Source organism: Paenibacillus albiflavus (assembly GCF_004344915.1).
GTDB lineage: Bacteria > Bacillota > Bacilli > Paenibacillales > NBRC-103111 > Paenibacillus_AM > Paenibacillus_AM albiflavus.
Map to the genome: position 1 here is coordinate 172,160 of NZ_SKFG01000002.1, position 57,671 is coordinate 229,830.

The window sequence follows — 57,671 nt, forward strand, 5'->3', positions numbered from 1 at the left end:
TGAGGTTGCTCGTTCTTGTATGCAATACGGATCGAAAGTGATGACCGTTACAGCCGATTTACAGAGCAAAGATCAAATTGACAAAATGTATGAGAAGCTGCAAAGCTACGGGATGCTACCTGATATCTTGATTAATAATGCTGGAATATCCCATTACGGGCTTCTAAGCGATGTGACGGAGGAAGATTGGGATCGGGTCATGTCGATTAATCTCAAAGCGCCATTCTTATGCAGTCAAGCGTTCTTGCCGCATATGATTTCGCAAAAATACGGACGGATTATCAATGTCTCGTCGATCTGGGGAATCGCGGGGGCATCGTGTGAGGTCATCTATTCAACCGCTAAAGGTGGCATTAATGCATTTACGAAGGCGCTTGCCAAAGAGTTAGCACCATCGGGAGTAACCGTCAATGCGGTTGCTCCAGGTGCTGTTGACACGGAAATGATGCAGATGTTTGATGCGTCTGAGAAAAATGACATTGAGAATGATATTCCGATGGGCAGATTCGCGATGCCAGATGAAATTGCCTCACTTGTATATTTTCTAGCATTGCCAGAGTCAAGCTATATTACGGGACAGATTATTTCTCCCAATGGCGGTTGGCTTACATAATGTGCATATTTCTTCTCCTGTTTGTACATCTTATATTTGGATGAATACAGCAATGTTCCAATGAAGGAGGCAATAGAAATATGAGCGTAATGAATGTATTTGACAAATGGAAAGATTTTTTGGGTGATAAAATCGATCAAGCGGAGAGATCAGGGATGGGCGATGAGATGATCAATAAAGCTGCTTATCACATTGGGGATTTTCTCTCAGACAAGGTTGAACCCAAGAATAGCGAAGAAAAAGTACTAAAAGATTTATGGGATGCAGGCAGTGAGGATGAGCAGCGTACACTGGCTCGATTAATGGTTAAAATGGTTGATAAATAATTTAGCAGTGAGAATAGAGCCTCATTAATTGAGGCTTTTTTTTCGTTCTTCTTGCTTGCACAAAACAGAGAATAAAGTAAAATAAAAAAGAGGGATTTTGGACCTAATTATCGAATTTTATTGATGATGAATAATGATTGAATCAACAAATATCTTATTGAACCAATTGAATATAATTTCCAATAACTAATATTTGCAAGGGTGAACTAATTGAAGGATAATGAGATAAAGAACAGTTGTGAACTAAATGAGTGTTGCGAATGGTATTTGGAATACGTCATACATAAGAATAGACCGGGTTTGCTTGGAGATATTACTTCCCTGATGGGTATGCTCGATATTAACATTGTTGCGATTAACGGGATGGATGATCGTACACGTGGGATGATTATTCATGCGGCTGATCATGAAATAGTGGAAATGATGGGTAAAATGTTGAAAAAAGTAAATAATATTACTATCAACGCCCTTCGTCCTCCTAAATTAGTTGATCGTCTAGCAGTAAGACATGGCAGATACATCGAACGCGATACAGATGATCATAAGACATTCCGATTTATCCGCGATGAACTTGGATTACTTGTCGATTTTCTTGGAGAGCTATGTAAGCGTGATGGTCATCAGCTTATTGGACTTCGCGGTATGCCAAGAGTGGGAAAGACAGAGTCGATTATTGCGGGTAGCGTTTGTGCCAGTAAGCGCTGGACGTTCGTGTCTTCGACTTTGCTTCGTCAGACGGTCCGCAACCAAATGTCAGCAGATGAAATGTTGACTAGCAATGTGTTTATTATTGATGGGATCGTATCTACTCTTCGTGCAACAGAGCAGCATAAAGAGCTTCTCCAGGAAATTATGGCGATGCCTGCCGCGAAAGTAATCGAACACCCTGATATTTTTGTGCGTGAATCTCGCTATACGTATGATGATTTTACCTGTATGATTGAATTGCGCAATACACCAGATGAAGTGATTCATTATGATGATTTTACGAACAACATGTAACTGTCTATGAGGAGGTGAGCTTGTGTCACAACTTGGTCAATTACTAAGAGAGACTAGACTCAAGAATAAGGTATCACTTGATGAACTTCAAGAAACAACCAAAATACGTAAAGGCTATTTAGAAGCGATTGAAGATGGCAATTATCGCATCCTGCCAGGGAGTTTTTATGTAAAGGCGTTTATACGGACATATGCAGAGGCACTTGGCATCGATCCGGTAGAGGCACTTAATATGTATAAAATGGAAGCAGCTCCTGAGAAAGAAGAAGAAGTAGCAGTAGAACCGACGATTCGCAAACGCCGTAGAAGCGGTAGGAATACGGAAAAATGGAGTCGCGTTGCATCTACGGTGCTCGTTGTTTCATTTATTGTGCTTATTATTATTGTTATCTATTATTTTAACTATAATAACAGTGACCGCAGTCCTGAAAGTACAGCTGAATCAAACAAAATTACAGAGAAGAATTCACCGCCAACGGATGTATCGCCAACACCAACGATTACTCCAACGCCGACTCCTACACCAACGCCTACTCCGACTCCGCCTGCAGTAGAATTGAAATCAGTTGGCAAAGAGGGTAAGTACGAGGTCTATGAGATTGCGGGTGCTGATAAATTATCCATTTCACTTAATGTAACTGGCAAAGAATGTTGGGTAAGTGCCAAAACGCTAGATGAAAATAACAAGAAGATTGATCTTCCAGCTGGTTCGCTTAAACAAGGCGATAGCAAGAACTGGGAATCAACTCAACCAGTTGAGATCATTCTAGGTGCTGCGGGTGCTGTTGAATTGAAAGTAAACGACATGATTGTACCCGTTGGAGAAGCACTGAATGTCAAAAATATTAAGCTAGTACTTCCAAAATCTTAAGTTTTTTTGAAATGGGAATAGGAGGGTGTGCCGTTATGAGTTCAGAGAGTTCATTTGATATTGTTTCCAAGCTCGATATGCAAGAGATGAACAACGCAGTAACGCAAGCACTTCGTGAAATCGAAACACGATTTGATTTTAAGAATAGCAAAAGCTCAATTACGTTAGAGAAAGAGGAGCTTGTCATCGTTTCGGATGATGAATTTAAGCTTCAAAACGTCCTGGATATTTTATATTCCAAAATGTCCAAAAGAGGGATTTCTCTCAAAAATTTAGACCATGGAAAAGTTGAGCCTGCGGCTTCCCAAACGGTGAAGCAACGCATTAAGCTGCGTTCTGGAATCGATCAAACGAATGCCAAGAAAATCAATGTCATGATTCGCGATTCAAAGCTTAAAGTGAAAAGCCAGATTCAAGGCGACCAGATTCGTGTAACTGGCAAAAGCAAGGATGATTTGCAGCAAGTGATGCAAATGCTTAGATCCGCTGATTTGCCGCTTGAATTGGCATTTATGAACTTCAAATAGAAGTGATTATTAGATAGGAATTCCCTTAGGTATTGCTTGATTATACTTAAGGGTGTTCTTTTTTTGACACCATTTTGACCATATATTATACTTGTTACTACGAACGGCTGTTGTAATGAAACTGGAGGGTTTTTCATCATGTCAGAGAAGGTGAAAGTAGTTACGCTAGGATGCGAGAAGAATCTAGTCGATTCAGAAATTATGGCTGGATTAATTCATCAGCGCGGATATGGCCTAGTGGAAGATAAAGAAGAAGCAACTATTATTATTGTGAACACTTGCGGTTTCATTGACGCTGCCAAGGAAGAGTCGGTTAATACGATCCTAGAGCTTGCCGATCTGAAGCAAACTGCGAACCTAAAAGCATTAATCGTTTCAGGCTGCTTGACACAAAGATACAAAGAGCAGCTCATGGAAGAAATGCCTGAGATTGATGGTATCGTAGGAACAGGTGATTTTCACAATATCAATGAAATCGTGGATGCTGCACTTGCGGGTAAGAAGCCGATTTATGTGGGCAATCCGATTTTTAACTATGAGCAGATATTGCCTAGAAGGGTGACAACACCTCGCTATACGGCTTTTGTCAAAATTGCTGAGGGCTGCGATAATGCGTGTACGTTCTGCTCCATTCCGATCATGCGTGGTAAATTCCGCAGCAGATCGATGGAATCTATTCTTGCTGAGGTGACTAGCTTAGCTTCTCAAGGGGTTAAGGAAGTTAGTCTGATCGCACAAGATTCTACGAATTATGGAACGGATTTATATGAAGGGTTCCAATTGCCTGCTTTGCTTAATAAGGTAAGCGAAGTACCAGGCATTGAATGGGTACGATTGCATTATACTTATCCAGGATTCTTCACAGATGAGTTGATTGAGACGATCGCATCGAATCCGAAGATTTGTAAATACGTCGACGTTCCGTTGCAGCACAGTGAGGATTCGATTCTGAAGCGGATGAGAAGACCAGGCAGACAGAAGGATGCGCGTGAATTGATCCGCAAAATTCGCGAGCGTATGCCGAATGTGGCAATTCGTACTTCGATTATTGTTGGCTTCCCTGGCGAAACAGAGGATGACTTCGAGCGTCTGAAGGAATTCATCGCTGAAGTGGAATTAGATCGTCTTGGCGTATTTACGTATTCATTTGAAGAAGATACACCTGCTGCACGCTTGCCAGGTCATTTACCTGAAGAGGTGAAGGAATTCCGTGCGAATACACTCATGGAATTGCAACGCAGCATTTCAGATAAACGTGGCGGCAGACGACTCGGTGAAGAGCTTGATGTGCTTATCGAGCGTTATGATGGTAGAAGCGACGTGTACATCGGAAGATCACAGTACGATGCCCCTGAAATTGACGGAGAAGTATTTGTAACGGGTAAAAATATTCAGATCGGTGAAATAGCAAAAGTACGTGTGACACATTCTTTTGAATTTGACTTATCTGGGGTGGTAGTAGAATGAATCAAATGAACCTGGCGAATAAGATAACAATCACAAGAATTTTCCTTGTCCCGATTATTATGTTCTTCTTACTAATTCAAGTGCAATTTCCTGAGATTGTGGTTCAAAATTTCAGCATTACGTACAACCAAATTATTGCTGCGCTTATTTTCATCATTGCAGCAAGTACGGATTCACTTGATGGGTATATCGCTAGGAAAAATAAGCTTGTCACGAATTTAGGCAAGCTGCTTGATCCGCTCGCAGATAAGCTTTTGGTGACGGCTGTGCTAGTTTCCTTAGTCGAGATGAACAAGCTCTATGCCTGGATAGCTGTTGTTATTATTTCACGTGAATTTGCGGTCACAGGCCTGCGTCAAATTGCTTTGTTGGAAGGCAAAGTGATTGCGGCAAGCAAATGGGGCAAACTCAAAACGGCGGCTCAAATTACAGCGATTATCGCTCTATTAATTAACAATTTCCCATTTGCATTTATCGATGTTCCATTTGATCTAATTGCATCTTGGGTAGCAGCGATTATTACTGTATACTCCGGTATAGATTATTTCGTTAAGAATAAGCATGTTCTTGATTTTTCGGATAAAGCATAATAAAGGATTATGATCCACCTTATGGAGCGGTCTTGTCATCCTAATCTGGATGGTAAGGCTGCTTTATTATTATTGATAAGTTATGGGGGCATGGAGGATGAAGGCGGAAATTATCGCGGTTGGAACAGAGCTGCTCTTGGGCCAAATTGTGAATACGAATGCGCAGTTTTTGTCGCAAGAGTTAGCGCTAATGGGGATAGGCGTATATTTTCAAACCGTTGTAGGGGATAACGAAAATAGATTGCGTGAAGCACTGCGTCTTGCTTCGTCCCGTGCAGATCTCATCGTGTGCACAGGTGGAATCGGCCCTACGCAGGATGATTTGACGAAGGATGTGCTCGCCTCCTTCTTGAATCACCAATTAGTGATGCATGAACCATCGCTTACGAAGATTACTTCGTTCTATGAAGCGAGAGGCACACATATGGTGGAAAGCAATAAGCGCCAAGCGCTCATGATTGAAGGTAGTGAGCCTTTAATGAATGAGACCGGAATGGCTGTCGGGAATGGTCTTTCCGCAAACAATAATCACTACATCGTTCTACCGGGACCGCCAAGCGAGATGCGTCCTATGTTCACCAATTATGCGAAACCGTGGCTGCGAGGCGTCATGCAGGAAGAAACGCCGCTTCGCTCCAAAATGCTCATGTTCGGCGGAATTGGCGAGTCAATGCTTGAAGAGCGGCTGATTGATCTGATTGGGGCACAATCAGATCCTACGATCGCGCCTTATGCGAAGGAAGGCGAGGTGGCCATCCGTCTGACGACACGCGCAGCGACGGAAGAAGAGGCGAATCTCAAATTCTCCTCAGTTGAAGCAGAGATTCGCAGTCGGATCGGCGACCATCTGTACGCCGATAAGGAGATGTCATTGGAAGCAGCTATACAAGAGCTGCTTATCGCTCGCGGAGAGACGTACGCAGTGGCAGAGAGCTGCTCAGGCGGCAGGCTGAGCGATCTGATCACTGCGCTGCCTTGCAGCTCCGCGGTGTTCAAGGGCGGCATCGTTTGTTACACGAACGATGTGAAGCATCGGCTGCTTGGCGTGCCGATGGAAGTGCTTGAAGGCGCTGACGCGCCAGGCGCGGTGTCAGCTGAGACAGCGGAGCTGCTTGCACGCGGTGCGCTGCAAGCTACTGGCGCTAACTACGCCGTATCAATCACCGGCGTAGCGGGACCGGCTTCTTCCGAAGGGAAGCCGGTGGGGCTCGTGTACATCGGCTACGCGGACGTACATGGACGCACGCATGTGCAGAAGAGGCAGACTTATGGCAACCGCGAGTCGATTAAACTGCGCTCATCCAAAAGCGCGCTTTATTTACTGTGGAGCATGCTGAAGCAGTCATAAACCGCTTGCAAAGCTGCCACAGTTAAGCTATAATTCAATTACCGTTAACGGAAGAACCGTAACAAAGCAGCCCTTTGTTACGGTTTTTTATTTATATGACACAAAAAAACCGAATATATGTTCGAAAAAACACTTGGCAACAATGTAAAAAGCAGTTATTATATATCTATAATGAAAAAAGGAAGTGACGGTTTTGACGGATCGTAAAGCTGCATTAGAAATGGCACTGCGCCAGATAGAAAAGCAATTCGGTAAAGGCTCCATCATGAAACTTGGAGAATCTGCACATTCAATAATAGAAACTGTACCAAGTGGTTCCATTGCATTAGATATCGCATTAGGCGTAGGCGGCTTCCCGCGCGGACGTATTATTGAGGTATATGGACCTGAATCTTCAGGTAAAACAACGGTTGCTTTGCACGCGATTGCAGAAGTGCAGAGAACTGGTGGACAAGCTGCTTTCATCGATGCTGAGCATGCTTTGGACCCCAAATATGCTAGCGCATTAGGCATTAATATTGATGAATTGTTATTATCGCAGCCAGATACAGGTGAGCAGGCGCTTGAAATTGCAGAAGCTCTAGTACGCAGTGGTGCTGTGGATATTATCGTAGTCGATTCCGTTGCTGCACTTGTACCGAAGGCAGAGATTGAAGGCGATATGGGTGATTCTCATGTTGGCTTGCAAGCTCGTTTAATGTCACAAGCACTACGTAAGCTATCAGGCGCAATTAATAAATCGAACGTTATCGCGATCTTTATTAACCAGCTTCGTGAGAAGATTGGCGTCATGTTCGGTAATCCTGAGACAACACCAGGTGGACGCGCGCTTAAATTCTATTCTTCCATTCGTCTTGATGTGCGTCGTATTGAGACATTGAAGCAAGGCAATGATATGGTAGGGAATAGAACTAGAATTAAAGTAGTGAAGAATAAAGTAGCTCCTCCGTTCAAGCAAGCGGATATCGATATTATGTATGGTGAAGGTATTTCCAAGGAAGGCAGTATCATTGACATCGGAACTGAGATGGATATCGTGAACAAGAGTGGTGCATGGTATTCCTACAATAATGAGCGTCTTGGCCAAGGTCGTGAGAATGCGAAGCAGTTCTTGAAGGAGAATCCTCAGATGGCTGACGAGATCGAGAAGAAAATTCGCGACAACAGCAATCTAGTGCCAACTGTAAACCATACAGATGAAGTAGAAGAGGAAGAAGACTTCGAGCTGGAAGATCTATAAACGATCAGATGAACGTGATGCTTCGATGTTATATGCAATTTTATAATTAGAAACGGTAGGTTAGATGAACAGCACTTTTACATCGAATGTATGTAGAAGTGCTGTTACTTTCATATAGGATGACAACATCAAGAATGGTCCATCATCACAGTACGCACTATGCTATGTACAGAACGAGGAGGGGTGATCTGGATGGAAGATAACGATCATAACCAATCCACACATGCCATTATTACCAAGGTGGAACTACAAGCGCGCAAGAAGAATCGATATAACATCTATATTAATGAAGAATATGCTTTCTCGCTTCATGAGGATATGCTGATCAAGCATCGCCTGATGAAGGGGGATTTAATAGATCGCACCTTATTGGAAAAGGTCATGCAGGATGAAGAACGTCATGCTGCTTACTTGAAGGGTCTAAGAATATTAGGTAGGAGACCGCATTCGAGACTGGAAATGAAACAGAAGCTAGGGCAATCTGGCTACGATGCTAGGGTGTGCGAATACGCAATTGAACGATTGCTTGAGCAGGGGTATTTGAATGATGCGATGTTCGCACAGCAGCTTGCGGATCAGCGGATAGCTTTCAATCATAAAGGGCGTAATTATGTTCGCTATGAGCTCAAAGCCAAGGGGATCAGTAAGGATGAAATTGCGCAGGCGCTTGAAGCACTGGACGATGATGCCGAATTTGAAGCAGCTCTGACACTTGCACAGCGTAAATGGAATAGTACATCTGGTACACAGGTCGATAAAAAGCGTAAAACAATGGGGCTATTGCTGCGCAGAGGCTATACGCAATCACTTGTCAGACGTGTCATGGAACATGTGCAGCAAACGACAGAATTCGATGAAGATCTATTTGATTAAGCAAGCTGAAGGTAATTCTCGAAATATAAGAATGTATAAGTTTTACACCATACATGGATATTTTTCGCAGAAACGCATCCGCCCATCAGGAAAGTGAGACCGTTTCTTCTTACTTAATCCAGTTATCTTGTTCACGTTACCTTGACAATCCTCTTCGACAAAAGCTAAAATAAAATTGTATATTTTCTATATCAATTTCATATTGTATTATGATTTTGATGGACTCATCGTAAAAAACGCCAATTTTTACTTATGGGTAATTGAACCAACAAGCACAGAGGATGCTGTGCGATAATCGTTCGTGATCTAGAATTTATAACTTTGATGTCATAAATTCTATAAATCACTTTAAGAAACGCCCCGTACTTGTAAGGACGGCATAATCGTTACTTCTGACGAAAAACGGGATAAGCTTTGCTTGTCTTAGGTTTTATCATTAGGAATAAGACGATCGAAAGGCGCTTCAACTTGTCTGATTCATTTACGGCAATGGAAAAGACTTATGCTGACAAAACAATTTAAAATCGGATTAAAAAACCGAACATCCCAAGATAACACTTGGAGAATCGACGGGGAGGTGAACTTAACGCCTATGGAAGCCTGGGTATGGATCATCATCGTTCTCGTTGTTGGCTTCGTTTTCTTATGGATTGGTTATTTTATCCGCAAATCTCTTGCAGAAGCAAAAATTTCTAGTGCCGAAGTTGCAGCCGTTCAAATTAAAGAGTCAGCCATGAAAGATGCTGAAGCACTGAAGAAAGAAACGGTTCTGGAAGCTAAAGATGAAGTGTATAAGCTCAGAACTGAAGCTGAAAAAGACATTCGTGAGCGTCGCAATGAAATGGGACGACAAGAAAGACGACTGTTGCAAAAAGAGGAATCGCTGGATAAGAAAATAGAATCTCTTGAACGAAAAGAGGAACAAGTCGCCAACAAAGAGAAACGAATTGAAGAAACACAAACACAGATTAGTGAACTGTATAAAGCACAAGTAGCTGAACTGGAACGAATTTCTGGTCTAACGATGGAGGAAGCGAAGAATATCATTCTGACCAATGTAGAACAAGAAGTTCGCCACGAAGCAGCTCAAATGATTAAAGAAATCGAAACACATGCTAAAGAAGAAGGCGACAAGAAAGCAAAAGAAGTAATTACTCTTGCGATCCAGCGCTGCGCTGCAGATCACGTAGCCGAAACTACGGTATCTGTTGTATCCCTTCCGAATGAAGAGATGAAAGGCCGAATCATTGGTCGTGAAGGACGTAATATTCGTGCTCTTGAGACGCTAACAGGTATCGATCTCATCATTGATGATACACCTGAAGCAGTTATTCTCTCAGGTTTTGATCCAATTCGTCGTGAAATTGCCCGCAATTCTCTTGAGAAATTAGTAGCGGATGGACGTATTCATCCAGCTCGTATCGAAGAGATGGTTGAGAAATCTCGTAAAGAGGTTGACGAGCGCATCCGTGAATACGGGGAGCAAGCAACTTTCGAGGTTGGCGTACACGGCTTGCATCCTGACCTTATCAAGATTCTGGGTAGACTTCGTTTCAGAACAAGTTATGGTCAGAATGTATTGAAACACTCGATGGAAGTAGCTTATTTATCCGGATTGATGGCTGGAGAACTCGGTGAAGACGTAACTTTGGCGAAACGTGCCGGGCTTTTACATGACATTGGTAAGGCGCTTGATCACGAGGTTGAAGGATCACATGTTGAGATTGGTGTTGAAATCGGGAAGAAATACAAGGAACATCCTGTTGTTATCAACGCGATTGCATCCCACCATGGAGACTGTGAAGCAACTTCGATCATTGCGATGCTGGTTGGTGCAGCTGATGCTTTATCAGCAGCTAGACCAGGAGCAAGACGTGAGACACTTGAGACGTACATCAGACGACTTGAGAAGCTCGAAGAAATTACGGAGTCATTCGAAGGTGTTGAGAAATCATACGCAATTCAAGCAGGACGTGAAGTGCGTGTCATGGTACAGCCTGAGAAAATTGACGATACGGAATCATTCCGCTTAGCGCGCGATATCACGAAGAAAATTGAAGAAGAGCTCGATTATCCGGGTCACATTAAAGTAACCGTAATCCGTGAAACACGTGCTGTTGAATACGCGAAGTAAATAGTTTACACTAGAAAAGTGGCTGACATAGCCACTTTTCATTTTGTCTAGAGTCTAGAATAACCTTAAATAGATAGACGCAAAATTGTGCAAGTTGGGAGTGGATGGTCATTCAAGTTATATTTATTGGAGATATCGTCGGTTCAGTCGGTCGTAAGGCACTTCGTGCGGTATTGCCTGCCATTAAGACGCAGTATCCTCGCGCTTTGTTAATTGCGAATGGGGAGAATGCAGCTGGTGGACGCGGAATTACGCAGCAGATTGCAAGAGAATTCTATGAGCAAGGAATTAGCGCGATCACACTCGGTAATCACACATGGGATCAGAAGGAAATCTTCGATTTCATTGATGATGAGAGCCGAATGATCAGACCCGCCAATTTCCCTGAAGGAACACCTGGTCTTGGTTCAACAGTAGTTAAGGCCAAAGAAGGGGAAGTGCTCTTAATCAATCTGCAGGGACGTACTTTTCTTCCGCCGATTGATTGCCCATTCCGTAAGGTGGATGAGATCCTAGAGGAAGCACAGGGCCGTTATAAATACATTATCGTTGATTTCCATGCGGAAGCGACGTCTGAGAAGATAGCCATGGGCTGGTATTTGGATGGAAGAGTATCTGCTGTCGTCGGCACGCACACACATGTACAAACACATGATGAGCGTATTCTGCCGCACGGAACGGCTTGTTTAACTGATATTGGGATGGTTGGGCCAAGAGATGGTATTCTGGGAATGGAACGGAATGCAGTGATTCAAAAATTTGTCACGCAGCTGCCTGTTCGCTTTAATGTAGATGAGGGCAAATGGCATTTCCATGCAGTATTTATCGAATTTAACGACTCAACTGGACTAGCAGAATCAATTAAATTGATTCGTTATGACGAAGATAGTTTTATTTTTGCATAATCTTTTTTAATCCTGAGTTGGAAGAAGAAGGAATTTAGGGTTCCCTTCGCGAATAGACATGATAATGGAATTTATTAGCTATTCCTAGGGAGGAACTTATTCATGGAAGTATTAAAAGTTTCAGCAAAATCCAATCCAAACTCCGTAGCAGGTGCACTTGCTGGCGTGCTACGGGAACGTGGTGCCGCAGAGCTTCAAGCGATTGGAGCGGGTGCGCTAAATCAAGCAATCAAGGCAGTTGCAATTGCTCGAGGATTCGTAGCGCCTAGTGGAGTAGACTTAATTTGTGTACCAGCTTTCACAGACATTGTCATAGACGGAGAAGATCGTACAGCAATTAAGCTGATCGTAGAGCCTCGATAGTGGTATAATCCAAAGAGAGCCCTGAATAAGGGCTTTTCTTTATGAATAAATGATAAAACATAATTTACGGAGGTGTGTGAAGAAATGGTAATCGATGGACATTGCGATGTCTTGTATAAGTTATTCAGCAACAAGCAATTGCAGTTTGATGCGCATGGTCAGGATATCATCCTTCAAGCAGGCCTGCCTAGACTTATTGAAGGCGGCGTTAAGCTGCAGTTCTGTGCCATTTTTATAGATGAGGATGAGGTTGGAACGCCTACATTCAGACATGTACTCGAATATGTAGACATATACGATAAGCAGCTGTTAAGTCAGCCGATGATTCATCCTGTACTTAGCAAAGCTGACCTATCTGTGATGAATGAAGATGGTAAACTCGGAACCTTATTACATATCGAGGGTGCTGATGCTTTAGAAGGCGATCTCATGCTGCTTCGTATGGTTTACCGATTAGGTGTTCGGACGATGGGGCTCACTTGGAATTATAGCAATTGGGCGGCGGATGGAGCCGTAGAGCCAAGACAAGGCGGTCTGACAACGAAGGGCAGAAAATTCATTCGAGAGTGCGAACGAATTGGCATTATCCTGGACGTTTCTCATTTATCAGAACGCGCTTTTTGGGATTTGGAAAAAGAAACCAAAAAGCCATTTTTTGCATCCCATTCAAATGTTTATGATATTTGTCCGCATAATCGCAATTTGCGGCGTGACCAGCTTCAAGCGATCCTCGATCGTGATGGTCTTGTCGGGCTTACATTTGTTCCTTATTTTGTAAAACAGGATAAGGATGCAACGATCGATGATTTCTTAAGACATGTCGATTATGTGTGTGCGCTTGGCGGCGCGGATAAGCTGGCATTTGGTTCGGATTTTGATGGATTTTCTCAAATGATTCCTGGACTTGAGCATGCTGGCCATTTCGTGAACTTAGCGAATGAACTGTATAAGCGGTATAAGCCGGAAGAAGTAGAAGGCTTCTTATTTGGAAATTGGCATCGTTTTTTAAGTCATAATTTGCCAGATTAAGACTTAAAATCCATCTAAATATTAGATAGATTTAATCTAAAAATAGAATGTTACTAAATTAGCTCAACTACTTGTATTTTCTGTGAAGAAGGCATAAAATTTTATTTATAGATATATTAGAAAATTTTTATTTGTGAATTAGTGGTGCAATTGTCTACCATAAATCATTGATTCACACACGATATGAAGAAACGTAATTGTCGCTTTATGGCAATTAAGCTGTTTTCTCATGTTTTCATATTCATATCTAATCTACTCAATTTATGCGCTATCTAAAAAGCTGCAAAACAAAAGGAGAGGACGCAAGTGATTAGTCAGTTGTCTTGGAAAATCGGAGGTCAGCAGGGAGAAGGGGTCGAAAGTACAGACCGCATTTTCTCAACTGCCCTTAATCGGCTTGGCTACTATTTGTATGGCTATCGTCATTTTTCTTCAAGAATTAAAGGTGGTCACACAAACAACAAGATTCGTATTTCGACAAAGCCAATTCGCTCGATATCCGATGATTTAGACATCTTGGTTGCATTTGACCAAGAAACGATCGATCTTAATGCGCACGAGCTCGGCAGCACAGGTGTTATTGTTGCTGATGCAAAATTCAATCCGACTTTACCTGAGGGGGTTAAAGCTAGATTGTTCCCTGTACCTATTACAGCAATCGCTGAAGATTTAGGTACATCATTATTTAAGAATATGGCAGCTTCGGGTGCTTCATGGGCATTGCTCGGTTTACCACTAGAAGTATTCAATAAAGCAGTAGAAGAGGAATATGGTCGTAAAGGCGCTGCTGTCGTAGAGAAAAACATTGAGGCAGTTCGCAAAGGTGCTGAGTTCGTATTAGAGCTAGCTGGCGGTCCAATTCCAGAATTACAATTAGAACCTGCAGACGGTGAAGAAAAACTATTTATTATCGGTAATGATGCAATCGCACTAGGTGCAGTAGCTGCTGGTTGCCGCTTCATGCCTGCATATCCAATCACACCTGCTTCTGAAATTATGGAGTATTTAACTAAAACGCTTCCAAAACACGGCGGCTCTGTTATCCAAACAGAAGATGAGATCGCTGCTGTAACGATGGCAATTGGTGCTGGCTATGGTGGGGCGCGTGCTATGACTGCATCCGCTGGCCCTGGTCTATCACTAATGACTGAAGCTATTGGTCTGGCGGGTATTACGGAAACGCCTGTTGTTATCGTTGATACGCAACGCGGTGGCCCAAGTACAGGTCTTCCAACAAAGCAAGAGCAAAGTGACTTGAATGCAATGATCTATAGCACGCATGGTGAGATTCCCAAAATCGTGCTTGCACCAAGTACAATTGAAGAGTGTTTCTACGATACTATCGAAGCATTCAATCTAGCTGAACAATATCAATGTCCTGTTATTCTATTAACAGACTTACAATTATCATTAGGTAAACAATCTTCCGCACTGCTTGATTATGACAAAATTGTAATCGATCGCGGTAGATTAGTTACAGAGGCTCCACAGCTTGGAGAAAACGAACTATTTAAGCGCTATGAATTTACAGAGGATGGAATTTCACCTCGTATTCTTCCTGGTGTGAAGAACGGTATTCACCACGTAACTGGTGTTGAGCACGATCAAGCTGGTCGTCCATCAGAGAGCCCAGTTAATCGTAAGAAAATGATGGATAAACGTATGGAAAAAATGAAGCACGTGAAAGTGACCAATCCTTTCCTAATTGATGCTCCTGAAGAGAATCCAGATTTACTGATTATTGGTATGGGTTCAACTGGTGGTACAATTGACGAAGCTAGAGGACGTTTAAGTGCAGATGGTATTACTACGAATCACTTGCAAATGCGCCTTATGCATCCGTTCCCAGCAGATGAGCTTAAGCCTTTCATCGAGAAAGCTAAGAAGGTTGTTGTTGTTGAGAATAACGCAACTGGTCAGTTAGCTAATCTGATTAAGCTTAACCTAGGTAACCACGATAAAATCGAGAACCTGCTTAAGTATAATGGTAATCCGTTCTTACCAGCAGAAATTCATGAAGAATGTAAGGGGATGGCACTCTAATGGCAACATTAAAAGACTTCCGCAATAACGTTAAACCTAACTGGTGTCCTGGCTGTGGCGACTTTTCCGTTCAAGCATCGATTCAAAGAGCAGCTGTTAACTTAGGGTTAGAGCCTGAGCAGCTAGCTGTTATCTCAGGTATCGGATGTTCGGGTCGTATCTCAGGATATATTAATGCATATGGCTTGCACGGCGTACATGGTAGAGCATTACCAATCGCCCAAGGCCTTAAAATGGCTAACAGAGAGCTTACAGTGATCGCATCTGGCGGTGACGGCGATGGTTTCGCAATTGGTATGGGTCATACTGTACATGCGATCCGCCGTAACATCGACATTACTTATATCGTAATGGATAACCAAATCTATGGATTGACAAAAGGTCAAACTTCTCCGCGAAGCGGCGAAGGCTTCAAAACGAAGAGCACGCCTTCAGGTTCAATCGAAACACCACTTGCACCATTAGAAATGGCACTTGCAGTAGGTGCAACATTCGTTGCTCAAGCGTTCTCCTCGAACGTTAAGCAATTAACATCCATTATCGAAGCCGCTGTTCAGCACAAAGGCTTCTCCATGGTTAACGTATTCAGTCCATGTGTAACTTTCAACAAAGTGAACACATACGACTGGTTCAGAGAACATGTAACGGATCTGGATGAAACACCTGGTTACGATTCATCTAATCGTATGGCTGCTATGTCCAAACTTATGGAAACGAGTGGACTGATCACGGGTATCATTTATCAAGATACTTCGAGGAAGAGCTATGAAGATCTTGTTCCAGGCTTCAAGGCTGAAGGTCTTGCAAACCAAGATATCAAAATCTCCAAAGAAGACTTTGAGAAGCTTGTTGCAGAATTCAAATAATTGCTTATCAATCCAAGGCATATGGTTGTTCGCAACCATATGCCTTTTCTTTTCTCCTGCTAGGGTTTACTTTGGGGTGCATATTTTATAAAATAATAGTGAAACATCACACTGTACTCGCATACAAATACAGCATAGAACAAAGGATGGGACAAGATTATGACGAATCAAGACAGCAAATTAGTACCAATTGGCATCTCAGCTAGACATATTCATTTATCACAGGCACATATTGATATTTTATTCGGTGAAGGTTATCAGCTGACTGTATTTAAGGATCTTACACAACCAGGACAATATGCAGCGAATGAAACAGTAGGCGTATTCGGTCCAAAGGGTGGATTTGAGAAGGTTCGTATTCTTGGACCTGCACGTAAAGAATCACAACTTGAGGTTGCTATGACAGATACGCTAAAGCTTGGTATTCAAGCTCCAGTTCGTGAATCAGGCAATATCGAAGGTACACCAGGTGTTAGGGTTGTAGGACCTAAAGGTGAAGTTGAAATGGACAAAGGCGTTATTGTAGCTGCTCGTCACATTCATTTCCACACATCGGATGCTGCTAAATGGGGTATTGCGGACAAGCAAGTTCTTAAAGTGAAATTAAATGGACTTCGTCCTTTAACATTTGATGATGTCATTGCACGTGTATCGGATTCATTTGCGCTTGATATGCACATTGATACAGATGAAGGTAATGCAGCGGGTGTCAAAACAGGTCAAATGGCTGAAATTATCGGCTAATTCGCCTATTATAGTTCGGGATCAAGAACTCCTCAATTCGATTGGGGAGTTTTTGTATTATAGAATTTATAACATTTGTGTCATAAATTCTAAGTAATACCTTAAGAAACGCATCCGTCTTATGAAGACGATGAAACCGTTTCTTTTTGTGCGTATTTTGCCTTTTTCATCAGATAGTAATCGGACAGGTTAGTATGATATAATTTTGTAATAACTCTAATAGATAAAAGCTTGTTAATATAGAGGGGTGTGAGTGTAGAATGAGCAAGGAGGCTAGTAACCAGGCGGACTTAAAAGCTGTCAAAGGTGCTAAGGACTACTCCAAATACTTTGATTTCTCTAGTGCCAAATTATTGTCAGAAGATGAGAATGGCAAGAAGTATAGAATTAGTGGTCGAGAGGTTCAGATTAAGAGTGGACCATCGCATCAAGATGAGAAGCGCAGAGGTCGCGAAGAAGTTCAAGTATTTTACGAGAACGCAGTTCCAGAAGAGCTTCAGGAGCTGGGTAAAGGTAAATACTATTTAATCTATACATTCGGCTGTCAAATGAATGAGCATGATTCGGAAACGATGAAGGGCTTGCTGGAGCAGATGGGGTATCAGTCCACTGAGGATCGTAAGCAGGCGGATGTTATTCTACTCAATACATGCGCCATTCGTGAGAATGCAGAAGATCGCGTATTCGGTGAATTAGGCCATCTCAAGACACTCAAAACACAAAAGCCTGATCTTGTTCTAGGTGTATGTGGCTGTATGTCCCAAGAGGAAGGCGTAGTTAGTCGAATCTTGCAGAAGCATGCATTCGTAGACATTATTTTTGGAACACATAATATTCATCGCCTGCCAAGACTATTGCAGGAAGCTTATTTCTCGAAGGAAATGGTCGTAGAAGTATGGTCTAAGGAAGGCGACATTGTAGAGAACTTGCCTCATAAACGCGAAGGCATGCGTGCTTGGGTGAACATTATGTATGGTTGTGACAAGTTCTGTACGTATTGTATTGTTCCTTATACGCGTGGTAAAGAACGCAGTCGTAGGCCTCAGGATGTCCTTGCGGAAGTCCGAGATCTTGCAAGACAAGGGTTCAAGGAAATTACATTGCTAGGTCAGAACGTCAATGCGTACGGGAAGGATTTTGAAGATCTGGATTACACATTCGGTGATCTGATGGATGATATTCATAAGATCAATGTGCCGCGAGTTCGCTTTATGACCTCGCATCCGCGTGACTTTGATGAACGTCTAGTTGAAGTGCTAGCTAAAAAAGGTAATTTAATGGAGCATATTCATTTACCTGTTCAATCTGGCAGCACAGATGTCCTTAAGAAAATGGGACGTAAATATACACGTGAACGTTATCTTGAGCTTGTCGCTCAAATTCGTGCTGCCATTCCTGATGCAGTATTAACAACGGATATTATTGTTGGCTTTCCTGGAGAAACGGATGAGCAATTCGAAGATACGATGTCACTTGTGAGAGAAGTAGGGTTTGATACTGCATATACCTTCATTTATTCGCCAAGAGAAGGAACACCTGCTGCATCAATGATTGATGATGTGCCAATGGAAACGAAGAAGCAGCGACTCTATCGTCTGAATGATGCTATTGGTGAATATAGCAAGCAGAGCAATGATAAATTGTTAGGTGAAGTAGTAGAAGTACTTGTTGAAGGCGAAAGCAAATATGATGCGCATGTGCTATCAGGCAGAACGCGTACGAGCAAGCTTGTGCATTTTACAGGTGACAAAGAACTGATCGGAACATTCGTTCATGTCCGAATCACAGAAGTAAAAACCTTTTTCCTTAAAGGGGAATTAGTTCAAGAGGCAATGCAAATCTCTATCAAAAATGTTGATGATCTATAAGATCATATTGGGAGAGTGTAAAAAAGATGTCTAACCACCATGAACTAGAACCGTGTCCAATCGAGCATTACACGAATAAAGAATTTGTTGTCCGCGAAGATATTATGGTCAAAACAAAAGAGCTTGCAGAATTAATCACGACATCATCAGAGGTGCAGTTCTTTCAGCAAGCTGATAAACAAATTTCTGGTAATGAAGGAATCCAGAATCTGATTAATCAGATCAAGAAGAAGCAAAAAGAGATTGTTGCATTTAAATCATTTGATAATCCAGCAATGGTGCAAAAGATTGAAAATGAGATCGATCAATTGCAAGATGAGCTGGATCAAGTGCCAATCGTAAACGAATTCAGACAATCACAAGAAGATATCAACTATTTGCTTCAGCTTGTAATGGGTGTCATTCGAGATACCATCTCTGAGAAAATTACGGTTGAAGAAGGTAAAGATTCACCTTCAACTTCCAATTGCGGTTAACTTGTAGACAAGGGAACGATCCTGATGCTTAGTTCATAAGTGAAGGGATCGTTCTTTTGTGTTATTTATATCGCTTATATCCAAGTTTTTGTTTATACTTCCAATTCTTCACTAACTTACGATAGATTGTTTTATCCTCTAGCTTGGATAGAGGCTCATATTCGGGTCTTGTATTCACTTCAATAATCCACGGCCTTAATTCGTTATCAATTCCGACATCCATGCCGATTTCCCAAACATCAGGAAATTTCTTGCGAAGTTTCTTGGCCGTCTGCTTCCCAAGATCATATAGAAGGCTGACATAACCATCAATCTCACTCTCCGATAAATAAGGCTCGAGTAAAGTGTGAATAGGATGAAGAGTTGCGCCTTGGGCGCCATTGGTTACAATTTTATTTTTCGAAGCTAGTCTGCCGATAATTCCGCTTTCTTCCCATACCCCATCTTTATTCCGCTGAATCATGACACGAAAATCGAAGGGTCTGCCATCGCTAGTAAGTAAATGAATCCCTTTTTGTATAACGTATTTGCGATTCGTCATTCGCTCTTTTAATTTGCTAAACAATCCGTTGTACGTACGAAACGATTTGTGCTGTGTATTCCATTTGAGATGGTACTTGGAGTCAATTTCGGCCTGAAGTATACCTTTTCCTTTGGAGCCAGTATCTGGTTTAATAAAGACTACACGATAACGATTCAAGTATTTTCTTAGTTCGTCTTTGCTGAACAAAGAGGTTGTGGGTATATATTTTTGTATATGAGAATGTTTATTCAGCACCTTCGTTTTTGCCCATTTACTTGGAATGTAACTATTGAATTTACGACGTGGCACAATCATGGCTCCCTTCTGAAATGGTTGTCTTCGGCTATCACTCTAATTTATGTTGTTATGGGAACGATGTGCGTACAAACATGCTTTTGGTGGATATAAATAGGCAGATGATGGACTTATTTATAATAAAGACTGGTTATGCTGAATGTTTGAAATTATTGCAAATTAATACTAGAAGAAGTTCTCAAGCTTGGCTATAAATGATAAAATAAGGATGTAGAAAATTTTTGCAATTTATTTGAAACCTCGATATGGGGTTAACGTATTACTGTTTATAAATACAATAAACCAGTGTTCTGAGGAGGAAATCTACATGTCTATCTTTAAACGTTTAAGAGATCTAACGATGTCTAATATTTATGCCCTTATTGAAAAAGCAGAAGATCCTATCAAAATGACAGATCAATATTTACGAGATATGCAAGAGGATTTAGAGGATGCAGAGAAAGCAGTTGCTGCACAGATCGCAATTGAGAAGAAATTCAAGGCGCTATACGAAGAGCAGGAAGCATTAGTACAGAAACGTGAAGAGCAAGCGCATATCGCTGCTCAAGCACAAAATATTGATCTAGCACGCCGTGCACTTGAAGAGAAGAAAGCAGCAGAAGCTAAGATGGCTGAATATAAGGCAGCTTACGATCAGAACAAAGCAGCTGCTGATAATCTACGTGGTAAGCTGGACGAAATGCGTAAGCAATTGACAGAAATGAAAAATAAACGTGAAACATTAGTTGCTCGTTACAACGCAGCTAAAGCACAGAATGAAATTAATAAAGCGATGAGCGGACTTGGCTCTGACACAGCATCTGCTGGACTTAAACGCATGGAAGAGAAAATGATGCAAATGGAAGCGCAAGCTGAAGCTAGCAATGAAATGGCTTCTAAGAATTCAAATCTCGATGACGAGATTGCTAAGCTAGGCTCAAACAAAGAGGTTGATGATGAGCTTGCAGCCCTGATGAAAAAATACGAGCAAAACTAATATTGCTGTGGATGTCCACATCACCAAAGAGAACGTCGTAAGACGTTTCTCTTTTTGAATTAAGGAGGAACATAGATGACATGGAATGTCATAGCTGGCGCACTCGTATGGGCAGGTGCTGGCGCGGCTCTTTTGTATGTATTAATGACGATTGACACACTATTAACGCGCTATAAAGATTTTGATGAGATCAAAAAAGGTAATATGGCGGTAACTTTACGATTTGTGATGAAGCTGTTTGCACAAGGTTATATTCTGTCACAATCTATTCGCGTGTCTAATGATTTATTGGAAGGGTTGTTTGTTTCAATCGTTTCCTTTGTGATTTTACTTATTTTGGAATTTGTTGTTCGAATCGTACTTAGCTTGACCACAGGTCTTAAATTGGCGGATGGTACCCAAGCAGGTAAAGTGACGCATGGACTTATCGCTGGATCATTACATGTTGTTGGTGCTCTAATCATTGCAGCATATATCGCACCGTAAGAATATTTCATCTAAATGCTAAGGAGACGAAACAATGAGCTTGTTTAAGCGCATTAAAAATATTGTAGCAAAGCCTGAAGCGCCAATAGTAGAGAAAAGTATGCTTCAGCTTAAAGCGGGAGATATATGTGAAGTATCCCTTGTAACTTATGAAGTAACGGGCCGTGTACAGAATCGACAAAGGAATGCGGTTGTGTTGACTTTGCAAGACGGCAATACGATACGTTACTTGAGTATTGAGGAGCGGGAGAAGTTGGTTTATTCCCTCTATTCACCGATCGATGGTAGATTGGATTCACCAGATGAGGTTCCGACAACGATGGAGCTTGATGATGAATTCTATCATTTGGATGAGCAATATTCAGGTTTTGTACAAGTTAGCGGCAGAACACCCTTTCATCAAGGCGGAGAACAATACGTATGGCAATATCAATCGGATTCCTCTAAGCTGCTTCGCATAGAGTGGCAGGATGGACGGTTCATGCTCTATGAAGGTGAATGGATTCTGAATGCTGACGTTAAAGTGATTCGCGGATCTTAAGAATGGGGTGATCACATGGCTAAACGGCTGTTATACGGTTTAAAATGGTTGCTTGTCGTTGCCCTAATTGTTCCGTTACTTGCAGCATGTACGTATACGGTCAGTGAATCTTTCCCTCTGGAATCAGTTAATAAGAATGGGAAAGAAACTTCCTACGTCTATAGAGCGGAGAATCAAACCGTACCTGAGGTAGCGCAGGAGATTGCTGACGAGAAGAAACCGAAGGAAATATCCAAGGAAGACATGGAACGTATGTTCCTTGTTTATAGCGATGAAATTTATCATATTCAGAAAGATCCTAACAAACCTGAGGATACCTTAATTGAAGTAAGCTCCAAAGAATATGTTAGAAATAATTATGCATCAGATTTTCTTAGAGGTTATATTACGGCATCCATTCTCGGTTCCCTATTTGATTCAGTAGGCTCTTGGGGTTCCGGTAATTATCGGGGCTACGGCACCAAAGATACTTATAAGCCTAAAACGGACTATACAAAACCGACTGAGCAGGATAAGAAGGCAAAACCGCCGATAACGGTTAACAAAACAGGCTCGATTACGAAACGAAACAGCAGCGGGACTTCAAGCAAATCGAGTTCTTCAGATAATAAGTCGAATGATTCAGGCGGTATTTTTGGCAAAATTACTCGTAACAGTGGAGACTCAAGCAGCTCTGGCAGTTCAGGCAGCTCAAGCAGCAGCAAATCATCCTCGGTAACGAAGAAGCCACCCAAAGTCAGTTCACCTAAGACTGGTTTTGGCAAGACCGGTTCAATTAAAAGGCGAAGATGATGCTGCAATGTGTTTCATATCGAAAAGGCGCTTTACTTCTCGTATGTACGTTCTTTGTACATGGGGAAGATAAAGCGCCTTTTGCTGTTTATAATCTGATATGCATTTAGCTTGAAGCACGATCCGCATTCATTCGTTCATGCTTGCGTTGCAGCGTAATAAGGCGGATTAACAAAAAGATCGCACCGGCGGCAAGCCCCGAATTAAGACCGATCCAATAGCCAAATGCCTGCAAGTCTGTGTAGTTGGCTAAGTAATAGCCAAGTGGAAGGCTAATGATCCAATAGGATACAAAAGCCATAATCAAGCTTGAATTTACATCTTTGTATCCCCGTAGGGCACCTTGAATCGGTGCTGCAATTGCATCCGATAGCTGGAAGAACAAGGCATAGATTAGGAATTGCTGCGCGAGTGCAAGGACAGCGGCATCCGTCGTATAGAAGCCCGCAATTTCTTTCGTGAAGACCAGTAATCCTATTGCACATAGCAAGGATAAGAATATAGCAAGGCAAATGCCAAGATAGCTGTATATTTTGGCGTCCTTTAATCGCTTTGCGCCAACTTCATATCCGACCAGGATGGTAAGTCCCATTGAAATACTCATTGGAACCATGTACAGGAAGGAGGCGAAGTTATTTGCAGCTTGATGAGCGGCAATCGTCGTTGTATTGAACTGACTCATTAATAAAGTGACCGTTGCGAAGACGGCAGTTTCGAAGAAGATCGCAAATCCGATTGGAACGCCGATTTTCAGAATTTCTTTCCATGCACGGAGGGATATTCGATATAAACGGCTGAAAATACGAAGCTCTGCGAAAGGCTGTTTGCGCCAAATGAAAAATACGGTTATAAGCAGGATGATCCAATAGGTTACTGCGGACGCATAACCTGAGCCAACACCGCCTAACTTAGGAAATCCGAACTTACCGAAGATAAGCAAATAATTCAGGATAATATTGATTGGCAGTGTCATAAGTGTAATGAACATCGTGATCCGCGTATAGCCATGCGCGTCGATGAAGCATCGAAGGACGGTATAAATAAATAGCGGAACTATACCTATGGAAATCGCTACTAAGAATCTATGGGCGATATCATGTACATCAGGATCTAAGCTCATGAGATTAAGTATGGGACCCAGAGTAAAAATGCCAATGATGATAATGCTAATTGCGATGATAACACCTAAGTAGATCGCTTGCACGATTTTTTCAGGAATTTGTTCTTTTCGTTTAGATCCAAGTAGTTGAGCGATAATCGGCGTGACCGCAAGCAGAATTCCTGTAACACCGGTATTAATCGGCGTCCATATACTTACACCGATTGCGACTCCTGCCAAATCGACAGGACTTGCATGTCCAGACATGGTGGTATCGAAGAAACTCATTGAAAAGAGCGCGATTTGTGTAATGAGAATAGGCAGCAGAATAACTAGCATTTGCCTAATTTTCTGTGATGTCGTAAATGTTTGTTTCATGGTTCTCCCTTTATGCAGTAACGTGATGTTATTTGTATGCTGCTGTAAATTATAACACAGACAAATTATTTAACACGGATTTATGATAAACAAGCGAAGAGATAACGTTATGACGTATCAACGCTTTAGTGTAAAATATGTATTTTTCACACCGATAAAAAAGACTAATCAGAATCATATTTTTTTTTAAAATAAATTATGTTAGAATACTTAACAAATGAGAGAGAAGGATGATGAAACTATGAGTACTGTTAATGTATCAACACAAGAATCCCTAAACCCGTATGAGATTGCACAAACACAAATTGAGCTTGCAGCGGCTAAATTAGGCTTAGCAGAGAATATCGTTGAAGTACTTAAGAAACCAAAACGCGTACTTACTGTGAACTTCCCTGTGAAAATGGACGATGGAACAACGAAAGTGTTCGAGGGTTATCGTTCCCAGCACAATGATGCGATTGGTCCTACAAAGGGCGGTATTCGTTTCCACCCGCAAGTATCCCTTGATGAAGTGAAAGCATTATCCATGTGGATGAGTTTCAAGTGTGGTGTAGTTGGTCTACCATACGGTGGCGGTAAAGGCGGCGTAATTTGTGATCCGACCAAAATGAGCAAGGGTGAGCTTGAGCGTGTAAGCCGTGCTTATATCGAAGCGATTGCAGATATCGTAGGTCCTGATCGCGACATTCCAGCACCAGACGTTTATACGAATGCACAAGTAATGGCTTGGATGACAGATACGTATAGCCGTTTAAAAGGTTCTTTCCAACCGGGTGTGATTACAGGTAAGCCGCTAATCCTTGGTGGTTCCAAAGGACGTAACGAAGCAACTGCACGTGGTTGTGTATTCACGATTCAAGAAGCGCTTCAAGAGATTGGTCTTGCTCCTAGCGACGCAACAGTAGCTATTCAAGGCTTTGGTAATGCAGGCCGCATCGCAGCAGAATTGTTGTCAGCGCTTGGATGCAAAATTGTAGCCGTATGTGATTCCAGAACAGCTCTTTACAACAAAGATGGTCTTGATGTGAAGAAACTAGCTGCTTGCAAAGACAATGGCGCTCTTATCGATTATGGCAAGGAATTTGAAATGAAAGCAGATCAAATTCTTGAACTGAACGTAGATATCTTAATCCCAGCTGCACTTGAAAATGTCATTACTTCTGCAAATGCAGATCATGTTAAAGCTAGAATTATCGCTGAAGCAGCTAATGGCCCTACAACACCAGAGGCTGACAAAGTATTGAACAAAAAAGGCATCATCGTGATTCCTGATATTCTTGCTAATGCAGGTGGTGTAACAGTTTCTTACTTCGAGTGGGTACAGAACTTAATGAACAACTACTGGAGTGAAGAAGAAGTAAACGCGAAGCTTGAAGTGAACATGAAGAACGCCTATACTGCAGTTCGTGCACTTTCCAAAGAATACAACACAGATCTTCGTACAGCTGCATTCATGATTTCACTAAAACGTATTTCCGAAGCAATGACTGCACGTGGTTGGGTTTAATTCATAAACTTATAAATCGTATTTCCTTAAGGCCTGCTTGTTAAGCGGGCTCTTTGTTTTGTAGCGACTTGGAATGGCAACATTGAATTATACTAGATATGTAATTTATTTCACTTATTTATAAGATAACTTGTAATATAATAGATGAGCTGTCTTACAAATGATTAAACTTGGAGGTTCGTTATATGGGATACCTAAAGCCTCATGAAATTGCAGCAGCCACAGTCGAAACGGGTGTCAAGAAGGCAACGCAATTGAATAGAAGTGCCTTAATCTTAGGATTTGTTGCGGGTGCTTTTATTGCGCTCGGTTATTTACTCTATATTCGAGTTATTGCAAACACACCTGCGGAGTGGGGAAGCATAACGACCTTCATTGGAGCATCCGTGTTCCCAGTTGGTCTTATCCTTGTTCTTATCGCAGGCGGCGAATTGTTAACGGGTAATATGATGGCAGTTCCGCTCGCACGTATGCAGCGACAAATAACAACATCACGTATGATTAAGAATATTTGTCTGATTACGATCAGTAATTTTGCAGGTGCAATATTTGTTGCTTATTTCTTTGGGCATATCGTTGGATTAACGGAAACAGGGCCTTATTTGGCCAAAACGATCAGTATTGCTGAACACAAAATTGACGATTCCTTCCTGCAAGCTTTCGTCTCAGGAATCGGTTGTAACTGGCTCGTAGCTCTTGCTGTTTGGCTATCTTACGGGGCAAAGGATCTAAGTGGCAAAATCCTAGGCATTTGGTTCCCTACGATGGCGTTCGTAGCCATTGGATTTCAACACGTTGTTGCTAACATGTTTGTCATTCCTGCCGCGATATTTGCGGGTGGAGATATTACATGGCTGGACTATTTACAGAACTTCGTACCCGTATTCCTTGGCAACTTAGTGGGTGGTTCTATTTTTGTAGCGGGTATTTATAAATTGGCTTACTTGAACAAAGCGGATGAAGCAGTTAAGTCTAAGTAAAATCAATAGGGAGGCGAAACCGATCAGGTATGGTCGATTTCGCTTCCTTTTTTTCATGTGAAGGTATAGTCTAATTTGCTCATGAATCCTTTCATATACTACACTGTTTATATAAAGGAGAGTGAATAGGATATGCGGATACTAATATTGGGCGGCACTGTATTTTTGGGCTATCATCTTGTTGCAGCAGCTTTAGCCAAAGGGCATGAAGTTAGCATTTTTACTCGGGGTGTAAGTCATTCTACTGTACATCCGGAAGCGGAGCATTTAATAGGTAATCGAGATGGGGATTTAGGGGCGCTCCGCGGTAAGAAGTGGGATGCGGTCATTGATACGTCAGGCTACATTCCTCGGATTGTTAGGGACTCTGTAACCTTGCTTCGGGATGCTGTGGACCATTATACATTTGTATCTAGTATTTCGGTATATGATCATTTCTTGGATCCTGGTAAAGATGAGACCGCGAGTTTAGCACAGTTATCCGACCCATTAACAGAGAATATCGCAGAATCCTATGGTGCGCTTAAAGCAGCCTGTGAGCAAGTTGTAATAGAGGGAATGCCGGAGCAGTCGCTTATCATTCGACCTGGATTAATTGTAGGACCTAGAGATACCTCTGATCGGTTCACTTATTGGCCTGTACGCGTTAAGGAAGGTGGGCAGGTACTTGCGCCAGGTAAACCTTCTAAGCCTATTCAAATCATTGATGTACGTGATCTAGCGGAATGGATTGTACAGTTAGTGGAAATAAAGCAGACAGGAACTTATCATGCGACAGGTCCTGATTATACGCTTACAATGGAACAATTGTTGACGTCATGTAAGCAGGTAAGCGAATCGAATGCGGAGTTTATCTGGGTTGATGATGCTTATTTGGTAGAGAATGAGGTTGGTGCTTGGATTGAGCTTCCACTCTGGATTCCTGCTACGCAGGAAAATGCGGGTATGGCTTACTTTCAGCAGGTGAATGTAAGTAAGGCAATTGCAGCAGGGCTTAAATTCAGACCCCTGGATGAAACAATTCAGGCTACAATTGACTGGCATCTGACACGCGACCCGTCCATAGAGCCTAGAGCAGGCTTAAATAGAGAGAAAGAACGGAAATTACTCGAACAGTTACGTAGGTAGCGGAGGGATAATATTGATGATGAAACAAGATATCGCATTAGTTGTCGTAGACGTACAAGGTAAATTAGCACGCATGGTGCATGAGTCAGAGCAGACGATTGCAAAGATTACGGCGATGATCAAAGGCATGCAGGTGCTGGGAGCGCCAATTATTTGGCTTGAACAATATCCGCAAGGCTTAGGTCCATCTATTGAAGAGGTGTCTTCATTGCTTGAAGGCAAGCAGGCGATACCTAAAGTTACATTCGATGCTTGTGGAACAAAGGAGTTCATGCTTCAATTGAAAGAAAGCGGGTGCAAGCGGATTGCACTCGTTGGAATCGAAACGCATATTTGTGTTTATCAAACAGCCGTTAGTTTAATGAAGCACGGTTATGAAGTGCAGGTTGTTACAGATGCGGTTTCATCAAGAACAGTTGAGAATAAACAGCTTGGCTTGCAAAGAATGCAATCAGAGGGTGTAAAATTAACAGGTGTTGAAATGCTTTTGTATGAGCTCGTGCAGAGTGCAAAGTCGGAGCATTTTAAACCAATCTTGAACATAATCAAGTAATGAACGAATAGGAGGGGCGATTGACTATATGAATTGGAATGAACTTAAAGATTTGCTAAACAAAAGCCGGAATATCGTCTTCTTCGGTGGAGCGGGAACATCGACTGAAAGCAATATACCAGATTTCAGATCTGCTTCCGGGTTATATAAGGAGAAGGCGTATGCTTATCCGCCAGAAGTTATGTTAAGCCATCGTTTTTTTATGAATAGAACGGAAGAATTTTATGATTTTTATCGAAGTAAAATGATTTATCCGGATGCCATGCCGAATAAAGCGCATCTTGCGCTTGCTGAATTGGAACGCAGACAGCAGCTTAAAGCGGTTATTACGCAAAATATTGATGGACTTCATCAGCAAGCGGGTAGCAAGCGGGTTATTGAGTTACATGGCTCTGTTCATCGCAATTATTGCATGGACTGCGGGGAAAAGTACGATTTGGCATTTGTTATAGACAAGGGAGCTGTAGTTCCGCATTGTAATAAGTGTGGAGGAATCGTTAAGCCTGATGTTGTTTTGTATGAAGAAGCGCTGGATTCAGCGGTAATTGAGCAAGCCTTACAATATATTTCAGAAGCAGATATGCTGATCATCGGCGGTACATCGCTTACCGTTCAACCTGCTGCCGGGATGATTCGGTATTATCGTGGGGATAAACTTGTGCTTATTAATCAAGATACAACCCCATACGATGGACATGCTAATTTTGTGATTCATGATCGTGTAGGGGCTGTACTCGATGCATTGATTTCAGAATAATGGATGGGAAGTTGAAGAGATTGGAACAGGAACGTACAAGCAATCATCAACAGGTGCTTTGTATTGGAGAACTATTAATAGACTTCTATTGTCGCGATATCGGCGTGAACTTGGCGCAAGGCATGAATTTCATGAAGCAAGCGGGTGGTGCTCCAGCTAATGTAGCATCGGCTGTTTCTAGGCTTGGCGGAAAATCGGCTTTTGCAGGTAAGGTAGGGGATGATCCTTTCGGTGATTTTCTCATTCAGACATTACAAGATGTATCCGTGAACACAGAACTGATCGCAAGAGATAGTTCCGCTAGAACAACGATGGCATTCGTATCGCTGCAAACCGATGGGGAGCGAGATTTCTTGTTTAATCGTGGAGCTGATGGCAATTTCACCGCAAGCGATTTACCTATGGAGAAGCTTCGAGAAGCTGCAATTGTGCATTTTGGCTCAGCTACTGCCATGTTAGGTGGAGCCTATTTGGATGCTTACTTTGATCTTATGGAGAAGGCTAGAAAAGAAAAAAGGTTTATCTCTTTCGATCCGAATTATAGGAGTAGTTTATGGGCAGAACGAACAGAGAAGTTCAATCAGCTAGCACGTAAAGGGATTGCTAGGGCAGATTTCGTGAAGGTTAGCGAAGAAGAGTTAAGATTAATTAGCGGTTGTGCGGATATAAACAAGGGTGTTCAAGAGCTTCACCGCTTGGGTGCGAAGGTCATTGCAGTTACGCTAGGCAAACAGGGAACATTCCTCTCCTGTAAGAATCAAACCGCTGTCATACCGAGTATACGGATTGTTGCGATTGATTCTACAGGTGCGGGAGATGCATTTGTCGGTGCAATACTTTATCAACTTGCTCAAATTGACCGTTTAAATGATGCTAAGCTTTCCTTTAGTAAATGGGAAGCTATTGTTCGATTTGCTAATCTTGTCGGAGCGATTGTGTGCACGAAAGTAGGCGCAATCGCAGCACTTCCATCACTTGAAGAAGTGATGCATATGCAGGAATCTTGAACTAACTCATAATGAACTTATGATGTGATCCAATAGGATGGTGGTGTTAAAGAAGGGGGAAGCTTCGTACGAGCATCTCCCTTTGCTGCATTTATTTGCGATTGTGTTAGGAATATAGCTCCGGTTAGGTCTGCACCACGAAGATCGGCATCACGCAGGTCTGCCCCAATGAGATCGGAATCTCTTAAATCTGCATTACGTAGATCTGCAGCAATCAGATAGGCTCCTCGTAAATTTGCTCCTCTCAGATCGGCATGGCTCAATTGTGCTCCGATGAGGTTCGCTCCTCTTTTGTATGATTTTTGCTTTTTAGGTGAAATGGTGTGCTTCATATAGGCTGCATTTCGAACAAGCTCGCTTGTTTGCAGCAGTAATTCATTAATATTTGCTCGGTATGCGGGTACGTCTATCTCCACAATGGCTTTAGGCTCAAGTAATGTAAGTCTTTCTGTTTCTTCAATTGCGGCTTGAATCTCCTGATGGATGGACTTGGTCGTTTCTAATGCAATAGATTGATGCAAATATAAGAGCATTTCCTGCAACTGTTCCACTATTGGAAAAACATGGAACATTAGTTCTGCAGATGCTGGAGCATCTCGCCAGCTTGTTCCTTTGAATGTTATTTGCGAAACTTTTTGCCCTGCACCATTACAGTCATATATGGTACAGCCTTTATAGCCTTGCTGTCGTAAATTCTTATGAATACCACATAAATAATCTGTCCTAAGATTAGAGCATGGAACACCTGAGTCCTTATCTAAGGCAAATTGGGTGGATGCGGCAAATGCTAACGCTGTACAACATAAACCGAAGCACTGCTCGCAATCAGCTTGAAAATCCACATGATTCGTCATAATTACATCTCCTTCATTAATTCTAAAAATACAATAATTTAGCTCGATTCACAATAGAGCAGCTATTTCCGATGAATGAATCTCCCAAATTAATCTAGCTTCTTCAGGTTTTTTGTGGGAAAATTAAATAGAGCTCTCTGGTATGTATACCGCTCAAATAGGAGATTTAAGGGGGTAATTGTATGAATAATCTAAAATATACCCGTTCCAAGCATTTTGAAATAGAACAGATTACAGATGGCGTTTATGCAGCGATTGCTATAAGTGGAACAGGTTCGGTGAGCAATGCAGGAATAATTGATTTAGGCGATGCTGCTTTAGTATTTGATACGTTTAATTCACAGCAAGCAGCCTATGATTTGCGTGTGGCAGCTGAAGAACTGACAGGTAAGAAACCTGCGTATGTGGTGAATAGTCACTGGCATGGCGATCATATTCGCGGAAATCAAGTTTTTGAAGATGCAGCGATAATCGCAACTCATGAGACGTTCGAGCTAATGAATCGTATGCATCCTGATCGCATTCGTCAGCAGATTGAAGGCTTGCCAAATATTGAGAACTATTTGACTTCTCTAAGGGAAAGATTAGAGTCTACCGCAGATGATCAAATCAAGCTTGGGATTGCACAAGAAATATCAAGTATTGAAGAAGTCGCTCTATCTCTTCAAACACTTCGGCTTACATTGCCTAATCTATTATTTGATACAAAGCTATCGCTATACGGCTCTAAGCGCAAGGTTGAGCTTATTTCCGTAGGAGCAGCGCATACAGCAAATGATATGATTCTTTATTTGCCAGAAGAGCAAATCGTATTCGCTGCAGATATCGTTCTTGTCGATACCCATCCGATGATGCTGCATGGCGACCCTGCACATTGGCTCGTTGCATTAGATCAATTGAGAGAGCTGCCGATCAAAACTCTTGTACCAGGTCATGGTCCATTAGGTGATTGGGGACATATCAATCGAATACAAGCTTATATACGAGGGATCACTGCTGATGCAAAACAATTTATACAAGAGAAGCGTTCGATTGAATCTTTGAGTGAAGTGTCCGTACCAACTGAGTTTGCAGAATGGGGGAGCAGTAAGTTTTATCATGATAATGTAAAGTTTGTGTATGAACGTATTCAACAACTAGAATGAAAAGAGGAATTTTGCAATGAGTGAACGAATTCGCAATACAGTTATTACGGGAGATAGAATTACGCTTCGCAGCATACAAGAGGCAGATTTGCCGACACTATGGAACTTGATTTATGGTGATCCGAATCCAGAATGGAAGTTATGGGATGCGCCTTATTTTCCACTAGAGAGAGAAGAATATGCTGATTATGCAAGCAACATGAAAGAATGGTTCCATAGATGGGATGCCGCTGAATCTAGTCCGGAGTCACAGTTAGTGATTGAAGTAGATGGGGAGATTATCGGTACGATTAGCTATTATTGGGAGCATAAACCTTCCAAATGGTTAGAAATGGGTATCGTTATCTATAAGCCAATGTACTGGAGCTCAGGCTATGGCACTGAAGCTTTACGTCTATGGATTAGTCATCTGTTTGCAAGCATGCCGCTAGCTAGAGTTGGATTAACCACATGGTCAGGCAACGAAAGAATGGTTCGTACAGCAGAGAAGCTAGGCATGCAAATGGAAGGTCGTATGCGTAAATGCCGGATTTATAAAGATGAATATTACGATTCAATCAGAATGGGCTTACTCCGTGAAGAATGGAATGGAAGGTAAAATATCATGAAAATTCAAAAGATAAAGAATAGAAGCGTGTTATTCACCAAGACGCAACCTGCCGGATGGGACTTAAGCGTCCAACTGATTATGGGGAATAAGTATAATTACTTAATCGATACAGGGCTTGGCTCCTCATTCATAGAGCCTGTCAAAGAATACATCAAAAATGAAACGAAGCCGCTTATCGTGATCAATACGCATTATCATTGGGATCATATTTGGGGGAATGGATCATTTCGCGACTGCACGATCATTTCTCACAAGCTATGTAGAGAGATGATGGAGTCGAATTGGGATGAAATGATTCAAAAGTATTCCAAACATATGGTAGGTGAAGCAGAGCTTGTTCTACCTACAATAACATTCGATTCCGAATTGTATTTTCCAGAAGATCAGATTCGTCTCGTGTATACGCCAGGGCATACGATTGATTCGATCAGTGTTATCGATGAACTCGAGAAAATTATTCATGTAGGGGATAATATCGGCGATACGCTAGATGAACTTCTCCCAAGCCTCGCGGTAAGCAAAGAAGATTATAGGAAGACACTGCTTCAATATCAAGCGATGGATTTTGACACATGTCTGTCTGGACATAACATCGTTCTGGATAAACAAGTCATTGAACAAATATTGAATTTGCTGTAAATCCCAATAAATAAGTTACATGAAAGGAGGGTGCAAAGTGCAATATTTTATAGGTATCGTTCCCCCCGATGAGTACAAAGAACAAATCGCGTCATTCCGTAATCGTTGGGACAGCAATCGTCTTAGGGATGTTGTCGAGCCTCATATTACTGTTAAAGCTCAAGGTGGACTTACTAAAGATATGAGATGGCTTAAAAAAGTAAGAGAAGTTTGTTCATCTGTGCAAGGTTTCCAATTAACGCTTACAGAGCCAGCAACGTTCGGAACTACGGTTATATTCCTTGGGGTTCAATCGAAAGGAATATATGATTTGCACAAGCGACTGGTGGATGCAGTATCACCCTCGCCCGAGGTTATCAAACATTATTTCGAATTGGACAACTTTCATCCTCATTTGACTTTGGGTCAGACCCATTGGGGGATGAAAGAATCGGAAATTGAAGAAATGAGTTTTACATCGAGAAATGCATTAGCACCTTTCCCGACCTTTCATGTAACGTACGTCCGGGTGTATAAAGAAATTGAACAAAACAAATATGTTCCATTCGAAGATATCCAACTTACTATGTAACCGCCCCCGCCTTATCAAAGGGGCGGTTTTTACTTAGTCAACAATTGATTAACTTGTTTTCTTCAGTAGGACCATCCATTCATCAATGGCGAAAGAAACAATTTCATCCGCCACCTTCACTAACTTGATATAGTTGTGAATTTCTGGTGATGCTTGAAGGAGATGCTGTTTAACTTCATCAATTTGTTCATCCGATTCTGTGGTTCGTTCTACCCAGCTAGGGAAGAGTAAGGTTTTCTTACGAATTCTGCTGTTCATTTCCTCGAAACCTGCTGCATTTATCCATGTAGACCATTCTGATAAGGTATAACAGCGCACATGACTTCGATCTCTTAAATGTTCAAGTTTATTGACAAAATGGTCAAATGATTTATTCTCAGAAGCGATATTATCGATTAATAATAATTTGCCATTCGGTTTAAGCACTCTTACAGCTTCTAAAATAAATCGATTAGGATTTGGAAAATGATGGGCAGCAATTCGACATGTAATCGCATCAAATGATTGGTCGAGAAAAGGAAGGCTCTCTGCATCAGCTACGACATAGTTAACATTATCAGCAGATTGACTTATGAACTGGCGGGCTGCATGGAGCATTTCATGGGTCAAATCCGTTGCAAGGACATAATCAACATAAGGTGCAAGCTGCTTCGTGACATGGCCGCCGCCAGTTGCGACATCAAGCACAATCCAGTTACTTTGAGGATCTAACCATGTCGTTAGCAGGGGAAGATCATCGCTTTTGGCATGAGATTCACTCGTTACATACTTATTGGCGTTCTTGGAAAACTGATCTTTAACCGCTTGCTTAATCTCATTAACATTAACTTTAGGATCCGTCATTTACATCAACAACCCTTCATAATGTTTCATTAAATGAAACTTAATTTCATATAATGATATTATAAATCAATTGTTAATGCCTGACTACCCATTTGTTTCCATGCTTGCTCAAAATTGTACCGATCAAGCTTTGTATATCTTACAAGAGGATCATTAATATACACATAGTTATCATCATAACCAACAATAAGAACGGAATGCTCCTGATAAGTAACTCTTATTTGACCATTTTCTGTATCCCAGTATTGGAATTGGTCTTCATCCAGCGGCCTAAATAATGCATTAATAATGATGAGTACAGGTCTGCCTTGATCGATCTGATGGTATAGTTCTTCCATTGGCGAACCAGTCAGATTGATCATTTGATCTGGTAAATATTGATTGCCTAAATCCATTAGTGGTGGAATATATACGCCTAAGCCTGGATTGCTAAAAGAATACATATCACCTACAAACCCCTCGTTCAGATCTCCTCTCAAGCCATGTCGTTCAAATGGTACTTTGTGAATGTTGTTAGCAAGCTCCATTTTATCCACTTGAACCCCAGCGTATTGCAGCAGCATGGTAAGGCTAGTTACCTCACAGCCTCTTGGCAATTCAGGCTTTTGTTTAATAAGTGGAACATCTGTAATTATGCTTCCGCCTGCATCGGTATGTTCAACATTACTAATTGGAGTTACAGTTTGGGGTTCTGCAGGCGCAGGAGGTGCTGCTAATGGTGGTGATTCGGAATAATTGCTGGGATTTGATTTAAAAAACAAAATAAAGGCGATTACCACTGCGATTATGACATATACAATTTTACGTTTAAAGAAATTTATCATGAGATTGTCCTCCTGATTGGAATGACTTCATAATAAATTCAAAGACTTATGGGAAATATGAAGAGAAATGGCATTCCTCCTTATCGAGATTTAAAATATCGGTCCCCTTAAGTTGTGCTTAATGAGGCACTAATATAAAGGGAATTAATCCACATAAAACGTAAAAATCCCACAAAGCAATTAATCATTGCATTTGTGAGATTGATGATCATTTTTGAAATTTACAAGATTTGTTTTAGTATAACAATAGCAAGCGGAGGCACAGTAATACGGATATAATAAGGCTGATTGTGATAAGGAATCGCTCTTGCCTGACGTTTGCCTCTCGTTCGTTTGCCTGATCCGCCATAACGTAGCCAATCGCTGTTAAATACTTCATGGTAAGTTCCTTTGGTAGGAACACCAATTTTATAATCCGTGTAGTATGCGGGGGTAAAATTGCAGAGGATGATTAAACGGTCGCTTGATCGAACGCCATTACGAGTAAAAATAAGGATGCTTTGCTCGTTATTATCCGCATCAATCCAAGTAAAACCATTTGGGTCATGGTCAAGCTCCCACATAGCTTTATTTTGTAAATAATAATGATTTAAATCTTGTACATATTGATGCATCGAACGGTGCAAATCATATCGAAGCAGCTCCCAGTCCAAATCCTCTAAGTCTTTCCATTCATCGAATTGTCCGAACTCGCCTCCCATGAATAACAGCTTTTTCCCTGGATGTACCATCATGTAACCGAGAAGCAGCCGTAGGTTAGCAAATTTATGCCAATAATCGCCTGGCATGCGTCCAAGCAAAGAGCGTTTGCCATGTACGACTTCATCATGCGAGAAGGGGAGAACAAAATTCTCAGTATATGTATATAGGATAGAAAACGTTATTTGGTTATGATGCCACTTGCGATAGAGCGGATCAATGCTCATATATCGCAGCATATCATTCATCCAACCCATATTCCATTTATAATTGAAGCCTAGTCCATTTAAATTAGTAGGTGCGGTTACATGTGGGAATTCTGAAGAATCTTCTGCCATCATCAGTGCGTTAGGATAGAGCTGAAACACCGTTTCATTTATTTGCTTCCACAGAGAAATAGCTTCTAAATTTTCCCGCCCACCGTCCGAATTCGGTGTCCATTCACCCGGTTTTTTACCAAAATCCAAATAGAGCATACTGGCTACGGCATCCGCGCGAATCCCATCGACATGGTATTGTTCCATCCAGAAAATTACATTTGAAATAAGGAAGCTTTGTACCTCTGATCTGCCAAAATCAAAGCTGAGCGTTCCCCAATCCTGCTTGTCCGCTTTGCAAGGGTCTGCGTATTCATATAAGGGAGAGCCATCGAATTGACGAAGCCCATGATCATCCTTGCAGAAATGTCCCGGCACCCAGTCGAGAATGACCCCGATCCCTGCTTGATGGCAACGATCGATTAAGAATTTGAAATCATCTGGTGTTCCATATCGGCTCGTGACGGCGTAATAACCTGTGAGTTGATATCCCCATGAACGGTCATAAGGATGTTCACTGATCGGCATCGTTTCAATATGGGTATAGCCCATTTGGACAACATAATCAACTAATTGATCTGCCAACTCACGATAAGTATACAAGGATTGATCTAAATGTTGCTTCCATGAGCCGAGATGAACTTCATAAATATTAATCGGCTCTTGATAGACTTGCCGGTCCTTGCGTACTTCCAACCATGCTTCATCCTGCCATTCATACTGATCTAGCGGATATACAATGGATGCAGTCAGGGGTCTTCGTTCAGCAAAGAAAGCATAAGGGTCAGCTTTTAGTAAGGTTCTGCCATCCTGAGTCGTAATGTGAAATTTATAGGTTGCACCTTTTTCGATATTAGGTATAAAGCTTGCCCATACACCTGCTTCATTGATTCGCTTGAGGGGATGCTGACGAACATCCCACTCATTAAAATCACCCACAACAGAAACCTCATGTGCATGAGGAGCCCAGGTGGCAAATTGCACACCGATTACACCTTTTTGCTCTGTTATATGAGCCCCAAGCATCCGATAGGCATGCTGCAGCTTGCCTTGATGGAATAAATAAAGATCATATTCACTTACATAAGGGTCTGGAGATTGAAGCGGGCTAGAGATCATCGACATAATGATAAATTCCTTTCACAGAACCAACTTAATTAAGAATGCACACGTGCTAAATGGACAGGAACAGGATGCGTATCCCATATTTCGGAAGCATATTCTGCAATTGTTCGGTCACTGGCGAATTTGCCTGAATGGGCAATATTGATAATACTTTTCTCGAGCCATGATCGAGACTGACGATACTCGGCATCTATTCGTTGTTGTGCAGCCGCATAGCTGTCAAAATCTTTGAGCACAAAGAACTCATCGTTCGTTTTGAGGATCGAATTGTAGATGTCTTGAAAATCATTATTTGCCCTAGTATAGGGACTATTCAAAATCAATTGATCCATGACTCGTTTGATTGAAGGCGTGCTTTCATACAATAGTTTAGCTTGATAGTCGCCAAATTGATTGTAATGGGCAATTTCTTCGGAACGTAATCCGAATATAAACATTGCCTCTTGGCCTACAAGGTTCTGCATCTCGATATTGGCTCCATCTAAGGTTGCGATTGTAAGTGCGCCGTTCATCATGAATTTCATATTGCTAGTACCTGATGCTTCCTTGCCAGCGGTAGAAATCTGTTCGCTGATTTCAGCAGCAGGCATAATCTTCTCTGCCAGGGAAACACCATAATTCTCTAAGAAAACGACCTTGATAAGCTTGCTTGCAATCGGATCACGATTGATTGTATCTGCAACGGAGTGAATAAGCTTGATTACTTTCTTAGCTAGATGATAGTTTGGGGCTGCTTTAGCGCCGAAAATGAATGTCCGCGGAAGCATATCAATCGATGGGTTATCGGTTATCTGATTATAGAGATGCATAATATGCAGGACGCTTAATAGCTGTCTTTTATAACCATGCAAACGTTTAGCAAGGACATCGAATAGGGAAGTAGGATCGATTGAAATCGGATAATTGCGCTCAATATACGTTGCCAGCTTGCGCTTATTCTGCTGTTTGATGCGTGCTACTTCTTCTTGTAAGGAACTATCTTGAGCATGGGGTGCCAATCGAATAAGCTGCTCGGGTTCTGCGATCCATTGATGACCAATTGTTTCCGTTATCAGATTCGATAATTTGGGATTTGCATGCATCAGCCATCTGCGATGGGTAATGCCATTCGTTTTATTATTGAATCGCTGTGGGAAAACCTCGTAAAAAAGCTTCATTTCGCGTTCTTTGAGAATTTGTGTGTGCAACTCTGCAACACCATTTATGCTGTAGCTGCCGACGATGGCGAGATGCGCCATTTTTACTTGATCATCTGCGATTATGGCCATCTGGGCAATTCGGTTAAACTGTCCAGGATATAGATTCCATAATAAATGGCAGAATCGCTCATTGATTTCTTCGATAATCATATAGATCCGTGGGAGCAGCTCTTTGACCATGTGGACGGGCCATTTTTCCAGACCTTCGCTTAAGGTTGTATGATTGGTGTAGGAGATCGTTTGAGTTGTGATGTCCCACGCGTCTTCCCAACCTAAGTTCTTGTCGTCTATCAGAATACGCATTAATTCGGGTATGAGCAGAGTAGGGTGGGTATCGTTAATATGGATGGCAACTTTGCTAGGCAAGTGGTAATAACTAAGACCGCTTTTGTCAAAAGTTCGAAGAATGCTCTGCAAACCTGCAGAACAGAGAAAATATTGCTGCTTGAGCCGAAGCTGCTTACCTTCATAGCTGGAATCATCCGGATATAGAAATTCGGAAATCGATTGTACAGAGCGGCTATAGGCTAAGAATTTATAATAATTCTGATCGGCTGGGTTGCTGTAACTTCCCAGTTCTTGGCTGGATTCCGCACTCCATAACCGAAGCGTGTTTACATTATGATAATGATATCCGACAACAGGCACATCGTATGGAACTGCCCAGACATGCTCGTAATCGCGATGTTCATAGACCATTCTTCCGTTTAGCTCACGAGAAATAACATGACCACCGAATCGCACGCCAACTTTTTTATCTGAACGTCTGATATCCCATACATATTCTTTTTGAAGCCAATAATCGGGAAGTTCAACCTGATAGCCATTGATGATCTTCTGCTCGAATAAGCCATATTGATAACGAATGCCGCAGCCATGTCCCGGATATTGTAATGTAGCTAAGGAATCGAGAAAACAGGCGGCAAGCCTGCCTAATCCACCGTTGCCTAATCCCGCGTCATGCTCTTGTTCCTCGATTTCTTCGAGATTCAAACCTAATTCTTGAAGCGCTTCACGGACAAGCTGCAGCGTCCCTAGATTTAGTAGGTTATTCCCCAGCAATCGACCGATCAGAAACTCCATCGAGAAATAATAGATTTGCTTCTCTTGCTGAGCTTCATACTCTTTGTTTGTATGCATCCAATCTTTACCGATGTATTCTCTAATGAGATGACCTAACACGTTATAAATATCAAGCCCAGAAGCTTCTTGAAGTGTCTTGCCAAGCTTATTTTCGATACTATCGACAAAAGCCTGTTTAAAGGTGGTTTTGTTAGTAAACAAGATGTACCTCCTACAACTCATGATTCACGCTAAAGAAAGATACAGTGCTTTATAAGCTTTGGCGGATTGCTGCCAGCTATAGCAGCTATTCTGGATGTTGTTCTTTATCGTATTCCAATTAGCAGAATCATGATACTGGAGGAGTGCGTACCGAATCGTGTGCAGCAGGTCATGCGCATTATAGTTCGTAAACGTAAACCCGTTGCCAGTGCCTGTGTTTGCATTAAATGGAGTGACCGTATCATATAGCCCGCCTGTTTCGCGAACGATGGGGGCTGAGCCATAGCGAAGGGCGATCAACTGTCCAATTCCACAAGGTTCAAATCTGGACGGCATTAGGAACAAATCGCTGCTGGCATAGACTTTACGGCTAAGTTCTTCATTAAATGTAATTAGCGCAGCTATTTGTTGCGGATAATTGCGAGCAGCTTCTCGGAAAAGCTGTTCGTATTTATATTCACCTGTACCCATGACAACTAGCTGAATGTCGAGTGCGGCTATCTCATCTATTATGTGTGCTAGAAGATCAAACCCTTTTTGCTCGACGAGTCTAGATACGATAGCAATCATGGGGATATCTGCATTTATTGGCAGACGCAGAAGCTCTTGAAGCTTGATTTTATTCGCCTGTTTATGCATTTGCACATCCTGAGTTGTGTAATTTTCAAAAATAGATGGATCTGTCGAAGGGTTATATTGGACATCATTAATTCCATTAATAATCCCGTTAAGATCATGGCGTCGATTGTGTAAAAGCTGATCTAACTGTTCTCCGTAATAGGGCGTTTGAATTTCCCTCGCATAAGTTGGACTGACGGTAGTAATTCGATCCGCATAAACAAGCGCAGCTTTCATGAAATTCACTTGACCATAAAACTCCATCTTATCAGTAGCGAAATATTCGGGGCCAAGTCCTAATAAATCGCCAAGAATGCTAGGCGGATATACACCTTGATACTTTAAATTATGGATCGTAAATACCGTTCGCATGTTTTGATAGAAGGGATGATACCGATAAAAGTCTTGTAAATACAGACTGATAAGTCCTGAATGCCAATCGTTTGCATGCAGAATATCAGGCTTGAAGTCCAGATAGGGCAATAGCTCCATAACGGCGCGATTGAAAAATGCGAAGCGTTCTGCATCGTCGCCATGACCGTAGAGGCTGGATCTTACGAAGTAATACTCATTATCGATAAAATAGTAGGTAATCTGCTCATGCTGGAGCTTCCACAAGCCGCAATACTGATTGCGCCAGCCAAGTGACACGGTGATAACCTGGAGCAAGGTCATTTGATCCTTGTAGATCATCGGGATATCAACATATTTAGGCAAGATGACATGTGCTTCAACATCTTCTTTCATAAGCGCCTGAGGCAGCGCGCCGATGACATCCGCTAATCCGCCAGTTTTTATAAAAGGTGTACATTCCGTCGCGATGAATAATACTTTCATAAGGCATGTCGCTTCGCAATCATGAATGGTTTCTTCACATCACCAATCAACATACGATTTGAGGTGATATGAACCTCTTTATCGATAATGACATTCTCTAGCAGCGTATTGGGGTCAATTTCACATTTTTGCATGATGATTGCGTTCTTGATGTGTGCTCCCTTATGAACTTTAACACCGCGAAAAAGAATACTGTTTTCCACCGTTCCTTCAATCACGCAGCCATTCGAAATAAGCGAATTCGTCACTTGTGCGTTGTTCAGATAACGAGCGGGAGGTTCGTATTTTATTTTGGTGTATACCATCTTTGGTTTGAATAGCTGCGCATAGTTCTCTTGATTTAGTAAATCTAAGCTTGTGCGGTAGTAGCTCTGTACGGAATTAATGACGGCATGATAACCTTTGTATTCATATGCCGAGATTTTGAGGTTGTGCCGATTACGCTGGATGGCGTCACGGAAAAAGAAGCTTTGACCATGCGCGATACAGTGCTGAACTAGCTCCACGAATAAGCTCTTCTCAATAATAAACATTTCCATATACACATTTGGATGATTCAGTTCATGATGAATGTTCAGGACCTTGCCTGCTTTTTCATCAATTTCCAATCGGACGCAGGTTGTATGATGTTCTTCTAATTGAGGCACCTTCGTGTAGACAAGCGTTACATCTGCATTTTGCTGCTTGTGATAGCGGAATACATCTTGAAAATCAACCGTACTAATATGCTGGCTTCCCGTATGTACAATGTAATTAGCCGTCCCTCGGTGAATGAAATCCATGTTATTGTGAAAATGCTGCAAATCCCCACGTGATTTATCGGTTGGATCATGCCAATCTGGCGGAAGGATAAATAAGCCACCTCGCTTATGACCTAGATCCCAGGGCTTGCCTTCGCCTAAATGATCAAGCAGCGAACGATATTTGCGCCTTACGAATAAGGCGATATCCTGAATCTGTGCATGAACCATGTTGGATAGAACAAAATCGATTAAACGGTAGCGCCCTGCGAACGGCACGGCTGCTCCGCATCTAAAATAAGTTAATTCACCCAATTGGTCCAGTTCATGGTCTAGATTAATAATCCCCATTAATTGTTGCATCTCATCACCATCTTTCTGTCGTCTTTACATGATCACTGATCAACGATATTCCGTTTGAACTTATTTGATCGGGGTGGATCATGGCATCATCTGAAATGACAACTTTTTCGCTAATAATGGCTTTGTGAATGTGAACATTGCGACCGATCTTAACTTTAGGCATTAGGATCGATTCTGTTACCGTACTACCTTCGCCAATCTCGACCCCATAGAATAAGACAGAACTGGATACTTCGCCGTAGATTGAACAGCCTTCATTAATGATCGAGTTCTGCACGGATGCGGTTGGGCTTATGTAGTGTGGAGCTTGATTTGGGTTGCGGGTGTATATGCGCCACTTGGGATCATTCAAATTGAGAGGTGGATCATCGGACAATAAATCCATATTTGCCTCCCATAAGCTGTCGATCGTACCGACATCCTTCCAGTATCCTTCAAAAGCATATGCATACACGCGACGCTCGTCATTTACCATCATCGGAATAATGTTCTTGCCAAAGTCCTTGGCGGAAGAAGGGTAAAGCTGATCCAGCATCAAATATTGTTTAAGAACATGCCATTTAAAAATATAGATACCCATTGAGGCTAAGTTATTTTTGGGCTGAGCGGGTTTCTCTTCGAACTCGTATATGCGCATATCATCATCCGTATTCATAATGCCGAACCGGCTTGCTTCATGGAGTGGTACTTCGATTACCGAGATTGTACAATCGGCATCTCTGGCTTTGTGTTCTTCAAGCATTAAAGCATAATCCATCTTATAGATGTGATCACCCGATAAAATGAGCACATGATCTGGATCAAATTGCTCGATGAAGGTCATATTGCGATATATGGCATCGGCAGTGCCGTGATACCAATTGCTGCCGTCTGCCTTCTCATGAGGAGGCAGTACATAGATTCCACCATTCTTACGGTCTAAACCCCAGTCGCTGCCAATACCAATATAAGAGTGAAGCACCAGGGGTTCATATTGGGTGAGGACACCGATCGTCTCAATTCCCGAGTTCGAACAATTGCTTAGCGTGAAATCAATAATCCGATAGTTCCCTCCAAAATATACAGCAGGCTTAGCGACCTTCTTCGTCAAAGCTTGCAGCCTTGTTCCTTGGCCTCCAGCGAGTAGCATCGCGACAATTTCTTTTTTCTTCATTCATTTATCCCCCGAAGGTAATGGTAATAAGGTTCTTATTCTTGTGCCGTACTTAGGACAAATAAGAACCTTATCTTAAATCTATGAAACGATTGGCACCTGCATGCATACAAGATATAATAAAGGAAAATTCAGGTAATTGGGGGTAGGGATGATGAAGCTTTATGTCTCTGATTTGGATGGTACGTTATTACGCAATAACGCGAGTTTATCTGAATTTACTCGAGAAAATTTAAATCTATTAATTGATAACGGCATGCATTTTACGGTTGCTAGTGCTAGAAGCATAGTGGCCATACAGCGAATACTTGGGCAGGTGAACTTTCGACTGCCGGTTATTGAGTTCAATGGTTCATTCATAACGGATTACCATACGGGAGAGCATCAAGTGATTAATTCGATTGATCCTTCACTTGTCATCGAATTATTTCTATTGCTTGATCGGCATCACTTAGGCTACACCGTATCTAGCTTTGATGGACAACAAGATCGATTGTATTATTCGGAGATATTAAATGAAGGTTTGGATTGGTACTACCAAGACAGAATTCGAGCTGGGGATAAGCGATTAACGTATCGCCGCAATTTACGCAGTATCATAAATGAGGAAATCGTAAGTTTTACAATTATAGATCGTCAAGAAGCGTTGCAAGACGTCTATCATGAATTACATCAGCGTTATGCCAATGAAATCGAAATCTACTTGTATGAAAATTATTATACGAAGGATTGGTATTGGTTAACGCTTCATCAGAAGAAGGCGACGAAAGATCAAGCGATTAAGCAAATTATGGATCAGTATGGCTTTAAGCCTGAGGAGCTAACGGTTTTTGGCGATGAAATGAACGATTATCCCATGTTCAAGCTAGCAGCTCATGCGGTAGCCGTTGGCAATGCAGTGGAAGGTTTGAAGGAAGCTGCCACAAGTGTGATAGGAACGAATGAAGAGGATAGCGTCGTAAAGTATTTGATGGGGGAGAAGTAAAATGGGGAAATTATTTACCGCAATCGAGCCAGATCACGAAGAATTTATAAACATGCAAAAGATGTTTTTTGTTGGATCTGCACCCTTGGATGCAGAAGGACATGTCAATTTATCGCCTAAAGGCTATGATGTTTTTCGGATAATATCCCCTACTGAAGTTGCGTATTTGGATTTAACGGGAAGCGGGAATGAAACGAGTGCGCATCTAGATGAGAACGGAAGAATCACCATCATGTTTATTGCGCTGGAAGGACAGCCAATGGTTCTTCGTTTATATGGCAAAGGGCAAGTCATTCTTCCAGGCACGACAAGGTGGGAAGAGTTAATTGGAAAGTTCGATCCAATACCTGGTGCTCGCCAAATCATCTATGCCGAGCTTCATGCTGTGAAAACGTCCTGCGGATTCAGTGTGCCATTCTTTCAATATGAAGGGGAGCGAGATACGCTTAAGAAGTGGGCTGTTGTCAAAGGTGAGCAAGGCTTGGTCAATTATCATCGCGAGAAAAATAGCACAAGTATGGATGGGATCGTTACGCCAATAGGTCGAACATTAGGCGAACCAGAAGGAGTGATCGATTAGTTGCGCAGGAAAATTATTAATCCATATACGGTCTGGTTCGTTGTTATTTTGATTTTTAGTTCGTTATTCTTCCTGTGGAATCTTTCCGGAATGAAATCTGAATCTATGTACTTGATCTTCCCGAAGCTAAAGCGGGATTACATTAATTATTTCGACTATAAGGATAAGCATGTGGATCAATCAATTGGAGAAGTGTATGCAAATTATAAAGAATTACCTGTGTCTGAAATGATTGCAATCGATATGTTGGTTCACTATGGGACTTTTATTAGGGTACCCGATAAATACATCAAATCCTATTTAGCTGCAACCAATCAGAAATTCGACAATGATGTCTGGTACGAATTTTTACTTGAGGTGGAAATGCAGTCCGATAAGCTTTATGAACGATATAAACATATTATTGTAGAGGATAAGGCTTATTTGTATGGGACATTTGCATTTATTTTTCTTCTACTCACATATGTATCGATTAGTTTAGAGCGGATCAAGAAGCTTAAGCAAGGAATTCCTGAGGATTAACTGTAACATTATTCTACCCCGCGCGGTTCTTCTAATTTAAGGGATCAAGTTCTTGTCCTTTGCTCGAGACAAGAACTTGATCCCTTTGCCGATTATGGACAATAACATAGATTATGATAATCTATCTAATAGTGAACCCAATAGAGAGAGAGGGATGTTACTTGAAAAGAAACGTATTATATATTGAAGATAATGAGAAAATAGGCAGTTGGGTAAAAGAAGAATTGGAACAGCGCGGATTTTCAGTTCAGTGGCTGCTTTCTGGTGAAGGAGCCGAAAAAGAAGTAAATCAGCATGAAATCGTTATTTTGGATATCATGTTACCCGGTTTAGACGGATTTACTGTGGGAAAACGATTAAAAAAAGCAGCTCCTGCTGTTCCTATTTTGCTGTTATCTGCTCGAACATCGATAGATGACAAGGTAGATGGTTTACAATTTGCTGATGACTATTTAACGAAACCATTCCATACGGATGAATTGGTTGCAAGATTAGAAGTATTAATCCGTCGAAGAGGTGGAACACATTCCGAACGCATTTCATTAGGAGATCATATTGAAGTAGATCCGGAAGTCCAAATGGTATATGACAAACACACAGGAGAAGAAATTATATTGACTGGGAAACAACATCAAATTTTAATGTACTTCTTACGCCACCCCAATCAAGTTCTACCAAAAGAACAAATCTATGAAGCAATTTGGCAAGAAACTTATATCACTGGTGATAAAACTATAATGGTACATATCCATCGACTGCGTCAAAAGCTGGAATGTCATCCCGATTCCCCACAGATTATTGAAACGTTGAAGGGAATAGGCTATCGGGTGAAAATATGAAGCAGAATAGATCATTATTTCGTCGTTTTCTAAAAGGACATTTTCTATTTATCTTTCTTCCTCCCATTGTGCTTATTTTCTTCAGTGCGTTTGCTGGGTTTTCTGATATCCATGAAAAAGATCTAAATACGTTAAATCTATTTTACGTTATGATACTTTTGTTTGGCTTTATTATTGTCGCATTTGTAATCATATCTTGGCTGTTCTTCTTGAGACTTCGTAAACGTCTTATCCACTTACAGGAAGCCATGTCATTTTCAGCTAATCACAACTCATTTCCTAAACCAATATCTGTTCTAACGGATCGTATGGATGAAATAGACCAGTTAGGAAGTTCTTTTAATTGGATGATTCAGCAGCTTGAAGACAGTCGCAGGCGAGAATATGAAGAGGAATTATTACGACATCGACTTATTGCGAATTTATCTCACGACTTACGAACGCCACTTACCATTTTGAGAGGACATATCACTAGATTACATAAAGAATCAATAAGTTTAGAAGGACAAAACTCATTAACAGAGATGAACCAGACGATTACAAGAGTTGGAGATCTAATGGATGATTTACTTTCCTATACATTGCTTACATCAGGGAAACATCCTTTTGGGCCTACTTCAACAGATATTGTTCGTTTAGTAAGAGCATCTGTTGCTGCGTGGTATCCTGCATTTGAAGAAAAAGAAATTCAGCTCGATGTTGATTTACCGACAGAGGAGACTTTTTATTGGGAAGTAGATCCTAAATGGATGACACGGGTTCTGGATAATTTATTTCAGAATATTCTTCGACATGCAGCAGAGGGAAAATATGCAAACATCGTGGTTGATGTAGAAAAAGAACAGATCATTGTTGCAGACAGAGGTCCAGGCATGGATAACTCATCCTATGAGGGTGGGGCGGGGATTGGTTTATCGACTTCAAATTATATGTTGAAAAAAATGAAGCTGAAAGCTGACTTTACATCAAGTGAAAATGGCACGAGAGTAGCTATTGGTAGAGCTTAACCTAAAGTTAACCCAGAAGTAAACAGCATGATAATCGAGATGTAACTTTGCTTCATTATAATTAGGACCATAACAGAAAGGGAGTGTTATGGTTGATTACAATTAATAACTTAGTCAAACATCGCGGAACTGGGGAAATCTTATCAGGTATCAGTTTTAAAGCTAGACCCGGTAGAGTAACTGGTTTTTTAGGTCCCAATGGGGTAGGTAAAAGTTCTACACTTCGCATCCTGCTTGGGTTGGATCGTGCCACCTCAGGGAGTGCACTAATTAATGGAAAGCCATTCGCAGAATTACATAATCCTCTAGCAACAGTAGGAGCCGCACTTGATGGATTTGGAGCTCATCGTATGCGAACAGGACGGGCACACTTGCGTTGGATTGCTCGTGCCGCAGGATTGTCTAGCTCGCGTGTCGAGGAAGTTCTGGAAATAGTAGGTCTTACGAGTGCAGCTGGGAAAAGAGTTGGGAAGTATTCCCTTGGTATGGGGAGAAGACTCGGAATGGCAGCTGCACTACTTGGTGATCCAAAAATATTAATTTTAGATGAACCTGTAAACGGGCTCGACCCAGAAGGAATCCGCTTTATACGGACATTTTTACGTGAACGTGCTGAGTCGGGAAACACGGTGTTACTATCCAGTCATCTAATGGGAGAGCTTGCAGAGACTGTTGATGATGTGGTGATTATTAAGCATGGAAAAATCGTTGCAGATGGAACATTAGAAGAAGTAATTGGTAACCATTTCACGCTGGAGGAAGCCTTTTTTGCCCTGACATCTGAAAATGCTGGTAATGTTGTATGAGAGCATTCAACGCGGAACTATCTAAATTGTTCTCCCTACCGGGCATTTGGCTTGCCTTTTTTATTGGAGCAATTGCCCCAGCGGTCGTTACTGCCTTGGACTGTATAGCAGTAAAAGAGGATATTATAGCTGGAGTTAGTACACGGCTATCGGAAGTTGGCTATATTGGATTAGGTTTTGGTGTGCAAGGTGTAATTATTCTTGGTGTGCTTGCTGTCAGCAGTGAGTATTTGACAGAGAGCAGTGAATCTGGTGGCGGGAATCAGATTACAACGAGTTTAACCGCTGTTTCATCTCGACTTCATTTTTTACTGGCAAAAGCATGCGCTGTGACAGTGATCAGCATACTGCTCTGTATTGTTGCTATTATGACAACTGTGACAGCAACGCATCTTATTCTTGGTGAATATGCCCCTGCATTTGAATGGTCTAGACTTATCGGTGCAGTTTGTTACTGGACTTTTACTGCTCTTTTAGCATTTGGGATTACTGTTCTAACTAAGAATGGCATCATCCCGCTTACTGTGCTCATCATAAATTCATCCTTTGTATCATTTAGTTTCCTGCTTTCTAGGGTTACAAAGTTGGCGTTTTACTTACCAGACAGGGCTGGCGTTGATATGTTTATGTTAACGAGCGACAAATTTCACACCCCGTTCATAGGCGGTATAGTCATGTTTGCCTGGGTAGTCGTCCTTTTCATTGTTGCAGCTATTGTATTCCATAGGAGGGACGTTGCATCATGAGTGTCTCATCTAGTAGAAAGATAACACAAATCCTTGGTGCTGAACTGGATAAATTAGTTACATTACCATTGATATGGCTTACTCTTATTGGTACATTCATTCTTAATTTCGTTTTAGCCGCAGCTTTTACTTCTGCTGGTCTACAAGGGTCAGCAGGGACGCAAAGTATACTGAATATAGGACTTGCTTCTATGGGATATCTTCAAGCAGGGTTCATTATTCTTGGTATCTTAGCTACTTGTTCGGAGTATACCGGTGGACAGATTCGAACTACTTTAACTACGATACCTTGGCGTGGGTTTCAATTATCCACGAAGCATTTGGCATTGGCGATTATAACCATTCCTGTGGCGTTTATTATTGCTGCATCAGGTGTACTATATGCTTTTATTTTGATGAGAGACACAGCAGTAGTGATTGAAATAGACACAATGATAAAAACCTTAGTAGGTGCAACAGGCTATTTAACATTAACCACACTTCTCAGCGCAGCTATAGGTGCTTTGTTAAGACGAACCACTCCTGCTTTAGTGGTACTACTTGGTCATTATTTCATTGTCAGTCCATTGACGAGAATTTATCTACCTAGTATTAAAAATTATTTTCCGGATACGGCAGGATCTTATATGTATATGCCGCCTTCCTCTAATGAAATAAATGTCCTTACATCAATGCAAGGGACAGGTATTTCAATATTATGGACACTGATCTTTATTACAGTAGCTATTGTATTTTACCGTAAACGAGATGCCTAAGTTTAGGTTTCATCATGGATGCATATATCAAAAAGCATGACTCATGAAATTAAGCCCAAATTTATGGGCTTTTTTGTGCTTGAAAATTAACTGTAACTTTATTCATTCTCTTCACGTTATAGTCTGTAGCAGATTATTGCCAAGGAGATGGTAGAATTGAAGGGATGTCTCAGATTTGTCCGTTGCATCAGTATAGGAGTTATTATCGCAATATTTAGTTTATTATTTTTGGCCTTTGCACCTGCGACTCCTGTTTATGCCTGTTCATGTGCCGCACCTCCTTCTGTAGAGAGCAATTTGAAGATGAAATCGGCTATCTTCGCGGGCAAAGTAGTGAAGATCGAGAACTTAAACACTTCCACTATCCGCAATAGTAATGATCCTGTCGAAGTAACCTTCGACGTTTCTAAGGTGTGGAAAGGACCTGCCTACAAACATATGGTCATCACAACAGCGGAAAGCGAAATTAGCTGTGGATATGAGTTTCGCCTGAACACGGAGTATCTGATCTATGCAAGTAGTGATGGTGACAAGTTTACAACAGGATTATGTGCAGGAAATAATAAACTCCTGAATGCATCCTCTGATTTAGCATTACTAGGAGTGGGTAATGAGCAACTGCAAGATAATCCGTTGTTGGATACTAAATTGCATGATGACCAACTTAATGAAGGTGTATCATTCGATACTCGTTACATAATAACTGCTATTGTGGTGGTCATCGCTATCGGCTTATTGCTTATTCTCCGCAGGAAACGGAAGGGCTAGGCATTCACTTCCGATATGGCCACAGATTGAAGCTGAGAAACAAGCTAGAGTTGTCGAACAAATTAAGTCAGCCTTGATTTAAGAGCTTGTCTGTAAGTTTAATTTGCATGTTTTCTTGTGAAGAGAGCACGATGTTTGTTGATGGACTGCCATATTTCATGGATTCATCGATAAATTTCTCCAACGTATGGACAGATTCCGTGCATACCTTGGCGATGTAGCTGATTTGACCTGCAACACGATAACATTCCAGAACATCAGGATGGTTTTCACAGAATGCATACAATTCTTTGCACTTTGTCGTCTCAAATAAAACGATAGCTGTTATCGCTTTATCTAATTTCTCGGGATCAATGAGGGTCTGATAGCCTTTGATGGTCCCGTTCTCTTCGAGTTTCTTCACTCGTTCAATCACTGCTGGAGAAGATAAGAATACTTTGCTCGCAAGCTCCTTCATGGATATTTTGGCATTGAGCTGTAATTCACGCATAATTTGATAATCGATTGCGTCCATGCGATCACTCTCCTTTGATAATTAATAATTATTGATCAATTACCTTATGAAGTAAAGAGAAAAAGAAGAAATACCTAAGTAACCATATGCATTTCAGACATTGTGTTATTTATAATTTGCTAAAAAGGAGATGATGAGATGAAGAAGATCTTATTACTTTTGGCAAATGGGTTCGAAGCAGTGGAAGCAAGCGTGTTTACGGATGTTCTCGGGTGGAACAAGCTGGAAGGTGACGGAACGACAGAAGTTGTGACTGCTGGGATACATCCTCAACTAACATGTACTTGGAACTTCACAGTCCTGCCTGAGAAGCTGGTTGATGAACTGGATTTAACTGAATTCGATGCACTTGCAATACCGGGTGGTTTTGAGGAAGCTGGTTTCTATGTGGATGCATATGATGAACGATTCTTGAATGTCATCCGACATTTTGATGATAACCATAAACCGATAGCAAGTGTATGCGTGGCTGCACTTTCTCTTGGCAAAAGTGGAATATTAAAAGGTAAAAAAGCGACTACTTACGATCACCCGACAAGTATACGTAGAGCACAACTGCAACAATACGGTGCGCTAGTGCAGAATGAACTAGTCGTGGAAGATGGGCGTATTGTGACTTCTGCGAACCCAGCAACAGCATTCCAAGTTGCGTTTCTTCTATTAGAAAAGCTAACGTCTTCATCTAACACGAACAAAGTAAAAGAACTTATGGGTTTTATTTGAATATTAATTGGCAATTCTGTTATGATTTGTTTCGAAGGGAGGGAACCTCTATATGGATAAAGGAAAAAGTAAATTGGGTTTCGTAATTACAGCGCTATTGTTAGGTATTCTAATGTCCGCAATGGACAATACAATTGTTGCTGCCGCGATGGGAACCATCGTATCTGAGTTAGGCGGGTTGGACAAATTCGTATGGGTGACCTCTGCATATTTGATTGCAAGTGCTGCTGGTATGCCGATCTTCGGCAAGCTATCTGATATGTACGGTCGTAAACGGTTTTTCATCTTTGGAGTTATCGTTTTCCTCATAGGCTCCATCCTATGCGGTACAGCAGAAACGATCGTTCAGTTAAGTATTTACCGTGCGATCCAAGGTATTGGCGGTGGAGCGCTTATGCCAATCGCTTTTACGATTGTATTCGATATCTTTCCGCCAGAAAAACGTGGGAAAGTAGCAGGTTTATTCGGGGCTGTATTCGGCACATCGAACCTCTTTGGTCCATTGCTTGGTGCCTACATAACAGAATACTATCACTGGAGTGGAATATTCTATGTAAACGTACCAATTGGAATCGTTGTTCTCGTACTCATTTCGTTGTATTATCATGAGTCGATGGAGCACTCCAAGCAACGAATCGATTGGTGGGGAGCGGGAACGCTGGTCACTGCGGTTGTATCCCTAATGTTTGCATTAGAATTTGGCGGAACAACCTTTGCATGGGATTCATGGGTTATCATCGGTCTATTTGTATTGTTTGTGGTATGCACAACCTTGTTTATTCTGATTGAGCGCAAGGTTGCAGAACCGATTATATCGTTCGAAATGTTCGCCAGAAGATTGTTTGCATCCAGTACTTTAGCTGGACTATGTTATGGCGCGGCATTCATCACTGCGGCAGTCTACATTCCGATTTATGTTCAAGGTGTATTGGGTGGTTCAGCGACAAACTCGGGACTTATTTTGCTGCCAATGACTCTGGCTTCCGTTGTAGCGAGTCAAACAGGTGGCTTCCTTACAACAAAGCTCAGCTTCCGCAATATTATGATTATCTCTGCAATCATTTTTATTTCGGGAATCAGCTTGCTCAGTATGATAACACCTGAAACAAGTCGAACAACACTAACGATGTATATGTTAATTACAGGCTTTGGTGTTGGCTTCTCATTCTCCGTGCTTAGTATGTCTGCAATTCACAATATGGAGATGAGACAGCGCGGATCTGCTAACTCAACGATGTCATTCGTCAGAACGATCGGTATGACACTGGGGATTACCATCTTCGGTATACTGCAAAGAAACAGTTTCTCAGGGAAGATGACAGATGCATTTGCGGGTAGTGGTGCCTCATTCGCTGGTGATTCAGGTAATGCACGTGAAATTTTATCTCAAGCGAATCGAGCCAAGATGCCACCAGAAATTTTGACGAAAATCATCAATGCATTATCTTCTTCAATTGCTCAAACCTTCTTCTGGGCTATCGTTCCGGCAGTATTGGCATTCATCTTTGTCCTAATGATGGGCAATGAACGTGTTAAAGCGCCACTTAAAGTCAAAAAACCATCCGTTCAAGAGTAACCTGAGATAGAGGGGGAGAGGTAATTTCAGAAGCTAAGATTACATCATTGGCTTTGGTTATTGAATATCGTAACCTCAATTGTTGGCATATTCTTAACTAAACCGAACATATATACCAAGCTCAATCAAGGAATGGAAGGTTTTGGTACGACGATTCCAAACTATTTGCTCCCTCTTTTTGCAGCGATAATGATCTTCGCAGTCGAAAGACTACGCAATCGTTTATCAGATCAGCTTATCAATGTCATCCATCTCCTTTGTTGGGTCTCGATCATCTTCCTCATTTGGATGAATCTAGCGTAAATATACGTTCAACGAGTCTAGAACTTTTTCTAGGCTCGTTTTTTTATGTTTCGACCGATTTTTAATGCTTACTTCCTCTTTTTTGCCACTTGGTAATAAATGTTTCCTTTCTTCCTCTTTTATGAAAATAAAACTGAGTCCATTTTCATTCCTGTTTTTTACAAAATGTAAATTAATATATTTTTAGTAAAATTAATCTTTAAATATATATTTATAGCTTAATTTGTATATTATATATTTAATAGAATATTAATCTAAATTTAAATAAAAATTATAATAATATATAAATTTTAACTTATAAAGTATATTTTGTATTTTTTGAACTATATCAAAAAAATGTAAAAAATGAATTGAGGAAAATTTCAGCAGTTTGATGTTAGTGATCAATAGGGTGAGGACTAAAATATTAGATCCTAGAGTTGAAAAAGAGGGAAGAAGAGGTATCATGAAGCTACCAAAACGTGGTTTGGGCAGAATCGATCGAATAAATAGGCGGATTTGATGTTAATTTGCATCGATTATGCTATAATTTGAGGTATAAAAACAGCGTGAAATACATATTTCACGCTGTTTAATCTCAGAACGACGAAATCAACTCGAATCAACCGTGATTACAGCCAGGAGGTAGGAGAATACGAGATGAATATGGGTTATATTGAGGATAACGAGCGATATGTACATACATTCCATATATGGATGGAAGATGCAGGGTATACGAATTCTACACAAAAAGCCTATTTACATACGATTAATCATTTTTTAGAACAAATGGATAAGTCGGTTATAAATGTTACAAAGTTAGATATTATGTCATATCTTACAGATGCACGTAAAAATGGATGTAACGATACAACAAGGAATCGAAAACTGTTCGCGATCCGTTCCTTTTATAAGGGACTTAAGGATATGGAAGTGCTGAAAGAGAACCCTGCAGCAGAGGTTAAGCTATCCAAGACAGAGTGCAATCATCTGCCTGTTTATTTGGAAGAGAAGAGCCTGAAAACCTTTCTCCAGCAGGTTAGTGGCGCTTATAGCTCTCGCAATATTGCGATCTTCTTATTGATGGCGTATGCAGGGCTGCGGGTGGGTGAGGTTCATCGCTTGAATGTGAGTGATTTTTTTGCAAGTCGCAATAGTCTTCATGTCAGTGGTAAAGGCCGCAAATGGCGTGCAGTCCCTTTGCCAGAGGCATTATCGGACATGCTTCAGCAAGTATTAGAGGAACGCCGTGACCCGAATCGGAGTGTGGAAACCGCGCTTTTTATCTCGCAAAAAGGGTATCGATTATCGATCAGACAAATTCAGACGATTGCACAGCAAACGTTCGAAAAGCTGCAAGCAGAGGACGAATCTTTGCGTGATTTGAAGCTGTCTTGCCATAAATTAAGACATTCTTTTGCAACTTTACTGCTCAAACAAGGTACGGATATTCGGGTTGTAAAGGAATTAATGGGACATGAGTCAATTGAAACCACAATGATTTATACGCATGTTAGCGATAATCAGAAAGAAGCAGCGATGCAAGCGATTAAGTTACCCAAAATTAAATTAAACTCGGAATAAATATGTTGTAACTTTTGCTTTTCTCATACGTGGATAGGATGAAGGGGGGAGTAGATGAAACGAGACACTATTGATGCGATTTATCGATCGTACATTCAAGATATCTACCGTTATTTACTCTTCTTGAGTCATGATCATCATACAGCAGAGGATTTGATGCAGGAAACGTTCTATCGAGCTTATTTATACCTTGAAGATTGTAAAGAGGATCGAATTAAGCCGTGGCTTTTCAAGGTTGCCTATCATGTGTTTGTTGATGATAAGCGGAAGGGACGTAGACAATCCGTTGTAAATCAGGAGTTCTTTATGAGGCTCGCTGATGAGCATAACACAGAGGAATCGCTGATCAAACAAGAATTCTGGGCGGAATTGCGTCAAGTTGTCGCAAAACTGCCAGAGAGTCAGCAGCATGCGCTCTTATTATATGAGGATCATGAATTATCATATCAGGAAGCGTCGGATATTATGGGGATTAGTCTTGCTCATTACAAAATACTGCTGTTTCGTGCAAGACAACAATTAAGGCAGTATAGAGAGAAGGTGGATAAAGATGAGTGAAGATTTCAAAAACAAGCTCAATCGTTATACGGAAGGCCAGATGTCAGATGAAGAGAAGCTGGCAATGGAGCAAGAGCTGGAGAAGCTGGAAATTTATCAGCAATATATTGATACGCAATTAGGTGGAGAACAACAGCAGACAAGCTCGTCAAGTAATAAGAAGGAAAGTGCAATTATTCGAAAAGGAAAGTGGAAAGCGCGTCTACATAGCGCCATGACGGTCATTTCACTATTAATCATATTCTCGGTGTTCAGTGGTATTGTCACAACGGTCTTCTACCAATGGGGGGATCGTAGTGAGATCTATGCAGAAGTCGTTAAATCTGCGATTTCAGTGACACAGCCAAATGTGAGAGTAAATGGTGTAGGTATTAATAGTGGCATATTCTATCGAATGAACTTACATGGGGAGATCGTTAAGCAAATTGGGAATTCTAATTTGACGATTGGACAGTATTCGCAATCTTTCTTATTTGGCCTGCCTGGACTCTTTGAAGCAACCTATTATAATGAGAAAAAAACGTCTAACATTGTTCCATTTCAAATGCCTAATACATCAAATAACAAAAACTCGGGAGACTGGTCCATTCTGGAAAAATTGCCTGAAGGGACGGTATCTGAAGTGTATTTATCACTTGATCAGTTATATACAACCGATGAATTATTGTCTAAGCTTGAGCCAGTAAATGATATAACACCGCTATGGTTCGCAGCAGATGTCGGTGCATTGGAACGAGAAGGTGGATACATTGATGAGTCGATTGGATTTCCTTACTTTCCTCAATGGCTAAGTAATGAATGGACGTTATTAGAATCGACAACGACGAAGACGGGGCTGTTTACTTCAATGACCTCAAGTTCTCGTCAATCCCCGACACTACAAGCATACGGCAGTGGCGATATACGCGACCAGCATTTCATGAATACCCTTCGATTATTGCAGCAATATAAGCGAATTGCGAATAACGTGTCGCATAGTGACTTGCGAAACATCGATGATAACATCCAATATCTAGAGAAAAACGGTGTTAAACTGTATGGTGTTGTGGTCACAGGTCCAACCAAAGAAATATTGAAATTAAAGGATTTACAGTGGATTTCGGTCATGCGAATGGGCGAAGCTCGGTTGTGGAATATCAGTAATTAGTAATGAAATAGCTAACAAAAAAAGTGAAGGAAAGCTTAAATAGCAGCCCTTCACTTTTTTTATTATCGATCAATGCTAATTTAGTGACCAACAGTTGTACTCTTGGATCTGTTGTTTCTTAGGTCCTGCAA

The 57,671-nt window shown here is 41.4% G+C and carries 59 protein-coding genes (2 of these 59 running past the window's edge); 47 read left to right on the top strand and 12 right to left on the bottom strand.

Annotation, left to right across the window (positions count from 1 at the left end; genetic code table 11):
• The 19 genes from ymfI to E0485_RS04045 all read left to right on the top strand — a co-directional run.
• Positions 1 to 613 carry the 3' portion of an elongation factor P 5-aminopentanone reductase gene (gene ymfI / locus E0485_RS03955; protein WP_132416670.1) on the top strand. 134 nt of this gene lie to the left of the window's left edge, so the window shows 613 of its 747 coding nt (coding positions 135–747); the start codon falls outside the window, past its left edge; it ends in the stop codon at positions 611 to 613.
• 80 nt (positions 614 to 693) lie between these two features.
• Positions 694 to 939 carry a DUF3243 domain-containing protein gene (locus tag E0485_RS03960; RefSeq protein ID WP_132416671.1) on the top strand — a complete coding sequence of 82 codons (246 nt, stop codon included), beginning with the start codon at positions 694 to 696 and terminating at the stop codon, positions 937 to 939.
• Positions 940 to 1,149: 210 nt separating this feature from the next.
• Positions 1,150 to 1,941 (top strand): YmfK family protein, encoded by a 792-nt coding sequence (locus tag E0485_RS03965; RefSeq protein ID WP_235857396.1) that lies wholly within the window; start codon positions 1,150 to 1,152, stop codon positions 1,939 to 1,941.
• 22 nt (positions 1,942 to 1,963) lie between these two features.
• Positions 1,964 to 2,812: a helix-turn-helix domain-containing protein gene (locus tag E0485_RS03970; RefSeq protein WP_132416672.1), complete on the top strand. Its 849-nt coding sequence runs from the start codon at positions 1,964 to 1,966 to the stop codon at positions 2,810 to 2,812.
• Positions 2,813 to 2,847: 35 nt separating this feature from the next.
• Positions 2,848 to 3,339, top strand: coding sequence for a YajQ family cyclic di-GMP-binding protein (locus E0485_RS03975; protein WP_132416673.1), 492 nt, complete (start codon positions 2,848 to 2,850; stop codon positions 3,337 to 3,339).
• 138 nt (positions 3,340 to 3,477) lie between these two features.
• Positions 3,478 to 4,806, top strand: coding sequence for a 30S ribosomal protein S12 methylthiotransferase RimO (rimO, locus tag E0485_RS03980; protein WP_132416674.1), 1,329 nt, complete (start codon positions 3,478 to 3,480; stop codon positions 4,804 to 4,806).
• A gap of 5 nt (positions 4,807 to 4,811) precedes the next feature.
• Entirely contained in the window at positions 4,812 to 5,396 is a 585-nt protein-coding gene (gene pgsA, locus E0485_RS03985; RefSeq protein ID WP_132416881.1) for a CDP-diacylglycerol--glycerol-3-phosphate 3-phosphatidyltransferase, read from the top strand.
• Between the two features lie 97 nt (positions 5,397 to 5,493).
• Positions 5,494 to 6,744, top strand: coding sequence for a competence/damage-inducible protein A (locus E0485_RS03990; protein ID WP_132416675.1), 1,251 nt, complete (start codon positions 5,494 to 5,496; stop codon positions 6,742 to 6,744).
• Positions 6,745 to 6,937: 193 nt separating this feature from the next.
• Positions 6,938 to 7,984, top strand: coding sequence for a recombinase RecA (gene recA / locus E0485_RS03995; protein WP_132416676.1), 1,047 nt, complete (start codon positions 6,938 to 6,940; stop codon positions 7,982 to 7,984).
• A gap of 192 nt (positions 7,985 to 8,176) precedes the next feature.
• Positions 8,177 to 8,857 (top strand): regulatory protein RecX, encoded by a 681-nt coding sequence (locus tag E0485_RS04000; protein ID WP_132416677.1) that lies wholly within the window; start codon positions 8,177 to 8,179, stop codon positions 8,855 to 8,857.
• A gap of 592 nt (positions 8,858 to 9,449) precedes the next feature.
• Positions 9,450 to 10,991 carry a ribonuclease Y gene (gene rny / locus E0485_RS04005; protein ID WP_132416678.1) on the top strand — a complete coding sequence of 514 codons (1,542 nt, stop codon included), beginning with the start codon at positions 9,450 to 9,452 and terminating at the stop codon, positions 10,989 to 10,991.
• A gap of 110 nt (positions 10,992 to 11,101) precedes the next feature.
• A complete protein-coding gene (locus E0485_RS04010) occupies positions 11,102 to 11,896 on the top strand; it encodes a TIGR00282 family metallophosphoesterase (RefSeq protein WP_132416882.1) in 795 nt (264 codons plus the stop codon).
• Between the two features lie 102 nt (positions 11,897 to 11,998).
• Positions 11,999 to 12,259, top strand: a complete 261-nt coding sequence (locus E0485_RS04015) for a stage V sporulation protein S (protein WP_005550495.1) — start codon at positions 11,999 to 12,001, stop codon at positions 12,257 to 12,259.
• Between the two features lie 84 nt (positions 12,260 to 12,343).
• A complete protein-coding gene (locus E0485_RS04020; protein WP_132416679.1) occupies positions 12,344 to 13,288 on the top strand; it encodes a dipeptidase in 945 nt (314 codons plus the stop codon).
• A 306-nt stretch (positions 13,289 to 13,594) separates the two neighbouring features.
• Entirely contained in the window at positions 13,595 to 15,331 is a 1,737-nt protein-coding gene (locus tag E0485_RS04025) for a 2-oxoacid:acceptor oxidoreductase subunit alpha (RefSeq protein WP_132416680.1), read from the top strand.
• Positions 15,331 to 16,197, top strand: coding sequence for a 2-oxoacid:ferredoxin oxidoreductase subunit beta (locus tag E0485_RS04030; RefSeq protein WP_132416681.1), 867 nt, complete (start codon positions 15,331 to 15,333; stop codon positions 16,195 to 16,197). The genes E0485_RS04025 and E0485_RS04030 overlap by 1 nt, the downstream gene beginning before the upstream one ends.
• 159 nt (positions 16,198 to 16,356) lie before the next feature.
• On the top strand, positions 16,357 to 16,941 hold the full coding sequence (gene pduL, locus E0485_RS04035) for a phosphate propanoyltransferase (RefSeq protein WP_132416682.1): 585 nt from the start codon (positions 16,357 to 16,359) through the stop codon (positions 16,939 to 16,941).
• 260 nt (positions 16,942 to 17,201) lie between these two features.
• Positions 17,202 to 18,809 carry a tRNA (N6-isopentenyl adenosine(37)-C2)-methylthiotransferase MiaB gene (gene miaB / locus E0485_RS04040; protein ID WP_132416683.1) on the top strand — a complete coding sequence of 536 codons (1,608 nt, stop codon included), beginning with the start codon at positions 17,202 to 17,204 and terminating at the stop codon, positions 18,807 to 18,809.
• A 26-nt stretch (positions 18,810 to 18,835) separates the two neighbouring features.
• The gene (locus tag E0485_RS04045) at positions 18,836 to 19,285 is read left to right on the top strand and encodes a RicAFT regulatory complex protein RicA family protein (RefSeq protein WP_165921067.1); all 450 of its coding nucleotides are present in this window, start codon (positions 18,836 to 18,838) and stop codon (positions 19,283 to 19,285) included.
• 61 nt (positions 19,286 to 19,346) lie between these two features.
• Here the strand turns inward: E0485_RS04045 and E0485_RS04050 are convergent, their stop codons facing one another.
• Entirely contained in the window at positions 19,347 to 20,117 is a 771-nt protein-coding gene (locus tag E0485_RS04050) for a YheC/YheD family protein (RefSeq protein ID WP_165921068.1), read from the bottom strand.
• Positions 20,118 to 20,430: 313 nt separating this feature from the next.
• On the opposite strand from E0485_RS04050, the gene E0485_RS04055 reads away from it, so the two are divergent.
• The 4 genes from E0485_RS04055 to E0485_RS04070 all read left to right on the top strand — a co-directional run bounded on the left by E0485_RS04055 (position 20,431) and on the right by E0485_RS04070 (position 22,918).
• The gene (locus E0485_RS04055) at positions 20,431 to 21,099 is read left to right on the top strand and encodes a PspA/IM30 family protein (RefSeq protein ID WP_132416685.1); all 669 of its coding nucleotides are present in this window, start codon (positions 20,431 to 20,433) and stop codon (positions 21,097 to 21,099) included.
• 75 nt (positions 21,100 to 21,174) lie between these two features.
• Complete coding sequence (locus E0485_RS04060; protein ID WP_132416686.1) at positions 21,175 to 21,585, top strand: DUF350 domain-containing protein; 411 nt, start codon at positions 21,175 to 21,177, stop codon at positions 21,583 to 21,585.
• A 34-nt stretch (positions 21,586 to 21,619) separates the two neighbouring features.
• Positions 21,620 to 22,126: a DUF4178 domain-containing protein gene (locus E0485_RS04065; RefSeq protein ID WP_132416687.1), complete on the top strand. Its 507-nt coding sequence runs from the start codon at positions 21,620 to 21,622 to the stop codon at positions 22,124 to 22,126.
• Between the two features lie 15 nt (positions 22,127 to 22,141).
• Positions 22,142 to 22,918, top strand: coding sequence for a DUF4247 domain-containing protein (locus E0485_RS04070; protein ID WP_132416688.1), 777 nt, complete (start codon positions 22,142 to 22,144; stop codon positions 22,916 to 22,918).
• Between the two features lie 106 nt (positions 22,919 to 23,024).
• Here E0485_RS04070 and E0485_RS04075 read toward each other — a convergent pair whose 3' ends face one another.
• Positions 23,025 to 24,395, bottom strand: a complete 1,371-nt coding sequence (locus E0485_RS04075; RefSeq protein WP_132416689.1) for an MATE family efflux transporter — start codon at positions 24,393 to 24,395, stop codon at positions 23,025 to 23,027.
• A 241-nt stretch (positions 24,396 to 24,636) separates the two neighbouring features.
• On the opposite strand from E0485_RS04075, the gene E0485_RS04080 reads away from it, so the two are divergent.
• The 6 genes from E0485_RS04080 (at position 24,637) to E0485_RS04105 (ending at position 30,327) form a co-directional block, all read left to right on the top strand.
• Positions 24,637 to 25,902, top strand: coding sequence for a Glu/Leu/Phe/Val family dehydrogenase (locus E0485_RS04080; protein ID WP_132416690.1), 1,266 nt, complete (start codon positions 24,637 to 24,639; stop codon positions 25,900 to 25,902).
• A gap of 185 nt (positions 25,903 to 26,087) precedes the next feature.
• On the top strand, positions 26,088 to 26,882 hold the full coding sequence (locus tag E0485_RS04085; protein WP_132416691.1) for a formate/nitrite transporter family protein: 795 nt from the start codon (positions 26,088 to 26,090) through the stop codon (positions 26,880 to 26,882).
• Positions 26,883 to 27,014: 132 nt separating this feature from the next.
• The gene (locus tag E0485_RS04090) at positions 27,015 to 28,010 is read left to right on the top strand and encodes an NAD-dependent epimerase/dehydratase family protein (RefSeq protein ID WP_132416692.1); all 996 of its coding nucleotides are present in this window, start codon (positions 27,015 to 27,017) and stop codon (positions 28,008 to 28,010) included.
• Positions 28,011 to 28,026: 16 nt separating this feature from the next.
• Complete coding sequence (locus E0485_RS04095; protein WP_132416693.1) at positions 28,027 to 28,563, top strand: isochorismatase family protein; 537 nt, start codon at positions 28,027 to 28,029, stop codon at positions 28,561 to 28,563.
• A 28-nt stretch (positions 28,564 to 28,591) separates the two neighbouring features.
• On the top strand, positions 28,592 to 29,320 hold the full coding sequence (locus E0485_RS04100; protein WP_132416694.1) for an NAD-dependent protein deacylase: 729 nt from the start codon (positions 28,592 to 28,594) through the stop codon (positions 29,318 to 29,320).
• Between the two features lie 20 nt (positions 29,321 to 29,340).
• The gene (locus E0485_RS04105) at positions 29,341 to 30,327 is read left to right on the top strand and encodes a carbohydrate kinase family protein (protein ID WP_235857397.1); all 987 of its coding nucleotides are present in this window, start codon (positions 29,341 to 29,343) and stop codon (positions 30,325 to 30,327) included.
• 17 nt (positions 30,328 to 30,344) lie between these two features.
• Here the strand turns inward: E0485_RS04105 and E0485_RS04110 are convergent, their stop codons facing one another.
• Positions 30,345 to 31,181, bottom strand: coding sequence for a pentapeptide repeat-containing protein (locus E0485_RS04110; protein ID WP_132416696.1), 837 nt, complete (start codon positions 31,179 to 31,181; stop codon positions 30,345 to 30,347).
• A gap of 182 nt (positions 31,182 to 31,363) precedes the next feature.
• On the opposite strand from E0485_RS04110, the gene E0485_RS04115 reads away from it, so the two are divergent.
• Genes E0485_RS04115 through E0485_RS04130 form a run of 4 tightly spaced genes read left to right on the top strand, consistent with a single transcriptional unit; the run spans position 31,364 to position 34,146 of the window.
• Positions 31,364 to 32,326 carry an MBL fold metallo-hydrolase gene (locus E0485_RS04115; protein WP_132416697.1) on the top strand — a complete coding sequence of 321 codons (963 nt, stop codon included), beginning with the start codon at positions 31,364 to 31,366 and terminating at the stop codon, positions 32,324 to 32,326.
• A 28-nt stretch (positions 32,327 to 32,354) separates the two neighbouring features.
• A complete protein-coding gene (locus E0485_RS04120; protein WP_132416884.1) occupies positions 32,355 to 32,924 on the top strand; it encodes a GNAT family N-acetyltransferase in 570 nt (189 codons plus the stop codon).
• A gap of 6 nt (positions 32,925 to 32,930) precedes the next feature.
• The gene (locus tag E0485_RS04125; RefSeq protein ID WP_132416698.1) at positions 32,931 to 33,575 is read left to right on the top strand and encodes an MBL fold metallo-hydrolase; all 645 of its coding nucleotides are present in this window, start codon (positions 32,931 to 32,933) and stop codon (positions 33,573 to 33,575) included.
• A gap of 37 nt (positions 33,576 to 33,612) precedes the next feature.
• Positions 33,613 to 34,146 carry a 2'-5' RNA ligase family protein gene (locus E0485_RS04130; protein WP_132416699.1) on the top strand — a complete coding sequence of 178 codons (534 nt, stop codon included), beginning with the start codon at positions 33,613 to 33,615 and terminating at the stop codon, positions 34,144 to 34,146.
• 48 nt (positions 34,147 to 34,194) lie between these two features.
• Here E0485_RS04130 and E0485_RS04135 read toward each other — a convergent pair whose 3' ends face one another.
• The 7 genes from E0485_RS04135 to E0485_RS04165 all read right to left on the bottom strand — a co-directional run bounded on the left by E0485_RS04135 (position 34,195) and on the right by E0485_RS04165 (position 44,148).
• Positions 34,195 to 34,989 carry a class I SAM-dependent methyltransferase gene (locus E0485_RS04135; protein WP_132416700.1) on the bottom strand — a complete coding sequence of 265 codons (795 nt, stop codon included), beginning with the start codon at positions 34,987 to 34,989 and terminating at the stop codon, positions 34,195 to 34,197.
• A gap of 59 nt (positions 34,990 to 35,048) precedes the next feature.
• Complete coding sequence (locus E0485_RS04140; protein WP_132416701.1) at positions 35,049 to 35,813, bottom strand: C39 family peptidase; 765 nt, start codon at positions 35,811 to 35,813, stop codon at positions 35,049 to 35,051.
• A gap of 221 nt (positions 35,814 to 36,034) precedes the next feature.
• On the bottom strand, positions 36,035 to 37,954 hold the full coding sequence (gene glgB / locus E0485_RS04145) for a 1,4-alpha-glucan branching protein GlgB (protein ID WP_235857400.1): 1,920 nt from the start codon (positions 37,952 to 37,954) through the stop codon (positions 36,035 to 36,037).
• Between the two features lie 32 nt (positions 37,955 to 37,986).
• The gene (locus E0485_RS04150; protein ID WP_132416702.1) at positions 37,987 to 40,437 is read right to left on the bottom strand and encodes a glycogen/starch/alpha-glucan phosphorylase; all 2,451 of its coding nucleotides are present in this window, start codon (positions 40,435 to 40,437) and stop codon (positions 37,987 to 37,989) included.
• A gap of 24 nt (positions 40,438 to 40,461) precedes the next feature.
• Positions 40,462 to 41,892: a glycogen synthase GlgA gene (gene glgA / locus E0485_RS04155; RefSeq protein WP_132416703.1), complete on the bottom strand. Its 1,431-nt coding sequence runs from the start codon at positions 41,890 to 41,892 to the stop codon at positions 40,462 to 40,464.
• Positions 41,889 to 42,995, bottom strand: a complete 1,107-nt coding sequence (gene glgD, locus E0485_RS04160; RefSeq protein ID WP_132416704.1) for a glucose-1-phosphate adenylyltransferase subunit GlgD — start codon at positions 42,993 to 42,995, stop codon at positions 41,889 to 41,891. The genes glgA and glgD overlap by 4 nt, the downstream gene beginning before the upstream one ends.
• A 4-nt stretch (positions 42,996 to 42,999) precedes the next feature.
• Positions 43,000 to 44,148: a glucose-1-phosphate adenylyltransferase gene (locus E0485_RS04165; RefSeq protein ID WP_132416705.1), complete on the bottom strand. Its 1,149-nt coding sequence runs from the start codon at positions 44,146 to 44,148 to the stop codon at positions 43,000 to 43,002.
• A gap of 151 nt (positions 44,149 to 44,299) precedes the next feature.
• On the opposite strand from E0485_RS04165, the gene E0485_RS04170 reads away from it, so the two are divergent.
• The 9 genes from E0485_RS04170 to E0485_RS04210 all read left to right on the top strand — a co-directional run bounded on the left by E0485_RS04170 (position 44,300) and on the right by E0485_RS04210 (position 51,156).
• Positions 44,300 to 45,133, top strand: a complete 834-nt coding sequence (locus E0485_RS04170) for a Cof-type HAD-IIB family hydrolase (RefSeq protein WP_132416706.1) — start codon at positions 44,300 to 44,302, stop codon at positions 45,131 to 45,133.
• Between the two features lies 1 nt (position 45,134).
• On the top strand, positions 45,135 to 45,713 hold the full coding sequence (locus E0485_RS04175) for a pyridoxamine 5'-phosphate oxidase family protein (RefSeq protein ID WP_132416707.1): 579 nt from the start codon (positions 45,135 to 45,137) through the stop codon (positions 45,711 to 45,713).
• Entirely contained in the window at positions 45,714 to 46,235 is a 522-nt protein-coding gene (locus E0485_RS04180) for a hypothetical protein (protein ID WP_132416708.1), read from the top strand. It begins immediately after the preceding gene.
• Between the two features lie 161 nt (positions 46,236 to 46,396).
• Positions 46,397 to 47,074 (top strand): response regulator transcription factor, encoded by a 678-nt coding sequence (locus E0485_RS04185; protein ID WP_132416709.1) that lies wholly within the window; start codon positions 46,397 to 46,399, stop codon positions 47,072 to 47,074.
• Positions 47,071 to 48,081 carry a sensor histidine kinase gene (locus E0485_RS04190; RefSeq protein ID WP_132416710.1) on the top strand — a complete coding sequence of 337 codons (1,011 nt, stop codon included), beginning with the start codon at positions 47,071 to 47,073 and terminating at the stop codon, positions 48,079 to 48,081. The genes E0485_RS04185 and E0485_RS04190 overlap by 4 nt, the downstream gene beginning before the upstream one ends.
• A gap of 83 nt (positions 48,082 to 48,164) precedes the next feature.
• The gene (locus E0485_RS04195) at positions 48,165 to 48,887 is read left to right on the top strand and encodes an ABC transporter ATP-binding protein (protein ID WP_456238548.1); all 723 of its coding nucleotides are present in this window, start codon (positions 48,165 to 48,167) and stop codon (positions 48,885 to 48,887) included.
• Positions 48,884 to 49,633: an ABC transporter permease gene (locus tag E0485_RS04200; RefSeq protein WP_132416712.1), complete on the top strand. Its 750-nt coding sequence runs from the start codon at positions 48,884 to 48,886 to the stop codon at positions 49,631 to 49,633. Before E0485_RS04195 ends, E0485_RS04200 begins: the two co-directional genes overlap by 4 nt.
• Entirely contained in the window at positions 49,630 to 50,388 is a 759-nt protein-coding gene (locus E0485_RS04205; RefSeq protein WP_132416713.1) for an ABC transporter permease, read from the top strand. Before E0485_RS04200 ends, E0485_RS04205 begins: the two co-directional genes overlap by 4 nt.
• A 303-nt stretch (positions 50,389 to 50,691) precedes the next feature.
• Positions 50,692 to 51,156, top strand: a complete 465-nt coding sequence (locus E0485_RS04210; protein ID WP_235857401.1) for a hypothetical protein — start codon at positions 50,692 to 50,694, stop codon at positions 51,154 to 51,156.
• 67 nt (positions 51,157 to 51,223) lie between these two features.
• Here the strand turns inward: E0485_RS04210 and E0485_RS04215 are convergent, their stop codons facing one another.
• Positions 51,224 to 51,670, bottom strand: coding sequence for an Lrp/AsnC family transcriptional regulator (locus E0485_RS04215; protein ID WP_132416715.1), 447 nt, complete (start codon positions 51,668 to 51,670; stop codon positions 51,224 to 51,226).
• Between the two features lie 138 nt (positions 51,671 to 51,808).
• On the opposite strand from E0485_RS04215, the gene E0485_RS04220 reads away from it, so the two are divergent.
• From E0485_RS04220 to E0485_RS04240, 5 genes are all read left to right on the top strand, one after another.
• Positions 51,809 to 52,393 carry a DJ-1/PfpI family protein gene (locus tag E0485_RS04220; RefSeq protein WP_132416716.1) on the top strand — a complete coding sequence of 195 codons (585 nt, stop codon included), beginning with the start codon at positions 51,809 to 51,811 and terminating at the stop codon, positions 52,391 to 52,393.
• A gap of 52 nt (positions 52,394 to 52,445) precedes the next feature.
• Positions 52,446 to 53,969, top strand: a complete 1,524-nt coding sequence (locus E0485_RS04225) for an MDR family MFS transporter (protein ID WP_132416717.1) — start codon at positions 52,446 to 52,448, stop codon at positions 53,967 to 53,969.
• A 942-nt stretch (positions 53,970 to 54,911) separates the two neighbouring features.
• On the top strand, positions 54,912 to 55,835 hold the full coding sequence (locus E0485_RS04230; protein WP_132416718.1) for a tyrosine-type recombinase/integrase: 924 nt from the start codon (positions 54,912 to 54,914) through the stop codon (positions 55,833 to 55,835).
• Between the two features lie 54 nt (positions 55,836 to 55,889).
• Positions 55,890 to 56,393 (top strand): sigma-70 family RNA polymerase sigma factor, encoded by a 504-nt coding sequence (locus E0485_RS04235; protein ID WP_132416719.1) that lies wholly within the window; start codon positions 55,890 to 55,892, stop codon positions 56,391 to 56,393.
• Positions 56,386 to 57,540 (top strand): anti-sigma factor, encoded by a 1,155-nt coding sequence (locus tag E0485_RS04240; protein WP_132416720.1) that lies wholly within the window; start codon positions 56,386 to 56,388, stop codon positions 57,538 to 57,540. The genes E0485_RS04235 and E0485_RS04240 overlap by 8 nt, the downstream gene beginning before the upstream one ends.
• Before the next feature lie 80 nt (positions 57,541 to 57,620).
• Here the strand turns inward: E0485_RS04240 and E0485_RS04245 are convergent, their stop codons facing one another.
• Positions 57,621 to 57,671: the end of an MFS transporter gene (locus tag E0485_RS04245; protein WP_132416721.1), read on the bottom strand. It continues 1,158 nt past the right edge of the window; only the last 51 of its 1,209 coding nucleotides appear in the window; its start codon lies off the right edge, out of view; its stop codon occupies positions 57,621 to 57,623.

Bases quoted from the DNA above. Each gene is read 5' to 3' on its own strand.
- E0485_RS03960 (WP_132416671.1), top strand. From the start codon at position 694: ATGAGCGTAATGAATGTATTTGACAAATGGAAAGATTTTTTGGGTGAT.
- E0485_RS03975 (WP_132416673.1), top strand. From the start codon at position 2,848: ATGAGTTCAGAGAGTTCATTTGATATTGTTTCCAAGCTCGATATGCAA.
- rimO (WP_132416674.1), top strand. From the start codon at position 3,478: ATGTCAGAGAAGGTGAAAGTAGTTACGCTAGGATGCGAGAAGAATCTA.
- pgsA (WP_132416881.1), top strand. From the start codon at position 4,812: ATGAACCTGGCGAATAAGATAACAATCACAAGAATTTTCCTTGTCCCG.
- E0485_RS03990 (WP_132416675.1), top strand. From the start codon at position 5,494: ATGAAGGCGGAAATTATCGCGGTTGGAACAGAGCTGCTCTTGGGCCAA.
- E0485_RS04000 (WP_132416677.1), top strand. From the start codon at position 8,177: ATGGAAGATAACGATCATAACCAATCCACACATGCCATTATTACCAAG.
- rny (WP_132416678.1), top strand. From the start codon at position 9,450: ATGGAAGCCTGGGTATGGATCATCATCGTTCTCGTTGTTGGCTTCGTT.
- E0485_RS04015 (WP_005550495.1), top strand. From the start codon at position 11,999: ATGGAAGTATTAAAAGTTTCAGCAAAATCCAATCCAAACTCCGTAGCA.
- E0485_RS04020 (WP_132416679.1), top strand. From the start codon at position 12,344: ATGGTAATCGATGGACATTGCGATGTCTTGTATAAGTTATTCAGCAAC.
- E0485_RS04030 (WP_132416681.1), top strand. From the start codon at position 15,331: ATGGCAACATTAAAAGACTTCCGCAATAACGTTAAACCTAACTGGTGT.
- pduL (WP_132416682.1), top strand. From the start codon at position 16,357: ATGACGAATCAAGACAGCAAATTAGTACCAATTGGCATCTCAGCTAGA.
- miaB (WP_132416683.1), top strand. From the start codon at position 17,202: ATGAGCAAGGAGGCTAGTAACCAGGCGGACTTAAAAGCTGTCAAAGGT.
- E0485_RS04045 (WP_165921067.1), top strand. From the start codon at position 18,836: ATGTCTAACCACCATGAACTAGAACCGTGTCCAATCGAGCATTACACG.
- E0485_RS04055 (WP_132416685.1), top strand. From the start codon at position 20,431: ATGTCTATCTTTAAACGTTTAAGAGATCTAACGATGTCTAATATTTAT.
- E0485_RS04060 (WP_132416686.1), top strand. From the start codon at position 21,175: ATGACATGGAATGTCATAGCTGGCGCACTCGTATGGGCAGGTGCTGGC.
- E0485_RS04065 (WP_132416687.1), top strand. From the start codon at position 21,620: ATGAGCTTGTTTAAGCGCATTAAAAATATTGTAGCAAAGCCTGAAGCG.
- E0485_RS04070 (WP_132416688.1), top strand. From the start codon at position 22,142: ATGGCTAAACGGCTGTTATACGGTTTAAAATGGTTGCTTGTCGTTGCC.
- E0485_RS04075 (WP_132416689.1), bottom strand. From the start codon at position 24,395: ATGAAACAAACATTTACGACATCACAGAAAATTAGGCAAATGCTAGTT.
- E0485_RS04080 (WP_132416690.1), top strand. From the start codon at position 24,637: ATGAGTACTGTTAATGTATCAACACAAGAATCCCTAAACCCGTATGAG.
- E0485_RS04085 (WP_132416691.1), top strand. From the start codon at position 26,088: ATGGGATACCTAAAGCCTCATGAAATTGCAGCAGCCACAGTCGAAACG.
- E0485_RS04090 (WP_132416692.1), top strand. From the start codon at position 27,015: ATGCGGATACTAATATTGGGCGGCACTGTATTTTTGGGCTATCATCTT.
- E0485_RS04095 (WP_132416693.1), top strand. From the start codon at position 28,027: ATGATGAAACAAGATATCGCATTAGTTGTCGTAGACGTACAAGGTAAA.
- E0485_RS04100 (WP_132416694.1), top strand. From the start codon at position 28,592: ATGAATTGGAATGAACTTAAAGATTTGCTAAACAAAAGCCGGAATATC.
- E0485_RS04110 (WP_132416696.1), bottom strand. From the start codon at position 31,181: ATGACGAATCATGTGGATTTTCAAGCTGATTGCGAGCAGTGCTTCGGT.
- E0485_RS04115 (WP_132416697.1), top strand. From the start codon at position 31,364: ATGAATAATCTAAAATATACCCGTTCCAAGCATTTTGAAATAGAACAG.
- E0485_RS04125 (WP_132416698.1), top strand. From the start codon at position 32,931: ATGAAAATTCAAAAGATAAAGAATAGAAGCGTGTTATTCACCAAGACG.
- E0485_RS04135 (WP_132416700.1), bottom strand. From the start codon at position 34,989: ATGACGGATCCTAAAGTTAATGTTAATGAGATTAAGCAAGCGGTTAAA.
- E0485_RS04140 (WP_132416701.1), bottom strand. From the start codon at position 35,813: ATGATAAATTTCTTTAAACGTAAAATTGTATATGTCATAATCGCAGTG.
- glgB (WP_235857400.1), bottom strand. From the start codon at position 37,954: ATGTCGATGATCTCTAGCCCGCTTCAATCTCCAGACCCTTATGTAAGT.
- glgA (WP_132416703.1), bottom strand. From the start codon at position 41,892: ATGAAAGTATTATTCATCGCGACGGAATGTACACCTTTTATAAAAACT.
- glgD (WP_132416704.1), bottom strand. From the start codon at position 42,995: ATGCAACAATTAATGGGGATTATTAATCTAGACCATGAACTGGACCAA.
- E0485_RS04165 (WP_132416705.1), bottom strand. From the start codon at position 44,148: ATGAAGAAAAAAGAAATTGTCGCGATGCTACTCGCTGGAGGCCAAGGA.
- E0485_RS04170 (WP_132416706.1), top strand. From the start codon at position 44,300: ATGATGAAGCTTTATGTCTCTGATTTGGATGGTACGTTATTACGCAAT.
- E0485_RS04175 (WP_132416707.1), top strand. From the start codon at position 45,135: ATGGGGAAATTATTTACCGCAATCGAGCCAGATCACGAAGAATTTATA.
- E0485_RS04190 (WP_132416710.1), top strand. From the start codon at position 47,071: ATGAAGCAGAATAGATCATTATTTCGTCGTTTTCTAAAAGGACATTTT.
- E0485_RS04200 (WP_132416712.1), top strand. From the start codon at position 48,884: ATGAGAGCATTCAACGCGGAACTATCTAAATTGTTCTCCCTACCGGGC.
- E0485_RS04205 (WP_132416713.1), top strand. From the start codon at position 49,630: ATGAGTGTCTCATCTAGTAGAAAGATAACACAAATCCTTGGTGCTGAA.
- E0485_RS04210 (WP_235857401.1), top strand. From the start codon at position 50,692: ATGAAATCGGCTATCTTCGCGGGCAAAGTAGTGAAGATCGAGAACTTA.
- E0485_RS04215 (WP_132416715.1), bottom strand. From the start codon at position 51,670: ATGGACGCAATCGATTATCAAATTATGCGTGAATTACAGCTCAATGCC.
- E0485_RS04220 (WP_132416716.1), top strand. From the start codon at position 51,809: ATGAAGAAGATCTTATTACTTTTGGCAAATGGGTTCGAAGCAGTGGAA.
- E0485_RS04225 (WP_132416717.1), top strand. From the start codon at position 52,446: ATGGATAAAGGAAAAAGTAAATTGGGTTTCGTAATTACAGCGCTATTG.
- E0485_RS04230 (WP_132416718.1), top strand. From the start codon at position 54,912: ATGAATATGGGTTATATTGAGGATAACGAGCGATATGTACATACATTC.
- E0485_RS04235 (WP_132416719.1), top strand. From the start codon at position 55,890: ATGAAACGAGACACTATTGATGCGATTTATCGATCGTACATTCAAGAT.
- E0485_RS04240 (WP_132416720.1), top strand. From the start codon at position 56,386: ATGAGTGAAGATTTCAAAAACAAGCTCAATCGTTATACGGAAGGCCAG.